We start from the raw sequence: 52,863 nt of genomic DNA, 5'->3' as shown, positions 1-52,863 counted from the left end.
CGCCCCGCCCGGGTCGGCTCCGCCGCCCGGTCAGGAGTACCGGGCCGCCTCCGACCCGGCCCGGGCCTTCGAGTTCGGCCTGGCCCGCATCCTGGACGAACTCGAGGTGCCCTCATCCGGGGGCCGGCCGATCGGCGGCTGACCGCCCGGGTGCCACATCCCGGACCGTAACGGACAGATAGCCTTCCGGACATGACTATGCGCCCGATCCGGATCATCGGCGACCCTGTGCTGCGCACCCCTTGCGAGCCGGTGACCAGCTTCGACGCCGACCTGCGCGCCCTGGTCGACGACCTGATGGACACCCTGCTCGGCGCACCCGGCCGCGCCGGGGTCGCCGCCCCGCAGATCGGCGTGAGTGCCCAGGTGTTCGTCTACGACGCCGACGGACACCGCGGCCACATGATCAACCCGATGCTGGAGCTGTCCGAGGAACTCCAGGACGATGACGAGGGTTGCCTGTCCATTCCCGGGCTGTACTTCCCGACGCCGCGGGCGATGCACGCCACCGCGCACGGGTTCGACCAGCATGGCGAGCCGCTCACCATCGCCGGCAGCGGCTTCCTGGCCCGCGCCCTGCAACACGAGACCGACCACCTCGCCGGCCGCCTCTACGTCGACACCCTGCGCGGCGAGACCCGGCGCCGGGCGTTGCGGGAGATCCGCGCAGGCCGGTTCGACTCACCCAGCCGCCAGCGCTGACCGGCAAGCTTAGAGCGGTCCGGCCACCGCCTGCGCGGTCAGCGCACACTCCGTGTAGTGGGCGACGGGAGTGAAGCCGAGCCGGTCGTACAACCGCAGCGCCGGCACGTTGTCCGCCTTGACGTTCAGCGTCACGTGGTCGACGGTGTCCCGCAGCCGGGTGCACAACGCCGCCACCGCCGCGCCGGCCAGCCCCCGGCCGCGTACCCGGGGGTGGGTGGTCACGTTGCCCAGCGCGGCGACCCGCCAGGCGGGCGACCAGACGTGCACCCCGGCGACGGCAACCAGGTCCCCGGCCTCGCGGATGCCGACGTACTGGCCGGTGTCCAACATCCGCGGGTCGAACCAGTTGCCCGGGTAGGCCGCGGCGTAGAGGGCGTGCAGCTGCGGCAGGTCGGTCCGGCCCAGCGGCTCACCTGCCGGGGTCACCCGCGCCAACCGGGCCGGGTCCGTCAGCGCCATCTTCCGATGCACAGCTGCGGCGTCGACGCGGAACCACGGGGCCAGCGCCGCGTCCAGGCCGGGGGAGAGGTGGGCCCATAGCCGGGCCGGTAGCAGCGGCGCCAGCTCGGTCAGCAGCGCCGCCAGCTGCGCGGTCCGCTCCGGTGGCGCGAACGCCAGCAGCGTCGGCGGGTCGACCCCGTGGTAGAGCAGCGCCACTTGGTCGTCGCGGCGGAACCACGAGGTGTACGGCCAGAAGAAGTCGTCGAGGTCGCCGAGCTGGTAGGCGTGCAGCACCGGGTCGCGGCGCAGCAGCGCGGCCAGGGCGTCCCGGTCGTGTTCGGCGCGGACCGGCATCGGGTCAGCAGCCGCCGGTCGGCTCGGCGGGCAGGTGGTCGTGCGCCCAGCGGGCGAGTGCCTCCAGGGCGGGCACCAGCGCGGCGCCGCGCTCGGTGAGTTGGTAGCTGACCCCCAGCGGCGGGCCCTCCCGGACGGCGCGGCTGACCAGGCCGACCCGGGCCAGTTCGCCGAGCCGGTCGGAGAGCACCGACTCGCTGATGCCGGGCAGGGCGCGGGTCAGCTCGGCGAAGCCGGCCGGCCCGTTGGCCAGGGTGCCCAGCAGGACGCCGTTCCACCGCTTGCCGAGGAACGCGAAGGCCCGGGCGACACCCCCGTCGCACGCGCGGGGGCCGCCGCCGAGCTGGGGATCGACCGTCATACCGCCAAGGATACGACCACCGACAAGTCACTTCTAAAAAACTAGCTGCTACCGTTATCGGAGCACATTCCTGGTACCCGCGACAGAGGAACCCCGATGACTGACGTCCTGCCCGAGCACCTGATCAGCCTGAGCCCCGAGGCCCAGGCGCAGCTGTTCACCGAGGCGCGCACCGCCAACACCTTCACCGACGAGCCGGTCGGCGACGACCAGCTGCGGGCCATCTTCGACCTGGTCAAGTACCCGCCGACGGCGATGAACATCCAGCCGCTGCGGGTGCTGTTCGTCCGCCCCGGCGCCGGCCGCGAGCGGCTGCTCGACCACGTCGCCGAGGGCAACCAGGCCAAGACCGCCACCGCCCCGGTGGTGGCCGTGCTGGCCGCCGACACCGACTTCCACGAGCACATGGACACCGTGTTCCCGATCCGCCCCGGCATGCGCGAGCACCTCGCCGGCGACCCGGCCGGCCGCGAGCACCTGGCCCGGTTCAACGCCACCCTGCAGGTCGGTTACTTCCTGCTCGGCGTGCGCGCCGCCGGCCTCGCCGCCGGGCCGATGGGCGGCTTCGACGCCGCCGGCGTCGACAAGGAGTTCTTCGCCGACACCGGCTGGAAGTCCCTGCTGCTGGTCAACATCGGTCGCCCCGGCCCGGACGCCTGGTTCCCCCGGCTGCCCCGCCTGAACTACCACGACGTGGTCCGGCACGCCTGAGCCGCCCGGCTGGCCGGCGGAGCGCTCCCGCGCTCAGCCGGCCAGCCGACCCGGCCCGCTCAGCCGGCCAGCCACTGGTCGTAGCCCAGCTTCGCGACCAACGCCAGCACCACCACCAGCAGTACGACCCGCACGAACCCGGCGCCACGGCGCAACGCCATCCGCGCCCCCAGCGCCGCCCCCGCCACGTTGCACACCGCCATCGCCGCGCCCAGCAGCCACCACACGTGCCCGGTCGCCGCGAACACCACCAGCGCCCCCAGGTTCGTGCCGGCATTGACCACCTTCGCCATGGCCGACCCGTGCAGGAAGTCCGCGCCCACCAGCGCGGTGAACGCCAGCACCAGGAAGGTGCCCGTACCGGGGCCGATCAACCCGTCGTACAGGGCGATGCCCACCCCGGCCAGCGCCACCGCCGCGACCACCCGCGCCCGGGTACGCCGGTCCGGCTGCGCCACCACCCCCAGCCGCGGCCGGAACACCACGAACAGCGCCACCGACACCAGCACCACCAGCACCACCGGCCGGTACGCCCCCGCCGGCACCGCCCCCGCCAGGGCAGCACCGAGACCGGCGCAGAGCACCGCCAGCCCCGCCGACGGCCCCGCCACCGCCCAGTCGATCTTCGTACGGCGCGCGTACGTCACCGCCGCCGTGGAGGTGCCCGCGATCGCGGCCAGCTTGTTGGTGCCCAACGCCGTCGCCACCGGCACCCCGGGCGCGGCCACCAGCAGCGCCGGCAGCAGCAGCAACCCGCCCCCGCCGACCACCGCGTCGACCCAGCCGGCCATGGCGGCCGCGGTGAGCAGGGTGGTCAGCGACAGGGGATCCACGGTCGGCCATTCTTCCCACCCGTCCCGACCTGCCGCCCCACCGTGTGGCCGACCTCACCGGCCCGTCAGCGGCCCCGGCGGCGGCGCAGCCACAACCCCACCGAGGCGACGGCGACGAACAGCAGCACCGAACAGAGCAATGCCTTGACCATCGGGCAAGGATGGCACGGGGACGTAGGGTGCAGGAGTGCGCCTGGCGACCTTCAACCTGCTGCACGGCCGCTCGCTCCACGACGGCCTGGTCGACCCCGACCGGCTCACCACCGCGGTCCGCGCCCTCGACGCCGACGTCCTGGCCCTGCAGGAGGTCGACCGGGACCAGTCGCGCAGCGGCAACCTCGACCTGACCGCCATCGCCGCCCGCGCCCTGGACGCCCCCGAGCACCGCTTCGCCGCCGCCGTGGTCGGCACCCCCGGTGAACAGTTCCGCCCGCTGCGCCACGACGACGACGGCCACGGCGAACCCTGCTACGGCGTCGGCCTGATCAGCCGGCACCCGGTGCGGTCCTGGCAGGTCACCCGACTGCGCCCCGCCCCGGTCCGGTCCCCGATCTACGTGCCCGGCCCCGGCGGCGGCCTGGTCCTGCTGCGCGACGAACCCCGGGTCGTCCTCGCCGCCGTCCTGGACACCCCGCACGGCCCGCTGACCGTCGCCGCCACCCACCTGTCCTTCGTCCCCGGCTGGAACGCCCACCAGCTGCGCCGCGTCGTGCGGGCGCTGCGCGCCCTGCCCGCCCCGCGCATCCTGCTCGGCGACCTGAACCTGCCCGCCGGCCCGGCCCGGCTGCTGTCCGGATGGCGGCCGCTGGGCCGGCGCCCCACCTACCCGGCCGCCGCGCCCCGGGTGCAACTCGACCACATCCTCGCCGACCGGCACGGGCTGGACCGGCTCCCGCCGGTCACCGCCGTGAACACCCCCTGCTCCACCATCTCCGACCACCGGCCCCTCGTCGTCGACCTCGGCTGACCCCCGAGCAGGGCGACCCGGGCACCGGGCCGCCCCGCCGGTCGCGGCTCAGCCCTGCCCGGCCGCCCGCTGCGCCGCCCGCACCGCATTGCGAAACAGCATCGCCACCGTCGTCGGACCCACCCCACCGACCCGCGGCGTGATCGCCCCCGCCACCTCGGCGCACGACTCGTCCACGTCCGGCAGCAGCCGCCGCCCCTCGTACCGCACCCCACCGCCGACGACCACCGCGCCCGGCCGGACATGCTCCGGCCGCACGATGCCCGGCACCCCCGCCGCCGCCACCAGGATCTCCGCCCGCCGGGTGTACCGCGGCCAGTCCGCCACCCCGGTGTGCACCACCGTCACCGCCGCGTTCGCCGTCGGCCGCTTCTGCGCCAGCAGCATCGCCAGCGGCCGCCCCAACGTGGCACCCCGACCCAGGATCACCACCTCACGCCCGGACACCGGCACCCCGTGGTACGCCAGCAACGCCTCGATTCCCGCCGGCGTGCACGGCAGCGGCCCCGGCAGCCCCAACGCCAGCCGGCCCATGTTGACCGGGTGCATCCCGTCCACGTCCTTGTCCGGGTCGAGGACCTGCAACGCCCGGTCGTAGTCCAGATGCCCGGGAATCGGATGCTGCACCAGCACCCCGTGCACACCGGAGTCGGCGTTGAAATCCTCCAGCACCCGGTGCAGGTCGGCCTGCGTCGCCGACGCCGGCAGATGCACGTGCGGGGACGCGAAGCCCAGCTCCGCCGCCTGCCGCTGCTTGATCCGGATGTACCCGGCGCTCGCGTCGTCGTCACCCACCAGCACCGTCGCCAGCGCCGGCGTCACCCCCGCCGCGCGCAACGCCGACACCCCCTCGGCCACCTCGGCCAGGATCGTCTCCGCCACCGGCTTACCGGGCAGCAGCCGGGCCGTGGTCGTCGTCGGGGAAGTGGAAGCAGACATGGCTCACCTCGTCCGCGGCGGCCCAGGCGGTCGACCCCCGCGACGAGCTCCCCGATGGTTGACCCATCCCCGTGCCGCCAGTCGCGTCCACCCTCAGCGTGCCACATCTCGACGGCGGACCGCATCCGCCACCTCCCGCGCCGTCGACCAACCGCGCGGCAACCACGCCAGCACCGCGTCCGCGCGCCGCCGCCGGTCCGCCGCCGACGACACCCCCAGGTCCGCCAGCGCCGCGAGGAACCACGGCCGCCGCGCCGCCTCCCGCTCCGGGGCGTCCGCGGCCAGGATCGCGTGACACCGCGCGTACGTGGCCACGACCCAGAACATCGCCTCCCGGTGCGCGCCCGCCGCGACCAGCTCCGCGGCCCCGTCGACCACCACCGGTCGCGCCGCCGCCCTGACGTCCGCGCTGAAGAAGAACCGGGTCCGCGCCACCCGCGCCGCCTCGTCGAACGTGACCGCCAACCCGGCCAGGTGCTCCCGCACCCGCTCCGGACCCGTCCCACCGCCGTCGAGCAGGTCCAGCAGCTCCGGGTACCGGCCGGCCAGCCTGTGCTCCGTCAGCACCTGTCCGGCCAGGACGTACCGCCGTCGCACCGTCGGATCCCGCAGCCCGGCCACCACCGGCAGCACCGCCGTCAGCGACGTGGGGAACAACCACGCCGTCACCTGCTCGTGCAGCGGCGCCGCGGCGTCCAGCACCCGCAGCCCGTCCTCGATCCGCCGGCGCACCCCGCCGCAGCGCCGCCGCACCCACTCCGGGTCGGCGAACCCCGCCGACACCCGCTCCCGGATCGCCGCCAGCCGGCCCGTCGGATCCGTGATGAGGGTGTCGGTCCGGAACGACGGCGCGAACACCCACGACCCCAGCACGTCCTCCGGCGAACCCAGGTCGTCCCAGGTCAGCGCGGTGACCTCCAGCAGCACCCCATCGTGGCGGAACTTGCCCAACTTTCCCGGCTCATCGCGCACCAGCAGCACGTCCACGTCCGACGACGCCGGCAGGACCGCGTCGTCGGACAGGGAAACGGTCGAGCCGCTGAAGAACGCGCCCCGCACGCCGGGGTCGCGGCGGGCGTGCTGGCGTACCCAGTCGACCGCCACCGCCCGCGCCGCGTCCACCCGCATCCGGCCGATCCTGCCACCGGGGAACGACCGCTTAGCACCTGCGCGGTGGCGTCGCCGGCGATCCGCCCGGCCAGCGCGAGCACGGCCACCCTTCACCCAGGACGATCCGCCCTGGCGGTAGCCAGCGGCGCCGCGGTTCTTGCCCGGCATCCTGCTTGTGGACGTTCCCGTCGGTCCAATGCTGCAAAACTGACAAAGTGGATACCAGAGACCGATCTCGGCTGATCAGCTGGGGAGCCCCAGGTTCCCGGGTGACCCGGCTGGAACTGTTCTACGACCTGGTGTTCGCATTCGCGTTCCTCAACGTCGGCACACTGACGTCGGAGCATCTGAGCGCGCGCGGGCTGCTGGAGGCCATGCTCGTACTGGCGCTGCTCTGGTGGTGCTGGAGTGGATTCGCCGCGCTGGGCAACATCCTGCGCGCAGACCAGGGCATCATGCCGCTGCTGGGTTTCGCCGTCATGGCTTCGGTCTTCGTGCTCGTCCTGGCCACGGAGACCGCCTTCCAAACTGATGCCGGAGGACTGGACGGCCCGTTCGTCTTCGCCTGCGCGTATCTGGTGACGTGGGCGATCCTCGTCGGCGCCCTGTGGACCACAGTCGGGCCGAGTTGGCCGGCACGACGGCGGTCACTGGCCCTGAACGCGCTCACGGCCGGCGGAACCGCGATCATCATCGTCGGCGCGGTGGTCCCGCCACGCCTGTTCTCCGCCGGTACCGCCCACACCGTGCGGCTGGCCTGCTGGGTCGTGGCGCTACTCCTGCAGTACGCCGCCGGCGCGCTGGTCGGCCGCACCGGCTGGCGGCTGCGGTCCGTCGGGCACTGGGCTGAGCGACACGCCCTGATCGTGCTCGTCGCTCTCGGCGAATCGGTCATCGCTCTGGGCGTGGGGGCGACGAACCGCAGCGGCGGCCCGATAACCGCCTCCCTCATCACCGCCGCGATACTCGGCATCGCCGCCATCGCGGCCCTGTGGTGGCTGTACTTCGACGTGCTCGCGGTCCATGTGGAGCAGGTCCTGCACGGCGTGCGGGGACCCGCCCGCATCCCGCTCGCCCGCGACGTCTACACCTATCTGCATCTACCGCTGGTCGTCGGCATCATCCTGTTCGCCCTCGGCCTGGAGCGCCTGCTGACGGCCGTCATCGCCCGGCCCACCACAGCGACGCAGCTCGCGATCGGTGGCCTGGACCTGTTCATCCTCTACGGCGGGACCATCGTGTACGTACTGACCCTGGTGGCCATCGAGGCGCGCGCCGCGCGCCGGCTCGACCCCGCCCTGATCGCAGCCGCGGGGGTGCTCGCCGTCCTGATTCCCGTGGCAGACCGGGTGCCGGCGCTGACCGCGCTGGCCCTCCTCACGACCGCCGTCCTCACTCTCGTGGGGCTGCAGCTGGTGGTCAAACGCCGTAGCCGGCGTCAGGTCCGCAAGCTGCTCAGCGATGAGCAGGCGGCTCTGGAAACCGCCGTCAGCCAGTGGCGACGCCGCCACCTCTGACAGTGGCCACCCGCCGTCAGCCCGGGGGACCGAACGACAGCGCCGCCCGTACCGCCAGGTCCCGCACCCCGGTGAACCGCCGCACCCGCGACAGCCGGCTCGCCCGCGCCGCCATCGCCGCCATCCGCTGCGTCGGCCGCCGCCGCTCCCGGTCGTAACGCGCCAGTGCGGCACGCACGTCCGGCTCCCCGGCCAGCGCGTCGACCAGCGCCACCGCGTCGACCAGCGCCTGGCACGCCCCCTGGCCCAGGTCCGGCGTCATCGCGTGCGCGGCATCGCCGAGCAGCACGACCCGACCGCCCACGTACGACGGCAACGCGGTCAGGAAGTGCACGTCGTGGTGCAGCACCCCGCCCGGATCGACCCGGTCCAGCACCGCGGGGACCGGATCGTGCCAGTCACCGAACAACCGCCGCAGCACCGCCAGGTCACCCTCCGGCGGCCGGTACCCCTCCGGCGCGGCGAGCGCGGCGTACCAGTTGGTGACGCCCAGGGCCTGCGGGGTCAGGCCGAACTTGCGGCCCCGACCCCAGGTCTCACCGCCCGCCGGCACGTCCAGCGCCACAGTGCCCCGCCACGCCGTCACCCCCGCGTACCGCAGCGGGTACCGGTCGCCGAACATGGCCGTGCGCACCACGCTGCGGATGCCGTCCGCGCCGACCACCACGTCATGGTCGTCGGTCAGGGGGAGGGGATCGGTCACCGGGGAGCCGAAGCGGACCGTGCCCGCCGGCAGCGCCTCGGCGAGCAACCCCAGCAGCGCCGGACGAGACAGCAGGTGCACCCCCTCGCCGTGCCGGCGGCGGATGCGCGCCACGTCGAGCCTGGCGATCAGCGAACCGTCGGGCCGGCGCATCGCCCCGTCGGGTTGGAGGCGGCTCCGCGACCGGGCGGCCGCCCCCAGCCCGAGCCGGTCCAGCGCCCGCATGGCCGACGGCCAGATGCCCAGTCCGGTGCCGACGGCCGGTGGGCCGGCCGCCCCCTCGTACACGGTCACCGTCCATCCGGCGCGGTGCAGCCCGCCCGCCACGGCGAGCCCGCCGACGCCGCCCCCGATGACGGCCGCTGAACCTCTCATGACCCGACCGTACTGCAGACGTAGTTCCAGAAACTACTGCTGTAGTGTCAGATCATGGCCGACCGCCGACAGCAGATCCTCGACGCCGCCATCACCGTCCTCGGCACCCGCGGCACCCGCCACCTCACCCACCGCGCCGTCGACGCCGACGCCGGCCTGCCCGCCGGCTCCACCTCCAACCTCTTCCGCACCCGCGAAGCCCTCCTCGCCGGCGTCCTCACCCGCATCCTCGAACGGGAGACCGCCGGCTGGAACAGGCTCACCCGCAGCCTCGACCGCATCGACCCCGCCACCTTCACCACCGTCGTCGGCGCCCTCGTCCAGGACCTCGCCGACGCCGGCCGCGCCCTCACCCTCGCCCGACTCGCCATCTTCGGCGAAGCCGCCCACCAACCCGCCCTGCAACAACAGATCGCCGCCAGCCAGGAACAGCTCACCGCCTGGGCCGCGCCCCTCATGGCCGCCCTCGGCGCCCGCCACCCCGTCCCCGCCCTGCACCTGCTGCTCGCCCTCATCGACGGCCTGCTCAACAACCAGCTCGCCAACCCCGACCCCGACTTCGACCCGACCACCGCGATCGCCACCGTCCTCCCGGCGATCCTCACCGGTCAGCCCTGAGGATCCGGCACCAACCCGGCCAACGCGCGGTTCGTCCGGTTCGACCGCACCGCCGCCCGCTGCTGACCCGCCGTCACCTCGATGTACGCCTGCGACGACGCCAACGACGCGTGCCCCAGCAGCCGCATGATCTCCGCCGCGCTCGCCCCGTCCTCGGCCAGCCGGGTCGCGAACGTGTGCCGCAGCGCGTGCAGGCGCGCACCCCGCGGCACCCGGTCGACAATGCCGGCCCGCCGGTAACAGGAATCCACCAGATACTGCAGCCCACCCCGACGCAGCGGCTCACCCCGCCGGTCCACCAGCAACGCCGAGTCCGGCCGCACGCTGCGCGACCCGAACCGGCCGGTCCGACTGTCCAGGTAGGCCACCAGCACCCGGTCCAGCTCCGGCTCGATCGGCACCACCCGGGGTCGACCTCCCTTGCCGGCCACGTCCACCCGCCGCTCGCCAGGGCGACCGGTCAGCGACGACACCCGCAACGCCAGCAGCTCCGACAGGCGCAGCCCGGCGCAGAGCGCCAACGCCAGCACCGCCACGTCCCGCTCCGGCCACGGGTCACGCTGCCGCTCGTCCTCCCGCGCCACCGAGGCCAGCAGCTCCTCCGGGGTGTCCTCACCGCGCAGCGGCTTGGGCTGGGGGAGCGGGGCGCGGGGACGGCCCACCGCCGGCATCGGATTGCCCGCCACCACCCCCTCGGCCACCAGAAACGTGAAGAAGCTGTTCCAGCTGGACCAGGCCCGGTGCACCGACGACGCCGCGCGGGGAGCGGCGAACCGGGCGAACGCCGCCCGCATGACCCGGGAGGAGAGGGCGGAGATCATCAGCTCGTCGAGGGGGAGGGGAGGGGTGCCGTGCGCGCCGATCAGGGTGGCGACGGTGCGCAGGTCCCGCCGGTACGCCTCCAGGGTGTGGGGGGAGGGCTTGCGGGTGGCCCGCGCGGTCAGGAACTCCTCGATGAGACGTACAACCGACTCGTCCCGTTTGTCATGCATAAGGGATATTATGCATGATTCTCACGTTCGAGCCAGTGGGAGAGAGGGGAGTGTTCTTCCGTCAACGGCCCTCCCGGCCCGCAGGTGTGAGCCGACCTGCCACGATGGACGGCCGGGGGCACGGACAGGCTGGGCCGGCTCGACGACGAGGGGGAAAGACCCGATGACGGAGCCGGATGGCATTGGTCCGCGAGCCGGCGACAGCGGAACGCCCGCCCCGTGGGTCGCTCCTGACGAGTAGAGGCGACCGGGCCCCTGGACAGTGCCCACACCGCCCGCGGTGGCGGGCGCGGGCTCCGGCCCCAGATCCGGCCCCGACCGGACAACCGCCCCGTCGCGTCGGAGGACCCCGCAGGCGCTGCCTGACCCAGGCAGTGCAGCCGCCGCCGGGGAGGGCCACGCCCGTCTTACTTGACATAATGTACATTATCGAATCAACGTCGCGCGCGGCCGGCGCACCCCGACGCCCGGCCCGTGTCGTTTCTCCTCCTCGAGAAGAGCCGGTCCGGCACTCACCACAGCCGGCCAGGAAAGCGGGTGGTGACCTCCTGGAGGTACCAGCCATTGCCGTCCGGGTCGTTGAACGAGGCGAACGAGAAATAACTCGCTCGGTCCGGAGCCAGCCCAGGGACCCGTCCTTGAGCGTTCGCATGGGGCATTCCACCGTCGGCGTCGTGGAACACCTCGCTCACCTCGACGCCGCGGCCAACCAGCTCGGCCCGGGCCGCCTCGATGTCGTTCACCACCAGGCACAGGCCCTGCAGGGAGCCGGGCGCGGCCGAGGTGAGGCTGCGGCCCAACATGATCGAGCACTCCGACCTGGGCGGTGTCACCTGCGCCACCCGGGCATCCCCCTCGCCGATGTCGATATCCTCCCGCCAACCCAGCGCCTTGTAGAAGTTCTTAGCCCGTTCCACGTCGGTGACCGGCAGCACGATGAACTCGAGCTTCATGTCCACGACTTCGGCTCCTCTCTCTGCGATGGCAGCAACGTGCGAATTCCTTTCGGTTCCTGCGCCCTTGGCTGTCCCCCTGCACTCATCCTCGACCAACCGTCGCCCAAAGAACGCGAAAGACTACAAACCGCGCAAGTCTCTTGAATGGTGACAGCGCCGATGGAGCCTTCGGCTCGGAGAACAACCTGGCCGCGATCAGGGACGCTCTACGGCGGCTGGTGACCCCTCCCCCTCGCACGTGGTGGCGAAGCGAGTCCTCACGTCGGGCGCACACGCCGCCCGACATCGAGTCATCAAGCGCCCTGTCCCTGGTTCTGCATCAAGCCGCCGTCCATGAAATACGTCGAGCCCGTCACGTAGTCGGCGTCGTCGCTGGCCAGGAAGACGGCGAGTTTGGCGATCTCCTCCGGTTCGGCGGCCCGCTTCCAGGGGATGCTCTGCACCTGCTCCTCGAGGTACTTCGGATCGTCGATGGCCCGCTGGTTGAACGGGGTGAGCACCATCCCGGGCCCGATGTTGTTGACGTTCATGCGCATCGGGGCCACCTCCAGGGCGAGGCTCTTGGCGAACTCCAGCATGGCGCCCTTGCTGGTGTCGTAGTCCGCGCCGCCGGCCCGGGCGACCTCCTGGTGGATGGAGGTGATGTTGATGATCTTTCCGCGCCCGCCCTGGTCGCGACGATGCCGCACGAACCGCCGGGAGCAGAAGAACGTGCCGTAGACGTTGATCCGGATGGCCCGGTCCCAGGTCTCGGTGTCCAGGTCGGCGACCGGGATGCCGGAGGCGTCCACCCCGGCGTCGTTCATCAGGATGTCCAGCGTGCCGAACTCGGCCAGCGCCTCGTCGAACATCGCCTCGACCTGGTGTTCGACGCTGATGTCGCCCTGCACCACCACGGCCCGCCCGCCGGCCTCCTGCACCTTGGCCTTCGTGTGGTTCGCGCCGGCGTGGTCGTGCAGGTAATGCACCACCACGTCGGCGCCCTCCCGGCCGAACTCGATCGCGGTGGCCTGCCCGATCCCCGAGTCCGAACCGGTGATCAGGGCGGTCTTCCCCTCGAGGCGTCCAGTCATGAGCGTGCTCCTTCCGTCCGTTCCGTACCGGCCGGCACGGGATGTCGCGGCTGGCCCGCGGCGTCGCGCCGTCGGGCGGCCTCGGTGAGCCTGCCGGCGGCATTGATCAGCCCGATGTGCGAGAAGGCCTGCGGGAAGTTGCCGAGCTGCTCCCCGGTGCGCGGGTCGATCTGCTCGGCGAAGAGCCCCAGGTCGTTGACCCGGGCGGCGAGCCGCCCGAACATGTGGTGGGCCCGGTCCACCTCACCGGCCAGCGCCAGGCAGCTGACCAGCCAGAACGAGCAGATGACGAAGCCGGCCGGGTCGCCGTCCCAGCGGCGCAGCAGCCCTTCGTGGGACAGTTCGCGTTCGATCACGCGCACTGTGGAGCGCATCCGCGGGTCGTCGGCCGGCAGGAAACCGACCAGCGGCATGAGCAGCACCGAGGCGTCCAGGTTGTCGGAACCGAAGGCCCCGGTGTACGCGCCGAGCCGCTCGTGCCAGCCCTGGGTCAGTACGGCCTCGCGGATCTCGTCCCGGGCGGCGGCCCAGCGGGCCACGTCGGTCTGGTCGCCGAGCCGCGGGCCGAAGCGGACGGCCCGGTCCAGCGCCGTCCAGCATTGCACCTTGGACGAGACGTAGTGCCGTTCGGCGTCGCGGGCCTCCCACATGCCGGCGTCCGGTCGCTGCCAGTTGCGCGCCGCCTGGTCGGCGAGGTCCCGCAGCAGTTGGCGCACGTCGGGCATCATCGGGTCGAGGTAGTGGCGCATCAGCCAGGCCGCGTCGAGGATCTCGCCGAGCACGTCGGACTGCCGCTGCCTCCAGGCGTCGTTGCCGACGAAGACCGGCCGGCTGTCGGCGTACCCGGAGAGGTGGTCGAGGGGGTGCTCGGTGAGGTCCCGCTCCCCCTGCACCCCGTACATGATGGGCACCGGTTCGTCACCGATGCGCCCCATCGCCCGGGCCACCCAGGTGAACTGCCGATTGGCCTCGTCCGGGCAGGCCGCCCGCCAGAGGGCCTGGAGGGTGAGGCTGAAGTCGCGCACCCAGACGTAGCGGTAGTCGTAGTTGCGGTCCCCACCCGGTTCCTCGGGCAGCGAGGTGGTGGCCGCCGCGACGATCGCGCTGCTGGGTCGGTAGGTCATTCCCTGCAGGATGAGGGCGCTGTGCCGCACCTCGTCGCGGAACAGGCCGCGGTACTGGTCCGCGTGCAGGTCGGCCCAGGAGCGCCAGCCGGCGACGGCGTCGGCCACCACCCGGTCGGCGTCGGGCAACGCGGGCGGGTCGGCATCGTAGGTCGGCGCGTGGCCGAGGGTGAAGCGGTAGGTTTGGCCGGCCCGGACGGTGAAGGTCGCGGTGGCGTCACCGCGACCGCACTCCAGAGGGACGTCGGCGCGCAGGCTCAGCTGGCAGCCGCCGGCGGTCGCGTGGACCACGCCCTCGTGGCCCGTCAGGTAGGCGGTCACCCGCCCGTACTCGAACCGTGGCCGGTAGTCCAGGCGCACCGGCACTTCGCCGGAGAGCCCCTCGACCACGCGGCCCAGCACCCGCGGTGAGCGCAGGCCGATTTCGTGGCCTCGCGCGCCGGGCTCCAGCGCGAGGGCGTCGGTCACCGCCACGCTGCCCTGGCGGGTGGTGAAGATGGTGCGCAGCACGAGCGTGTCGTCCAGGTAGGACCGTTCGGAGGTGAAGTGGTCCGCCGGCTGGATCGACCAGTGCCCGGCGTCGTCGTCGAGCAACCGCCCGAAGACGGAGGGCCCGTCGAAGCGTAGTGGGCACCACCAGTTCACCGATCCGGCCCGGTCCACCAGGACCGCGGTGCGACCGTCCGCGAGGAAACCGTGGTCACCGATCGGTCCGCTGTCCACGCGGGTGTCTACCCGGCGGGACGGGGTGGCATACCTCAGCCGGCTCCTGGCTCTTGGCCCGCGCCGCCGGTGATGCTGGTCCTGTGGCTGCCTGGCGGTGACCCAGCGTTGTCTGGCTTGCGATGTCTCCTTCGGTGACGGCACCACGCCCCCGGCACGATCAGAAGACAAACAGCGCGATGGCCCACGATAGTGAGAAGCCCCAGGCTTCGGCTCTTCTCGCTCTCGTGGGCCATCTGAGGTCAGACCCGGTCCAGGTGGCCCAGGTTGGATGAGAAGGGACACTCATTCATCCTGAGCCATTCTTGCGGGCAATCCAGGAAGCATCTGCTACTCCGACGCATCTCGGCGAAGCCGATCGGGTCGACGTGCTCGGCATAGAGGCAGCGGAAGCGCTCCTCGGCGCTGGCGTGGTCGCGGCTCATGACTCCTCCATGTCCGGCACCGGTGAGATCGTTGCACCGGCCGACAGCAGTCTCTCCGCCAGCGCGCGACAGCGCCTCCCGAGCTCCGGAGGGTCGAGTACCTCGAAGTCGTGCCCCAGCAGGAGCACGTGCATGAGCACGACGTCGAGGCTGCCGGCGCCACTGAGCACCTCGCAGAGCTCGCTTCCTCGCCGTCGTACGACGGCCGCCGACGCCGGAATCTGCGCGCGCACCGTGTCGGCCGACGCGTGTACGAGAAAGCGCGCCTGGTGCGGGTAGACCCGACTCGCCACACCCTCCTGCACGTACGTCGCCGCGTCGGGCGCCGCGCGCGGGCGGAAGCGCCAGGTCCGTGCAGACACATCGGTCATCCGGTCGACGCGGAAGCTGCGCCAGTCGTCGCGATCGAGGTCGTAGGCGAGGAGGTACCAGCGCCGGTCGGAGGCGACCAGGCGGTAGGGCTCGACCCGCCGCCGTCGCACCGCGCTCCCGGACGGGTAGTCGAAGCCGGCCTCGACCTCGTCGCGGCAGGCTCTGGCCAGCGTCATGAGCACCTCGGGGTCGACCGGCGTGCGGCCTCCGCCGAAGGACTCCACCGAGCCGGAGAGCGCGCGCACCTCGTGCCGCAGCCGGGTGGGCAGCACCCGGTCGAGCTTGGTCAGCGCCCGGAGTGCGGCGTCGCCGGCGCTGGCGACCCCGCCACCCGCGCCGGCGAGCAGCGAGACCGCGGTGGCGATCGCCTCCTCGTCGTCGAGAAGCAGCGGCGGCAGGTCCTGCCCCGGGCCGAGCTGGTAGCCGCCGCCGACACCCTGGCTGGCATGCACCGGATAGCCAAGCGTGCGCAGCCGCTCGACATCACGCCGTACCGTGCGCGGCGTGACCCCGAGCCGGTCGGCGAGTTCGGGGCCGGTCCAGACCTGGCGCTGCTGCAGCAGCCCGAGCAGGGTGAGCACCCGCTCCGTCGTACCCCGCTGGTCACCGCTTGCCACGTTCATGTCGCCCACCCTGTCAGAGATAGCGGACCAGTTCTGTCCGCTAGGGGTGTCAGGGTGGCTCCATGGATGCAGACGAACTCGACTGGAACCGGACGCTGCGCGAGCAGTGTGAGTTCCACTGGAACCATCAGCTCCGAGCCCGGCTCGACGGCCTCACCGACGACGAGTACTTCTGGTCGCCGGTGCCGGACGCCTGGAGCGTGCGGCCGCGCGGCAGCTCGACGGCGCCCGTGCAGGTCGGTGCCGGGGACTTCACGGTGGACTACGCCTTCCCCGAGCCGGTCCCCGCGGCTTTCACCACGATCGCCTGGCGACTCGGTCACGTCATCGTCGGCGTGCTCGCCGCGCGCAACGCGGCGCACTTCGGCGCGCCGGCGGCGTCGTACGAGACCTGGGAGTATGCCGGCAGCGCGGCCACCGCGCTCGACCAGCTCGAGGCCCAGCTCGACGTCTGGCTGGCCGGGGTGCGCGGCCTCGGCGAGGCCGGGCTCCGGGTCCCGGTCGGCGCGGAGGAGCCCTTCCCCGAGGCGCCCATGGCCGATCTGGTGCTGCACATCCACCGCGAGCTGATCCACCACCTGTCCGAGGTCTGCCTGCTGCGCGACCTCTACCTGCACATGAAACCCGCTACGAGCGGAGCAACCCGATGAGCCGCCACATCCAGGTCACCTTCGACGCCCACGACCCGCGGGCGCTGTCGTCCTTCTGGCGTGACGTACTGGGCTACGTCCACCCCGGCCCGCCCGGAGTCGACCTGCCCGAGGACGCCGACCCGCTGGCCGCGTGGGACGACTTCCTCGCGCGGGTCGGCGTACCGGAGGAGCAGCGCAACACGAGATCGGCCATCGAGGACCCGGACGGGCACGGCCCACGGCTGTTCTTCCAGCAGGTGCCGGAGGACAAGGTCGCCAAGAACCGCGTCCACCTCGACGTCCGTGCGGCTCCCGGACTGCAGGGAGAGGAGCGGATGGCGGCGCTGGAGGTCGAGTGCGACTGGCTCGTCGCGCTGGGAGCGACGCGGGTGCGTCGCTACGAGCCCGCTCCCCCGATGAGCGCCGGCTTTATCGTGATGACCGACCCCGAGGGCAACGAGTTCTGCCTGGACTGACAGCTCAGCAGGATCTCGCCTATTTGCGGACTAGGGCAAGGTCCTCGACCGCCACCACTCTTTCATCTGCCTGACGGGAGTGACGCACAGTAACCGCCCCGGGCGCGCCCCCATTGGCGAAAGAAGGCAGCGTCTCAAAGGTCGCATGGCAAGAACCTGGACCTGGCTCAAGATAGTGAGAACAGCTGGGGCTGGGTCTCACTATCTTGAGCCATCGCAGGTCAGGGGTGGTTTCAGGTGGCGATGTCCGCGAGAGCCTCGGTCAGGTGCCGACGTAGGCCGCGAGGTGCTCGCCGGTGAGGGTGGAGCGGGCGGCGACGAGGTCGGCGGGTGTGCCCTCGAAGACGATCCGGCCGCCGTCGTGGCCGGCGCCGGGGCCGAGGTCGATGATCCAGTCGGCGTGCGCCATGACCGCCTGGTGGTGCTCGATGACGATGACCGACTTGCCGGAGTCGACGAGCCGGTCCAGCAGCCCCAGCAGCTGCTCGACGTCGGCGAGGTGCAGGCCGGTGGTCGGCTCGTCGAGGACGTAGACGTCGCCCTTCTCGGCCATCTGGGTGGCCAGCTTGAGCCGCTGTCGCTCGCCGCCGGACAGCGTGGTGAGCGGCTGGCCGAGGGTGAGGTAGCCGAGCCCGACGTCGGCGAGCCGGTCGAGGATCTTGTGGGCGGCCGGCGTGCGTGCCTCGCCGTCCTCGAAGAACTCCTCGGCCTCGGTCACCGGCATCGCGAGGACCTCGGCGATGTTCCGGCCGCCCAGCGTGTACTCCAGCACCGACGCCTGGAACCGCTTCCCCTCGCACTCCTCGCAGGTGGACTCGACGGTGGCCATGACGCCCAGGTCGGTGTAGATGACGCCGGCGCCGTTGCAGGCGGGGCACGCGCCCTCGGAGTTGGAGCTGAAGAGCGCCGGCTTCACGCCGTTGGCCTTCGCGAACGCCTTGCGGATCGGTTCGAGCAGGCCGGTGTACGTCGCCGGGTTGCTCCGTCGCGAGCCGCGGATCGCGCCCTGGTCGATCACGACCACGCCGTCACGGCCGGCGACCGAGCCGTGGATCAGCGAGCTCTTGCCGGAGCCGGCGACGCCGGTCAGCACGCAGAGCACCCCGAGCGGGAGGTCGACGTGCACGTCCTGGAGGTTGTGCGTCGACGCGCCGCGGATCTCCAGGGTGCCGGAGGACGAGCGCACCGACTCCTTGAGGGTCGCCCGGTCGTCGAGATGGCGGCCGGTGGTGGTGTCGCTCCCCCGCAGCCCTTCAACGGTGCCCTCGAAGCAGACGGTGCCGCCCGCCGTGCCGGCGCCGGGGCCGAGGTCGACGACGTGGTCGGCGATCGCGATCGTCTCGGGCTTGTGCTCCACGACGAGCACGGTGTTGCCCTTGTCCCGCAGCTGCAGCAGCAGGTCGTTCATCCGCTCGATGTCATGGGGGTGCAGCCCGATCGTGGGCTCGTCGAAGACGTAGGTGACGTCGGTGAGCGACGAGCCGAGGTGGCGGATCATCTTGGTGCGCTGCGCCTCTCCCCCGGACAGGGTCCCGGACGGCCGGTCGAGCGAGAGGTAGCCCAACCCGATCTCCGCGAACGAGTCGAGGAGGTGTTGCAGCCCGGTCAGCAGCGGTGCCACCGACGGCTCGTCGAGGCCCCGGACCCAGTCCGCCAGGTCGCTGATCTGCATCGAGCAGACGTCGGCGATGTTCTTCCCCTCGATCTTCGACGACCGGGCCCCCTTGCTGAGCCGCGTGCCGTCGCACTCGGGACAGGTCGTGAAGGTCACCGCCCGCTGCACGAAGGCGCGGATGTGGGGCTGCATCGCCTCGACGTCCTTGGAGAGCATCGACTTCTGGATCTTGGTGATCACGCCCTCGTAGGTGAGGTTGATGCCCTCGACCTTGATCTTGGTCGGCTCCCGGTAGAGCAGGTCGTGGAGCTCCTTCTTGGTGAACTTCTTGATCGGCTTGTCCATGTCGAAGTAGCCGGAGCCACTGAAGATGCGGCCGTACCAGCCGTCCATGCTGTAGCCGGGGATCGTCAGCGCACCCTCGCTGAGCGACAAGCTGTCGTCGTACAGCGCGGACAGGTCGAAGTCGGTGACCGAGCCCATGCCATCGCAGCGCGGACACATGCCGCCGAGCCGGTTGAAGGTGGCCTTCTCGGTCTTGGTCTTGCCTTCGCCGCGCTCGATGGTGATCGCACCGCTGGCCTTCACCGAGGGGACGTTGAAGGAGTACGCGTTGGGCGAGCCGATGTGCGGCTGCCCGAGCCGGCTGAAGAGGATGCGCAGCATCGCGTTGGCGTCGGTGGCGGTGCCGACGGTGGAGCGGGGGTTGGCGCCCATCCGCTCCTGGTCGACGATGATCGCGGTCGTCAGCCCTTCGAGCACGTCGACCTCCGGCCGCGACAGCGTCGGCATGAAGCCCTGCACGAAGGCGCTGTAGGTCTCGTTGATCATCCGCTGCGACTCCGCGGCGATCGTGCCGAACACCAGCGAGCTCTTCCCCGAGCCCGAGACGCCGGTGAAGACCGTCAACCGGCGCTTCGGCAGCTCGATGCTGACGTCCTTGAGGTTGTTCTCGCGGGCGCCCTGCACGCGGATCAGATCGTGGCTGTCGGCAGCGTGCTGCTCGGGCGCCGGTGCGGCCGCCTTCTTGGTCATGCTTTCGTGTCTCCCTCTCTCGGGCCGCCGTCGCGGCAGCGGCCCTTGTCTACCCGATCGCGCCCTCAGGCGGACGCGCTCTCCCAGATGAACCCGTCGGGATCGGTGAAGTTTTCGGCATCGGTGCCGATGACGATCCGGTGCGATCCGGTGCCGTCCGGGGAGACGCCCGCGTCCTTGGCGAGGGCACGCCGTCCGTAGAGCGCCAGCTTGACCGGCGACGACGGGGTGTCGAACTCCACGTACTTGCCGCCGAAGCTCTTCCCCACCGCGAGGCCGCGGTCGACGTAGAACCGCTTGGTCTCCTTGACGTCCTCGACTCCGAGCAGCAGCACGACGTCGTCGATCTCCCGGGTGGCCGGGCCGGTGTCCTTCTTCGACGACGTCGCGACCTTCCAGATCGCCCCGTCCGGGGTCTGCACGACGCCGCCGTAGCCCCAGAAGCTCTTCTTGGCCGGCTTCAGCACCGTGGCGCCAGCATCCAGAGCGCTGCCGATGAGGCTGTCGACGGTGCTCGGCTGGGACACGACGACCGACAGGGTGAACGCGCGGAAGCCGGTCGTCGGCTCCCCCGAAGCGCGTACGCCGACGTGAGCGCCGACGCCGAACGCGGCGTAGAACTCCTCGGCGGCTGCCGGGTCGGGCACTTCGAGGATGACGGACTTGAGGGCGGCCATCTCAGCGCACCTCGTTGATGCGGAGGAGGTTGCCGGCAGGGTCGCGGACGGCGCAGTCGCGGATGCCGTACGGCTGCTCGATCGGCTCCTGGACGATCTCGGCGCCGCTGGACTCCAGCTTCGCGAAGGTCTCGTCGAGGTCCGGGGTGGCCAGGGTGAGGATGGCGTAGGTCCCCTTGGCCATCATCTCGGCGATGACGCGGCGCTCGTCATCGGTGATGCCGGGGTCGGCGGCCGGTGGATGCAGGACAAGGGACGTGCCGGGCTGGTCCGGGTGGCCGACCGTGAGCCAGCGCATCCCGTTGTAGCCGACGTCGTTGCGGAGTTCGAACCCGAGGGTGTCGCGGTAGAAGACCAGGGCCGCGTCCGCGTCGGTGTGCGGCAGGAAGGCCGAGTAGATGGTGATGTCCATGGCGCTCAGGCTAGTTGCGGCGCCGACACCCGTGCTTCTCGATTCCTGATCGGTCTGGTCACCTGTCTCGACACGCACGACGGCATCTCGCCTGCCGCGCTCGCAGCCTGGTCCCGGTAGGTGCTGGGTGGCACACCGACCAGCTCGGCGAACCGGGTGCTGAAGGTGCCCAGCGACGAGCAGCCGACCGCGAAACAGACTTCGGTGACGCTGAGGTCGCCACGACGCAGCAGCGCCATGGCGCGCTCGATGCGCCGCGTCATCAGATAGGCGTACGGCGACTCGCCGTACGCGAGCTTGAACTGACGGCTGAGATGACCGGCCGACATGTTCACCCCGCGGGCGAGCGCCTCGACGTCCAGCGGCTGCGCGTACTCCCGGTCCATCCGGTCGCGGACGCGGCGCAGCAGCGCGAGGTCGCGCAGGTGCTGCGCCGCGGCGGGACTGCTGGTCACCTACGAGATCGTGCCATATCGTGCCGAAATTGCCTAGCGCCGCTGGCGTCCCACCCGACTCCGTGCCCGCTCTGCCCCGGTCTGCTCCGCTTACGTCCTCGACCTGCTCGGGCCCTGAGGTATCCGCCACCCGTCCCACGTCTCGTCAGCAGTCCGCGGAGGCTCATGCCGCCACCACGACGAAGGATCTGCGTTCGGCTGTCAGCGGATTCTGCCGACAGCGACCTTCGTTGATCTCGCTGCTGCCGGTCGTGTCGAGTGATCCGATGAGACCCGAGACGGTGCCGCCCCGCTTCCCGCGTTCCTCGCCGTACTGGGCGGTGCTGAGCCACCCGATGTTGCGCCGGATCCTGCCCGGTCTGGCGGTGTCCGCCCTGGGTGATGGCATGGCGGTCGTCGCGGTGAGCTGGTTGGCGTGGCAACTGGCGCCGCCGGAGCGGAGCGGCACCTGGGTGGCCATCGCGGTCGCGGCGTACACCCTGCCCAGCGTGGTGGGCACCCTGGTCTTCGGCCGGCGGCTGGCGAGGTTCAGCGGTGCCCGTCTGGCCGGCTGGGACGCGACGCTGCGGGCGGCCGCCCTGGCCGCGATCCCGCTGGCCCACGCGTTCGGGATGTTGACTCTCTGGCTGTACGTCGTGCTGCTGGCCTGCTCGTCGCTGTTGCACTCCTGGGGTTCGGCGGGGCGCTACACGCTGATCGCCGAGGCGCTGCCGCAACGCCACCACCTCGCCGGCAACGCCGTTCTCAGCACTGTCGCCGAGGTGGCCGCCATCGGCGGACCTCCACTGGCCGGATTGCTGATCAGCTGGGGTGGCGCCGTGTGGGTGATCGCCATCGACGCGGGCACCTTCGCCGTCCTCGCTCTCACCTACCACCGGGCCGTACCCTCGGTCGACCGGCCGGTCCCGGCGCCGGTCGGCGTCTCACGAACCGCCGGCTTCGGTGTCATCCGCCGCCAGCCGAATCTGCTCGGCCTGCTCACCCTGAGTTTCGGGTTCTTCTTCCTCTTCGGCCCCGTCTACGTCGCACTCCCCCTCTACATCGCCCACGACCTGAATGCCTCGGCGGCCCTGCTCGGCACGTACTACCTGGCGTTCGGGGCGGGTGCCCTCGTCGGTGCCATGGCCACCGGCTACGTGCGCCGATGGTCGCTGTGGACCGTCACCATCGGGATCGTCGTGGGCTTCGGCCTCACCATGCTGCCCCTGGGCCTGGGCGCGCCCCCCGGCCTGTCACTGCTGTCGTTCGCGGTGGGCGGCGCGATCTGGGCCCCGTACGTACCCACAGCGATGGCGCTGTTCCAACGCAGCACCACGGCCGCGAACCGCACACAGGTCCTCGCCGCCAACGGTGCCGTCACCGTGGTGGCCGTGCCCGCGGGCACCATGCTCGGCGGCCCTCTCGTCAGCGCACTCGGCGCCCGGAAGGCTCTGCTGTTCTGCGCCATCGCCATCATCACCTTCGGCGTGCTCGCCACCGGCTACACCGTTTCCCGCCGCCGCACGCCAGCCGTTGACGACTCCATGCTCACCGGAAGGGGTGGCGTCATTTCTCGATGATCAGGTAACGACCGGTCAGCCGGCGGTGAGTCGTACGTCGCGGGTGCTGGTCGTGCGTCCGGCCTCCGGCGTGAACACCGTCGCCTTGGCCTGGGTATGCGCGTTGTAGATCCACTGCTCGCCGTACGGGTCGCCGCCGCCCCACAGCTGGATGGTGGTCGGCCTGGCGGGCAGGGCGGACACCCGCCACCGGCCGTCGCTGTCGGAGCACTCCTGCTGCTGGTTGTCGACGGGATCGCCGTCTCGACCGGCGTGCGCGAGTGGACAGATCCCGGCCACCGGGTGCCGGGTCCGCGAGTCGACGACACGGCCGGTGAGGGTCGCGCCGGCCGTCATGCGGCCGTCGACTCCGGTGACCCGGCCACCGCGTGCGACGGTGATGACCGTCGCCGACGCCAGGTTGTCGCCTCCGTAGTAGGTCGCCGCGTATCGGCCCTGGGGGTCGTAGAAGATGACCTTGTACTGGCCCGGCGTCACGTAGTCGGCCAGGTAGGCGCCGGAGGCGTCGGTGCATCCGGGGACGTATCCGCCGCCCGCGGGGTCGACGCTGCGCAGTTCGATACAGGCGCCCTCGATCGGCTGCCCGGTGACGGCGTCGTTCAGCTGGCCGCTGATGGTCGCCGGCAGGTAGAAGGTGTCGTCCACCCGTACCGTCTGGCCGGCGGGAAGGTCGATGATGTCGGCGCTGGACCAGTCGGTCTTTCCGTAGGCCCAGGCCGGCCAGCAGCATTCGAAGGAGACCTTGTAGGGCGTCGGGTACAGCTGGCCGATCGTCCAGCTTCCGTCGGCCGCGGTGGTGGCCGTACGCCCGAACGCCTCCTCGCGGTCGGACAGCCAGACCACCACGGGCAGGTCGGCGGCCGGAGCGCCGTCGGATCGGGTGAGCGTGCCGGTGAGCGTGCCAGCGCGCGGTAGTGGGATGTCCAGGACGGCCGGTGCGACCACCGGTACGGCGTGGTTGATCGTCGGACCGCCCGGCAGCCACGTCTCCAGCGGATACGCGTCGCCGCCCGAACCGACTTCGATCCGGTAGCCCACGCCGGACTCCAGCCCGTCGACGGCGAACGCACCGCTCTGCAGGTCGATGCACGCGGTGGCGACGATGTGTCCGTCGTTGTCGTCATGGGCGGTCACGCAGGCCCCGAAGGCGGGGGGCAGACCGCTCTGCGCATCGAGGACGCGGCCGCTGATGGTTGCCGTCTCCGCGGCTGCGGGACCCGCCTGGAGCGTGGTCAGCGCGGTGAGCAGACCTGCCAACGTGACGGCGCAGAGCCGCCGGACGATTGGGCGCATGACTCTTCCCTCCCGCGGCGCGGTGACGGCTGGTCGCATCGAGAGGCTAGGACGGTGTCGCCCTCAGGATCGGGAAGCGGGAAGGAATTGTTGCCTTCCGGCAATTGTGGGATCTGCGATGTGACGTTCTCCGTGGTCCGGACGCTCCCCCGCCATGATCCACGGCTCGGTGCCGTCCGGTCGTCGTTGCGTCGGTCGATGGCGGTGGGCATCATCGATCTCACCTGCGCCAGTGGGGAGGACGCGTGGGCACACGGATAGCGGGGGTGCTCCGTCGGAGCCTGCGGTGGCGTGGCCGTCGCGCGGCCGGTTTCCTGGGCCTGTTGGCGGTGTCGGCGGGGCTGCTGACCTGGGGTCGGGTGGTCACCGGCTACAACCAGGAGCTGCTGCTCAACATCGGCGCCAGCATCGTCATCGTGGCGTTCTCGTACGCGATCGTCGACCCGTTGTTCGAGGAGGTGCGCCGGTCCCGGGTGGAGGAGCATCCGAGTTTCGACGATGCGGAGTTCAGTGCGCACGTGGCGGCGGCCGGATCGACGGTCTCCATCATGGACATCGGTTCCCACCTGTTGGAGGGGGCGGGGCGGGACCGGTTCCTACGGGCGCTGCGGACGGCGTTGGGCAACGGGGTGCTGGTCCGGGTGTTGCTGCTGGATCCGGATTCGGCGGCGGCGTCGCAGCGGGCGGAGGAGATTCGGCCGGTGAACGTCCGCGAGGTGATCGCGGACAACCTGCGCCGGCTGAACGAGTTCGCCGAGTCGTTGGACGCGGAGGCGCGGGCCCGGTTGCAGGTGCGGATCTACGACGCCTCGCCGACGGTGCACATGTTCCAGTGGGACGACAAGGCGTTGATCTCGTTCTTCCCGGTCGGGGTGCGGGCGTCCGCGGCTCCGCACCTGGAGGTGTTCATGGCCAGTCCGCTGGGTGAGTTCGTGGAGAGCCGCTTCGACGAGTTGTGGCGGCATCCGAGCACCCGGCGGTTGGACGAGTACGTCTGCCTGCCGGTGTCGCTGCGGCACGACGGTGTGGTGCTGCGGTCCTGCGCGGTGCACTTCGTGGCGGTGGCGGACGGGTGGTGCATCGACGGTTCGCCGATGGTGGACCAGCTCACCGACCACGGCGCCGGGGCGCTGGAGGTGGAGGTGGCCCGGGCGTTGGCGATGGACGGCTGGACGGGGACGCGGTTCCGGCTGGCCCGGGTGGACGGGGACGCGCAGCGGGCGCGGGTGTTCGCGTTGTTCGACGCGAAGTATGGGCCGCGCCGGATGCCGGGTCCGGGTCGGGCCCGCCTGGCGTTGCAATTGATTCCCCGGCTGGAGATGGTGGCCGGGGACGGGGTGGCCGGGGTCGGGCCGGATGTTTCCGTGGCGTGATGTCGGGGTGAGCGCTCGGCGTCGGCTACTTCCTGATCATGATGTTCGGGTGTTCAACGTGCGGGTGCCGGCGAAGGACTGGCGTCCGGCGGGGTTCGATCCGGCGCGGGTGGCGGAGAAGCCGCCCGTGGCGCGGATGAGGGTACGGCGACGGTGGCGGCGGAGAGGAGCGGCACGCGATGTACGAGGGCAACCGACACGGGCAGACGGCCCGGTTGTGGATCTCCTGGTTGGTGGTGTCGGCGCTGCTGGGGTACGGCGTGGTGCAGACGCTGATCACGGCGGCGAAGCTGTTCATCAACTGACGGGCGTGGTCGTGGGGGCGCGGGCGGTGGCCTGCGCCCCCACGTCGTGTTCAGAGTCCGCCGGAGACGCGCAGCACGGCGCCGGTGGTGTACGTGGCGTCGGGGCCGAGCAGCCAGGCGATGGCGCCGGCGACCTCGTCGGGTTCGCCGGCGCGGCCGAGCGGGATGCGGCCGACGGCGGTGTCGGCGCGGTCGGGTACGCCGGAGTCGGCGTGGATGTCGGTGCGGATGATGCCGGGGGCGACGGCGTTGACCCGGATGCCCCGGGGGGCGAGTTCTTTCGCCAGGCCGATGGTGAGGGTGTCGGTGGCTGCCTTGACGGCGGCGTAGTGGATGTACTCCCCCGGGCTGCCGAGGGTGGCGGCGGCGGAGGAGATGTTGACGATGGCGCCGCCGGTGGTGAGTCGGCGGGCGGCCTGTTGGGCGCAGAGGACGTAGCCGATCAGGTTGACGTCGACGACGCGGCGCAGGTGGTCGGCGCGCAGGTCGGTGAAGGGTCCGACGGGGCTGGTGACGCCGGCGTTGTTGACCAGCCCGGTGAGTGGGCCGAGGTCGGCGGCGGCGTCGAAGAGCGACTGGACCTGGTCGGGGTCGCAGGTGTCGGCGGGTACGGCGACAGCGTGGCGGCCGTGGGCGCGGATGTCGGCGACGACCTGGGCGGCGGCGTCGTGGTCGCGGCGGTAGCCGATGGCGACGTGGTGGCCCTCGGCGGCGAGCCGCCGGGCGGTGGCGGCGCCGATGCCGCGGCTGCCGCCGGTGATGACTGTGACCGGATTCAATGCAGTGCTCCCCCTGTGCGTGGGGCGACGTTACCGTTTCCGGCACGGGCCGGTGCGGGAGGGGGTGGTGGCGATGTCGCGGGCGTTGGTGCTGGGTGGTGGCGGGGTGACCGGGGTGGCCTGGGAGTGGGGGCTGCTGGCGGGGTTGGCCGAGCGGGGGGTGGCGCTGGCGGACGCGGATCTGGTGGTGGGCACGTCGGCGGGTTCGGTGGTGGGCGCGCAGTTGTGTTCCGGGCGGTCGGTGGTCGAGTCGTACCAGGCGCAGTTGGCGCCGGCGCGGGGTGAGGTGGTGACGCGGTTCGGGTTGGCGGCGGCGGCGCGGCTGGTGTGGGCGGGTGGCCGTACCCGGGACGCGGTGCGGGCGCGGGCGCGGGTGGGTGCGATGGCGGTGGCGGCGCGTACCCCGTCTGAGGAGTCGCGGCGGGCGGTGATCGAGGCGCGGTTGCCGGCTCGGGAGTGGCCGGCGCGGCGGTTGCTGGTGACGGCGGTGGACGCGGCCTCGGGTGAGTTCGTGGTGTTCGACGCCGGCAGTGGGGTGTCGCTGGTGGACGCGGTGGGGGCGAGTTGCGCGGTGCCGGGGGTGTGGCCGCCGGTGACGATCGGTGCGGGCCGGTACGTCGACGGTGGGGTGCGATCGGCGGTGAACGCGGACCTGGCGGAGGGTGCGCGGGCGGTGGTGGTGTTGGCGCCGATGACGTCGGCGTTCGGGCCGATGCCGCGGTTGTCGGCGCAGGTGGCGGCGTTGCGCGAGTCGGCGCGGGTGGTGGTGGTGTCGCCGGACCGGGCGGCGCGGGCGGCGATCGGCCGCAACGTGCTGGATCCGGCGCGGCGGGCGGGCGCGGCGCGGGCGGGGTGGGCGCAGGCGGCGTCGGTGGTGGACGAGGTGGCCGCGGTGTGGGGGTGATCGCCTAGGCTCCGCCCGTCGGGTTCGGTCGGCGGTGGAGGTGCGCGGTGGGTGTGGGCGTCGGTGACGTGGTCGAGGATTTCGAGCTGCCGGACGAGACGGGTACGCCCCGGCGGCTGTCGGAGCTGCTGGCGGCCGGTCCGGTGGTGTTGTTCTTCTACCCGGCGGCGATGACCCGCGGGTGCACCGCGGAGAGCTGCCATTTCCGGGATCTGGCGGCGGAGTTCGCGGCGGTGGGGGCGTCCCGGGTGGGGATCAGCCGGGATCCGGTGGAGAAGCAGGCGGAGTTCTCCCGGCGGCACGGGTTCGACTATCCGCTGTTGTCGGACGTCGACGGGACGGTGGCGGAGGCGTTCGGGGTGCGCCGGCGGTTGCCGTTGGGGCCGTTGAGCATGCGGCGGATGACGTTCGTGATCGGTCCGGACCGGCGGGTGCTCGCGGTGATCCACAGCGAGCTGGACATGAACGGTCACGCCGATCAGGCGTTGCGGGCCCTCGGGGGTTGATCTTCCGTCTGTCGCAGCCGGCTGGTATCAAGGCAGGAATCAAACACGTGTACGGAAGAGGGCTGTGATGGCGGGCCAGGGTTTGTCCACTGACGAGGTGCGGAGCATCCGGGAGGCGTTGGCGGCGGGTCGCAAGCCCAGGGTGGTGTTCACCGCCTCGGCCGGTCAGATCGCCGGTCAGGTGGGTCAGGTGGTGGAGTTGACCGACCCCGAGGTGTCCGACGAGTTCGTGGTGGTCCGGTTCGGCCGGGACGAGCTGCCCTTCTCCCCCGCCGACGTGGCGGTGGCGCCGCGCGGCGCGGGCCGCAAGGCGGCGGAGCCCAAGCCGGAGCCGGAGGTCGAGCAGCCGGCCGGGCCGGCGGAGCCGGAGTTCGTGCTGGACACCCCGCGGGTGCCGGCGCCGCGTCGGGAGGAGCCGAAGGTGGAGCAGGTGGAGGCGAAGCCGGCGCCGCGGCGGGCGGTGAAGGCTGTCAAGGCGAAGGGCCCGGCGGGTCTGACGGTGACCCTGGCGTACGCCGACGGCGAGTGGACGGTGGCGGCGCAGCAGGGCAGCAAGGCCCTGGCGAAGCCGTACGTGGTGAAGCCGGCGGAGGCGTTGAGGATGGTGGCGCTGGTGGACGTGCCGGGCGTGCAGGAGGCGGTGGAGCAGATCCTGGGCGCGGAGCGGGCGGAGGCGGAGCAGCAGGCCGACAGGCTGCGCGCCGAGCTGGCGGAGATCGAGGCGCGGTTGGCGGAGCTGCGCGAGGCCCGTTGAGCGGTGCCGCTCCGGTCGGCGGCGGCGCTCGGGCGCTCAGCGGCCGTGCCGCCCGAGCCGGGTCAGCAGTTCCCGGGCGGCGCGGCCGCGGTAGTTCTGGAGCAGGTCGGCGAGGGTGTCGCGGACCTCGGGGTCGGGATGGTCGACCAGGTGTTCCAGCTCTTCCGCGCCGCCGCGCCGCCGTCCGCCGAGGGCCCACAGCGCCTCGGTGATCTGGTCGGAGGTCTCCGCCGCGCGGAGGGCGGCCATCAGTTGGGGCTTGGTCGGGCCGGGCGGGTCGGGGTCGTAGCGGGCGCGGATCCGGGCCGCGCCGTAGTCGCCGCGGCCCAGGCAGCGGGGGCAGGCGCAGGGCCGTTGCCCGTGCGCGTCGGGCAGGTACCGCCAGCCGATCCCCTGGCGGACGGCGCGTACCCGCCGGACCTCCTTCGCGGTGATGGCGCGGGGCACGAAGACCTCGTGGCCGCGGGGGTCGTCGAGCTGCCGGATCTCCGCGGCGGCCTGCGCGGCGGTGAGTCGTCGCGGGGTGCCGGCGTAGTGGCCCACAGTCACCGGTTCGTCGTCGTCGAGGCGCAGGTCGACGGCCATCAGCGGTCCGGCCTGCCGGCGTCGCAGTTCCCGCGTCCACTGGTGGGTCAGGGTGTGCGACGCCAGGACGGGCATGCAGTACACGCCGCGTTCGCCGGTGCGTCCGTGAGCGCGGGCGGGGATCCCGGTGCGGGCCGCGCGCAGGGCGAGGCGCTGCGGGGTCAGGTGTATTAAGTGGGCCATCGGGACGGGTGCGGCTCAGAAGTAGTCGAGCAGGTGTGCCGGTCCGCCGGCGCCGAGCAGGTCCAGGGCGGCCGGGTCCGTTCCGGTGGCGCAGTGCAGCAGACCCGCGTGGGCGACCGACCGGGCGGTGGCGCCGCTGTACAGCAGGGCGAAGCCGCGGACGGTCAGCCGCAGGTCCGCCTCGGCGGCGACCCGGGTGAGCTGGGCGTCCCCGTCGGCCACCTCCAGGCGCCAGGTGCCGGTGTTCCAGTCGGCCAGGTCGTCGTCGAGGGCGAAGTCGACGCTGCCCCGGACGTGGGTGGGCCAGCCGCGGCCCGTCACCGCGCGGACGACGTCGACGGGCCGGTGCATCCAGAGTTCGCGTTCGTGGTCGCGGGCGGCTTCCAGGGGCAGCTGGACGGTGACCGCGTCGCCGTCGAGCAGCCGCAGCCGCAGGGTCGGGGTGACGCTGGCCCAGCTGCCGAGGACGCCGACGAGTTCCCGGGCGGCGTCGGGGGTGGCGGCGAGCACGTCCTCGACGGTGAGGACGGCGTCGGCGCCGTAGCCGCGGCCACGGTTCCAGCTGGCGTAGCCGACGAGCCGCCCGTCGTCCTCGACGAGGGTGAGGCCGTCGAAGGGCAGGGCGCCGTCGGCGGCGAGGCGGTCGAGGAAGTGGTCGAACAGTTCGCCCTGGCGGGTGAGCGGGCCGTTGCGGTCCCGCACGACGTGCGCGTAGAGCGCGGTGACGGCGGGCATGTCGGCCGGTGTGCCGGCGCGGACGGTGAGGTGCGGGGCGGGCCGGTGCCGGGGCAGCGCGGCGGTGGGCAGGTCCACGGTGCGCATGACGCCGGTGATCTCCCAGCCGCAGGCGCGGTAGGGGGCGCTGATCGTAGGGAACAGGGCGCTGACCGCCGCACCGCGGTCGTGGGCGCCGCGGAGCAGGGCGGTGAGCAGGGCGCGGGCGACACCCCGGCCGCGGGCCTCGGCGGCGACGGCGACGCCGCCGACGTCGGCGGCGGGCAGCCGTCGCCCGGACCACCACTGGTCGTGGTGCAGGTCGACGGCCTTGCCGACGAGCCGGCCGGTGTCGTCGACGGCGCCCCAGCGGGTCATGCCGGGGATCGGCGCGGTGACGTGCGGTGGCGGTTGCGGGTCGGAGCCGAAGGCGAACCGGCCCAGCTTCCAGGCGTCGGCCAGTTCCTCGGGGTCGAGTTCGCGCACGGTGATGGCCATCCGCCCACGATAGCCGTCGTGGATCTTGTCGGGCGTCCCCTCAACGGCCGGCGTGGTGGTCCAGCAGGCGGGTCAGCAGGCGGGTCAGCTCGTCGCGTTCCGGGGCGGACAGCGGGGCCAGCAGGGTGTCCTGGACCCGGTCGAGGGCCTCCCCCATCCGGTGCAGCTGCCGCCGGCCGGCGGGGGTTAGGGTGACCACGTTGCGGCGCCGGTCGGCCGGGTCCGGTGAGCGGCGGACCAGGTCCCTGGCGGTCAGCTCGTTGACGACGGCCACCACGTCGCTGCGGTCGATTCCGCACCGGCGGCCGAGTTCGGCCTGACTGGCCGGACCGACCTCGTCCAGCGCGGCGAGCAGCCGGTAGTGGTAGCCGCGCGCGTCGACGGCGCCCAGTCCCTCGCCGACCAGGCGGCCGGCGTGCACGGCGGTCTGGGTGAGCAGCCAGCTCGGCGTGGCACGCAGTCGGGCGGGTGCCTGCGGACCGGTGGTGGGCTCCATGGGTCGCACCGTACCAGGAATCGTTGGCCGCCCCCACGATCTCTGTTACGTTGGCAGGACCAACGTTGGTTCAACCAATCTTTCCGCGAACGAAGGAGCGACCATGTCCACCGCGACCCTCAACGGCCGGGTCATCGGCCTGGCCCACCACGCCACCCGGGCAGTCCTCGAACGCGAGCTGGCCCGCCACGGGGTCTCCTTCCCCCAGTCGGTCGCGCTCACCGCCGTCGCCGACGCCGGTGGCGTCATGAGCCGCTCCGGGCTGGTGGGCCGGATCACCGGCGGCCTGAAGATCGACGAATGGGCGGCGGCGACCACGCTCACCGAGCTGACCGACGCCGCCCTCGTGGAGGCACTCCCCGGCCACCAGGTGGGGCTCACCGAGGCCGGTCGGGCGCTGCGGGGCCGGATCGCCGACGCGGTCGCCGGCATCACCGCGCGGCTCTACGCCGACATCCCGGCCGACGACCTGGCCGTCGCCGCTCGGGTGCTCACCCGGGTGACCGAGCGGGCCGACGCCGCCCTGGCGGCCGCCACCGACCAGGGCGCCGGTTCGTAGCCGGGCGGCGGACGCACCGCGGGGCCGGTGCGACCCCCTCGCACCGGCCCCGCGACCCTCGCGCCCCACCTGCGCGCTATCAGTGTTGCGGGATGTTCACTACCCCGATCCGCTTGCGGAACACCCAGTAGGTCCAACCTTGATACGCCAGCACGATCGGGGTGAAGACCACCGCCACCCACGTCATGATCTTCAGTGTGTACGGGGTGGAGGCGGCGTTGGTCGCCGTCAGCGTGCCGGCCGCGTCCAGGGTCGACGGCATCACGTTCGGGAACAGCGCCGCGAACAGGGTCGCCACCGCCAGGGCGATCGCCACGGCGGTGCCGGTGAACGCCCAGCCCTCCCGGCGTACCCCGGCGGCGGCCAGACCGGCGACGAGGGCGAGGGCCGCGCCGACGGCGAACACGACGGCGGCCGCGCTGGAGCGGATGCTCAGCGTCCAGGCCAGGAACGCCACCGCGACCACCGCGGTGCCGACGCCGAGCTTGACGGCGAGGGCGCCGGCCCGCTCGCGGATGTCTCCGGTGGTCTTCAGGGCGATGAACACCGCGCCGTGGGTGAGGAACAGCGCCGCGGTGGTCACCCCGCCGAGCAGGGCGTACGGGTTGAGCAGGTCGAGCAGGCCGCCGACGTACTCGTGGTCGGCGTCCAGCGGCACGCCGCGCAGGATGTTGGCGAACGCGACGCCCCACAGGATCGCCGGCACCACCGAGCCGAAGAAGATCGCCGCGTCCCAGCGGCGCTTCCAGGACGCCTCGGGGCGCTTGTGCCGGTATTCGAAGGCCACGCCGCGGGCGATCAGCGCGAGCAGGATCAGCAGCAGCGGCAGGTAGAAGCCGGAGAACAGGGTGGCGTACCACTCGGGGAAGGCGGCGAACATCGCGCCGCCGGCGGTGATCAGCCAGACCTCGTTGCCGTCCCAGACCGGGCCGATGGTGTTGATCAGGACGCGGCGTTCCCGGTCGTCGTGGCCGAGCACGGGCAGCAGCATGCCGACGCCGAAGTCGAAGCCTTCGAGGATGAAGTAGCCGGTGAAGAGCACGGCCACGAGGAGAAACCAGATGGTGGTCAGTTCCACGATGGGCTCCGGGATCAGTAGGCGAAGGCGAGCGGGCGCTCGGCGTCGTCGGTGTCGTCGGGAACGGGGGCCGGCGTGACGTCGGGTACGCCGGCGCGGGCGTAGCGGACCAGCAACGTGAACTCGATGACGGCGAGGGTGGCGTAGATCAGCGTGAAGGCGGTGAACGAGGTGAGCACCTCGGTCAGCGACACGCTGCGGGACACGCCGTCGCGGGTGAGCATCTCGCCGAAGACGATCCACGGTTGGCGGCCCATCTCGGTGAAGATCCAGCCGAAGGAGTTGGCCAGCAGCGGCAGCACGGGCATGACCAGGCCGGCGCGCAGCAGCCACCGGCTGGTCGGGGTGCGGCCCTTGCGCTGAGCCCAGAGCACCAGCAGGGCGATCGCGGCGGCGGCCATCCCGAAGCCGATCATGAAGCGGAAGCTCCAGTAGGTGACCGGGATGATCGGGGTGTAGCTGCCGGCGCCGTACTGGCTGGCGTACTGGGCCTGCAGGTCGTTGATGCCGTGCACGGTGCCGTTGGGGTCGCCGGTGCCCAGGTACGACAGCAGGTGCGGGATCTTGAGCGCGAAGACCTCGCGGCTGCCGTCGAGGCTGCCGACGGTGAGCACGGAGAACGAGGCGGGGCTCTCGGTGGTGTAGAGGCCCTCGGCGGCGGCCATCTTCATCGGCTGCACCTGCGTCATGATCTTGCCCTGGATGTCGCCGGTGAACAGCACCAGCGCCGAGGAGACCAGGACCACCCAGGAGCCGAACTTCGTGGCGAACCGGTAGGCGCCGGTGTCGGCGCTGTCGCGGTTGCGGATCACGTGCCACAGGCCGACGGAGACGATCAGCGAGCCGGCGACCAGGAACGCGCCGGCCAGGGTGTGCGGGAAGGTGACCAGCGCGACCTTGTTGGTCAGCACGGCGATGAAGTCGGTCAGCTCGGCCCGGCCGGTGTCCGGGTTGATCCGGTAGCCCACCGGGTTCTGCATGAACGAGTTCGCGGCGAGGATGAAGTACGCGCTGAGGTTGGTGCCGATCGCGGCGACCCAGATGCTGGCCAGGTGCAGCCGCTTGGGCAGCCGGTCCCAGCCGAAGATCCACAGGCCGATGAAGGTCGACTCCAGGAAGAACGCGACCAGGGCCTCGATGGCGAGGGGGGCGCCGAAGATGTCGCCGACAAAGCGGGAGTAGTCGCTCCAGTTCATGCCGAACTGGAACTCCTGCACGATGCCGGTGACCACGCCCATCGCGAAGTTGATCAGGAACAGCTTGCCGTAGAACTTGGTCAGCTTCAGGTACCGCTCGTTTCCGGTGCGGTGCCACATGGTCTGCAGGATGGCGACCAGGACGGACAGGCCGATGGTCAACGGCACGAAAAGGAAGTGGTAGACGGTGGTGACACCGAACTGCCAGCGGGCGACGTCCAACGCGTCCACCTGAAACCCCCAGCTGCTCTTACTACGAGACGTAGTAAATACTACAGCTCGTCGTAGCAAAGTCGGCAGGGCCGGGGGTCCCGATCCGGCCCGGGACCAATGACCCTGATCACCTCTGCCGCAGGGCCCGGGATCGGGTCCCACGCCCACCCTGGCGCATGACACCATCCACCCCTGATGAACACCACCCCCTGGCAGCCGCCGCTGCTCTGGCGTGCCGCCCAACTGGTCGCCCGGCTGATCGTCGGCGCGCTCGCCCGTTTGGAGATCACCGGCGACGTGCCGGCGCACCTGCGCCGCGGACCGCTGATCGTGGCCGCCAACCACATCAGCCCGTTCGACCCGGTGGTGCTCGCCGCCGCCTGCCGGGCCCGGGGCGTCGCGCCCCGGTTCATGGCCACCGGCGGCCTGTTCCGCGCCCCCGTCCTCGGCACCCTCATGCGCCGGGCCGGGCACCTGCGCGTCGACCGGGGCACCGCCGCCGTGCACCGGGCCCTCGACGACGCCGCCGCCGCGGTCGCCGCCGGCTCGGTGGTGCTGGTCTACCCCGAGGGGCGCATCGGCCTGGACCCCGGCATGTGGCCCGAACGCGGCAAGACCGGCGCGGCCCGCCTCGCCCTCGCCTGCGGTGCCCCGATCATCCCGGTCGCCCAGTGGGGCTCGCACGAGGTGCTCCCCTACCGGGCGCCCCAGGGCATCTTGCGCGGCATCGCCCGGTCGCTGCTGCGCCGCCCGGTCATCCGGGTCCGCTTCGGCGACCCGCTCGACCTGCGCGACCTGACCCACGGCACATCCGGCGCCGCGCTGCAGGGCACCGACCGGATCACCGACGCGATCACCGACGCCCTGGTGCCGCTACGCCCCGACGAGCCCGACCGGCCCCGCCACGTCGACCCGGGCCGCCCGGTCGACACCAGCCGTCAGCACCGCCGCCGCCCGCCGGGCTGACCCGGCGGACGGCGGGACCCCCCGACGTCAGGCCGACGCGTCCAGCACCGGCAACAACTGCTCCTCCTCGTACGTCAGGTGCGCCTCCACCGCGCCGGTCAGCCGGGCCACCTCGGCGCGCAGCACCGCCGGATCGGTGTCGGCGGCGGCGAGGATCTTTCCCAACTCGTCCAGCAGCGCCGCCATCGTCCGGTGTTCGGCGGCGAGCCGGTCCAGCGCCGGGGCCAGGTCGGGCCGCGCCCCGGCCAGCCAGGGGAACACCCGCTCGTCCTCGCCCCGGTGGTGGTGGCGCAGGCCCTGGCACAGGGTCAGGCAGTTCACCCGCAACTGGGCGCCGACCGTCGACCCGGCGGCGTCGACCTCCCGGCGGATCGACGCGAGCTCCCGCCGGAACGCGTCGTGCACGCTCTTCAGCGCGGCCCCCGGGGAGGCCGCGGCCGGCGTCGGCGGGCCGGGAAGCGGCACCAGCGCCACCACCGGCAGGACCCGGCCCGACCGGTCCTGGTAGTCCGCCCACCCCGGGTCGGCCTCGGCCGCGCGGGCGAAGGCCCGGTCCCGCTCGACCCCGGCGAGCACCTCCGCCCGCGCCCGGTAGGTGAAGACACCGTCCTCCACGGTGACCAGCGGGTCGGCGAGCACGTTGCGGAACCACTGCGGGTCCCTCGGCGCGCCCCCGGCGGAGGCGATGACCAGGACCCGCTCGCCGCCGTCGGGCAGGTATCCCAGTGGGGTGGTGTGCGGGGCGCCGGAGCGCGCCCCCGTGGTGGTCAGCAGGAGCAGCCGGGCTTCCTCGAACCACCCGCCGACGCGTCCGCCGTTGGCGCGGAACTCCTCGATGATCTGCTTATTCATGGCATTGGGCATGCGTGTCAGTGCTCCAGGCAGTGGGGTCCGCCGCGCGTGGACACGGCGGAACGAAAGATGGGGACACGGGCCGTCGACCGACGGCCTCGGGGAAGCGGTGCGCGGTGGCCTCGGGGAAGCGGTGCGCGGTGGCGGGGGCACGTCACCCGCCCGGCGGAGGGCCGATGGTGTGGTGCGGAGCAGGCGGCGGACCTCGGGCCCGCCCGCGGCTCACGCGCTCGCCGGGTGCCCTGTCCGCTCGTGGCCCATGGCCGACCCGGCAGTCACGACGTTGAACCTACTGTCCGCGGCGCCGTGCCGGCAACACCCGGCGCACCACGCCAACCGGTCACCGCCGACCGGCATACTGCGCGGCGTGCTGACCCGATACGGCTACCTCGAAGGCCCCGCGCCGCTGGCCTTCGCCCACCGCGGCGGCGCCGCCGACGGCGACGAGAACACCGCCGAGGCGTTCGCCCGGGCGGTCGGCCTCGGCTACCGGTACGTGGAGACCGACGTGCACGGCACCGCCGACGGGGTGGCCGTGGTCTTCCACGACACCACCCTGCGGCGGGTCACCGGCGAGTCGGGGCGCATCGCCGACCTGCGCTGGGCCGACCTCGCCTCGGTACGCGTCGGCGGCGCCGCCGTCGTACCCCGGCTCGACGAGGTCCTGGACGCCTGGCCGCAGGTCCGGTTCAACATCGACGTCAAGGCCGACCGCGGCGTCGAGCCGACGGTGGCCACCGTGACCCGGGCCGACGCCGGCGACCGGGTGCTGCTGGCGTCGTTCAGCGACGCCCGGCTGACCCGGCTGCGGGCGCTGACCCAGGGGCGGGTCGCCACCAGCCTGGGCATGCGCGGGGTGGCCCGGCTGCGGCTGGCCTCGCTGCACGGCCGGCCGCAGCGGCTGCCCCCGTCGGTGGTCGCCGCCCAGGTCCCGCCCCACTACGGCCGGGTGCCCGTGGTGGACCGCCGGTTCCTCGCCTACTGCCACCGTCTCGGACTGCAGGTGCACGTCTGGACGATCGACGAACCCGCCCAGATGCACGACTTACTTGATCTTGGAGTGGATGGCATCATGACCGATCACGTCGGCGTGCTGCGCGACGTTTACCGCAGCCGCGGCCACTGGGCCGCCTGAACCCCTGGCGGAGGAACCCGATGGCCGAGACCGTCACCCCTGCGGTGGGCGATCCACCGCCGGCCAGCACCCGCCGCGAACGCAGGGGCTGGTACCTCTACGACTGGGCCAACTCGGCCTTCCAGACCACCGTCATCACCGTCTTCCTCGGCCCGTTCCTCACCACCGTCACCGAGCTGGCCGCCGGCTGCGAGCTCGGCGCGGACAGCTGCGACGGGTACGTGCACCCGCTGGGCATCCGGGTCGCCGCCGGCTCCTACTACCCGTACCTGATCTCGCTGTCGGTGTTCCTCACCGTCTTCGTGCTGCCGGTGATCGGCGCGGTCGCCGACCGGTCGACGCACAAGAAGCGGCTGCTGGCCGCGGCCGCATTCACCGGCGCCGGCGCCACCATCGCGATGGCCCTGGTCACCGGCGAGCGTTACCTGCTCGGCGGGGCGCTGTTCCTGATCGCCAACATCAGCTTCGGTGCCGCCGTGGTCGTCTACAACTCGTTCCTGCCGCAGCTCGGCGGCCCGGACGAACGCGACGCCATCTCCAGCCGCGGCTGGGCCATCGGCTACCTCGGCGGCGGCGTGCTGCTCGCGCTGAACCTGGTCGCGGTGACCATGCTCAGCGAGGAGGGCAACCCGCAGCGGACCCTCGACCTGGCCCGCTGGTCGATCGTGTCGGCCGGCGTCTGGTGGGCGGCGTTCACCCTGGTACCGCTGCGCTGGCTACGCGAACATCCGGCCGCCGCCGTCGCCGTCGCCGCGGCCGCGGCCCGGGCCGGCGGCGGCAACGTGCTCACCGACGGGTTCCGGCAGCTCGGCCACACCCTGCGAAATATCAAGGCGTACCCGCTGACGCTGTTCTTCCTGCTCGCCTTCCTGATCTACAACGACGGCATCCAGACCGTCATCACCCTGGCCAGCCAGTACGGCACCAAGGAACTGCGGCTGGAGCAGAGCACCCTGATCGTGACGATCCTGCTGGTGCAGTTCCTCGCCTTCGGCGGGGCCCTCGCCCTCGGCGCGCTCGCCGGGCGCATCGGCGCGTGGAAGACCGTGCTGCTGTCCCTGGTGCTCTGGACCGGTGTGATCATCGCCGCGTTCCGGCTGCCCGCCGAGGCACCGCTGCAGTTCATGCTGCTCGGCGGGGCGATCGGGCTGGTGCTCGGGGGCAGCCAGGCGCTGAGCCGGTCGCTGTTCAGCCAGCTCATCCCGGCCGGCAAGGAGGGCGAGTACTACGGCTTCTACGAGATCAGCGACAAGGGCACCAGCTGGCTCGGGCCGCTCGCCTTCGGCCTGGTGTTCCAGCTCACCGCCTCCTACCGGGTGGGCCTGGTCTCACTGCTGATCTTCTTCGTGGTCGGCTTCGCGCTGCTGGCCGCCGTGCCGATCCGGCGCGCCATCGTCGCCGCCGGCAACACCCCACCCCGGGTGCTCTGACCCGCCGCGGTCATCGGCCCGATCGGACCGGGTCGATGGACTAGGCTGCCCCGACGTGACCGACGACGCCGCCGCCCCGACCTGCCTGGCCCGCCCCCTCCCGGGCCCGGACGACAGCCGGGTCGGCTGCGCCGCCGCGCGCGGGGTCGACGGACGCCCGCTGCACGCCGCCGCGCTGAAGTTCTTCTGGGGGCCGATGGACTGCGGCAAGTCCACCATGGCCCTGCAGATGAACTACAACCACGCCCGACAGGGCCGCCGCGGCCTGGTCACCACCCGCATCGACCGATCGCTGGGCCCGCAGGTCACCAGCCGGATCGGCCTGGCCCACAAGGCCGTCGAGGTCACCGACAACCTCGACCTGCGCGCGCTGGTCCGCGACACCTGGGCCGAGGGGGTACGCGTCGACTACCTGATCTGCGACGAGGCGTCCTTCTACAACGTCGCGCACGTCGAGCAGATGGCCGAGCTGGTCGACGGCTACGACGTCGACGTGTACGCGTTCGGCCTGGCCACCGACTTCCGCTCCTGCCTGTTCCCGGCCGCGCAGCGACTGTTCGAACTGGCCGACGAGGTGGCCCGGATCCAGATCGAGGTGCTCTGCTGGTGCGGCCGGGAGGGGCTGCTCAACGCCCGCGTGGTCGACGGCCGGGTGGTGCGCGAGGGCGCGCAGGTCGTCATCGGCGACACCATGGACACCGCCGAGGTGCGCTACCAGGTGCTCTGCCGGCGGCACTACCGCAGCGGCGACCTCGGCCCCCGCACCTGAGGGTCAGAACGGGTCACCGCAGACCCGCCACTCGCCCTTCTCCCTGACCACCGGCAGCGTCCGCTCCTCGCTGGCGCCGCCGTCCCGGGTGACCCGTACGACCACCTCTCCGGTGGGCCGGCCGGCCTTGGTGCGTACCGACACGTCGACGATCTCGTAGCCGCTGACCACCGGCGGGGTCTTCACCCAGCCGGCGAAACCGACCTCGCTCCACCGGCTGCGGGCCTGCGCGCAGAGCCGCTCGTAGGCGCGGTCCACCTCGCCGGCGGACACCTCATGGAAGAAGCCGTCGGCGGTCTCCCGGACCGGGCCGCTGGCCTGGGTGATCACCTGCACGTTCCAGACGCCGAGTCCGGCCACCCCCACCAGGCACAGGATCATGGCGAAACCGCCCAGCACCAGACCGGTGCGCACCGGCCGGCGGGGCCGGGCCGGTCGGGTCCACGCCTGCTCACCGCCCATCACCTGCGACCGTATGCGCCCGGTACGCCCACGCGCAGGAACATCGCCCCGGTCGCGCCCGGCCCGGCATCGTCCACCGTCGGCGCGCACCCGGAAAAAGAGTGACGGATGAGCCGCTACGTGCAGCTCGTACCGACCCTCACGATCCGGCCGCTCGCCCCGGCCCTCGCGGACACCCTCGCCGCGATCACCGGCGAGCTGCACGACACCCTGGAGCACCTCGATCTGCTCGGCTGAGCCGGCCCGACAGTCGTACACCGCGAATCAGACATACGTTTACATCAGGGACGCCCAGGTCCCACACGCTCCGGGCCCATTCCCGAGTGGCCGCTGGGTTCGGCTAGCCTGGGGCCGGTCGTCAGTTCCAACCTCGGAAAGTGGTGTCGTGAAATACCAGGCGTGGATCGCCAACCTCGTCCGGTGTCGCACGGCGGCGAGCCGTCTCGCCGCGCCCGCGACGCACCCGGCACCCAGAAGGGGGCGGCGTGGCCCCTCGGCTTAGCATCGTCGTCCCGTTCTACAACGTCGGTGACTACATCCGCGACTGCCTCGAGTCGCTGGCCCGGCAGACGTACCAGGACTACGAGGTCGTCATGGTCGACGACGGCTCCCAGGACCACAGCGGCGACATCGCCCGCGCGTACGCCGAGCGCGACCCCCGCTTCCGGGTGGTGACGCAGGAGAACCAGGGCCTCGGGCCGGCGCGCAACACCGGCACCCGGCACAGCGAGGGCGAGTTCATCACCTTCGTCGACAGCGATGACCTGGTCCCGCCGTACGCCTACGAGTCGATGGTGCGCTCCCTGGACCGCAGCGGCTCCTCGTTCGTGGGGGGCAACGCGCGCCGGTTCAACAACACCTCCGGCGTGCGGCCGTCCTACCTGCAGAGCATCGTCTTCACCGCCGACCGGGAGGCCACCCACATCCTGGAGTACCCGGCGCTGGCGCTGGACCGGATGGTCTGGAACAAGCTCTACCGGCGCTCCTTCTGGGACGAGTTCAAGCTGGAGTTCCCGCCGATCCGCTACGAGGACTACCCGGTCACCCTCAAGGCGCACCTGGACGCGGTGACCGTCGACTGTCTCGCCGCCCCGGTCTACTTCTGGCGCGAGCGCGAGTCCGGCGAGTCGATCACCCAGCAGAAGTTCAGGTACGACAACCTCGCCGACCGGATCCTCTCGGCCGAGATGGTGCTGGACCTGCTCGACCAGCGCGCCCCCGAGCTGCGCGACCGGGTGCACCGGCACTTCGCCCAGATCGACCTCGCCACCGTGGTGCAGGCCTTCGCCACCGCGGAGGTGCACGAGGAGCAGCCGCTGGTCACGCTGGGCCAGCGGCTGACCCACCGGCTCGACCCGGGGATCCTCCAGCGCGCCTCGACCTACGACCGGTTGCAGTACAGCGCCCTGGAGGCCGGCGACACCGACCTGCTGCGCCGGCTCGCCGAGTTCCGCGTCGAGGGCGGGCTCACCGGCGGGGCCCGGGCCCGCAGGCACGCCGTGCTGCCCTGGCGGTTCCAGAACCGCTACCCCACCGCCACCGGCACCTCGACGGTGCCGCGCCAGCTCTACCGGCTGCGCCGGCGGGAACTCAGCCTGTACACCACGGTCACCCAGATGACCTGGGACGACACCGCGCTGGTGATCCGGGGCACCGCCGAGATCCGGCACCTGCCGGTCGGCGGCAACTCCGCGCTGCGGCTGACCCTGGTCGCCGGCGGGCTGCGGATGGACCTGCCGGTCGAGCGGTTCAACACCCGGGACTCGCACCGCGAGGAGACCCTGGTCGGCTTCGAGACGCGGGTGCCGCGGGCGGTGCTGGCCAAGCTGCCGGCCGACGTGTCGGGTGCGCGCATCAAGGTGAACCTGCGCGCCGGCGGGCTGCACCGGCGGGGCATGCTGCGCAACGCGCAGCCCGGCAACCCGCAGAACGCCATCGGCTCCTGGGTCACCGACGACACCTGGATCCAGCCGGGCGCGACAAACGCCGGCGAGATCATGCTGCGCCGGATGATCCGGCCGCTCGAGCTGACCGGGGCCACCGTCGGCGACGAGGAGATCGTCCTCACCGGCCGGATGCCCACGGCGCTGGACGGGGCGCGCCTGCAACTGGCCCGCTCGTCTGGGACGGTGCAGGTCGACCTGCAGACCCGGCCGGAGGGCGAGCGGCTGCGGTTCACCGCCCGGCTCCCGCTCACCAGCCTGATCGACAGCGCCAGCCCGGACGACCCGTTCACCCTGCGCACCACCCGGGTGCCGAGCATCGACGACGGCGGGGAGCGGCGCCTGCTGCTCGCCACCGGCCTGGACGGCCCGGTCTCCGCCGTGCACAAGGACCGGGTGATCACCATCACCCGCTCCTCCGGCCAGTACGTCAACGTCTTCGAGGGGCCGCTGCGGCTGCGCGCCGACGAGGTCGAGGCGGTGCCCACGGGCGCTGGCCACCGCCTCGTCGTCCGAGGTCAGCTCTGGGACGACGGCGATCCCGGCGCCGTCGTCTGGCGGCGTTTCGTCGACGCGGCCGACCACCACGTGGACGTGCCCTGCCGGGTCACCCGGGAGGAGGGCGTCTGGTCCGCCGAGGTCGACCTGGCGGAGCTGCTGGCCCCGGAGTCGACGGCGCAGCCGGGCAGCGACCTGCTGGCGGACTGGACGCTGTGGGTGCTGCCCCCGGCGGATGAGTCGCCGTACGCCCTTCAGGCCGACGTGTTCCTGGTCGCCCAGCTGCCGCTGTCCGTCGACGTCGACGGACGCTCCACCGGCCTGCATCCCCGCTCCGGCCGCCTGCATCTCGAGGTTCGGTGACATGCACCATCACAACCACTACTACGGCCAGACCCACATCCTTGCCCGGCACTGCGGCCTGGACGACGAGTTCCCGCCCCGGATCCGGGGCTACCTGCAGCACGGCTGGAACGTCGGCTGCGGCTGGAACCCGGTGCACGAGTTCTTCGACGGCGCCTGGCGGTACGTGTGGAGCGACGCGCCCCGGCGGCGCGGTCACTCCCTCGGCCGCCGCAACTACCACGTCATCGGCGCCCCCTGGCTCTACCTGATGGACCTCGAACCCGAGCTGGGCGTGGTGCCCGAGGAGGAGCGGGAGGGCACCTTGTGGTTCCTCTTCCACGGCTGGGAGGGCGGCAAGATCCAGGGTGATCACGCCCGCCTGATCGACGAGATCCGGGAGACCGAGCCCGGCCCGGTGACGTTCAGCCTCTACTACACCGAGTACGACCGCCCCGAGGTGCGCCGCTTCTACGACAAGGCCGGCTTCGACGTGGTGAGCTTCGGCCGGCGCGGCTGGAACTACGAGGGCACCGACCGGCGCTTCCTCTACAAGCAGCTGGCGGCGTTCCGCCGGCACAAGCGGGTGGCCGCCAACCGGCTGTCCACCGCGGTGTTCTACGGCGTCGCCGCCGGCTGCCAGCCCGCCGTGTACGGCGACCCGATGGCGATGGAGGGCGAGAACCCGGTGTTCGGCGGCACCGCCCGCGTCGCCCGGCTCTGGCCGGAGATGCACGGCAAGGACATCGATGTCGCGGTGGCCCGGGACATCACCGACGAGGAACTGGGCCGGGCGTGGATGATGTCGCCGGCCGAGATGCGCATGCTCTTCGATTGGAACGAACGTGACTGACAACGGCTCGATCAACGTCGAGGTCGTCCGGGGCGAGATGCAGCCGTGGACCGACTACTCGGGCGGCCGCGCACCGGCCGGTGGACCGGTGCTCGCCGCCCTGCTCGGTGACCTGCTGCCGCAGTCATCGCGCGCGCTGGTGGTCGGCCCGCACGGCAGCGACGTCATCGACGTGGTCGCCGCGCGTAGCGCCCGTACCACGGTGCTGGTCCGCTCGGTCAGCGACGCGGAGGCGCTGCGCGCCGCGACGCCGAACCCGGACGTCACGGTCGTGGCCGGCTCGCTCGACGGGCTGGTCGACAGCCTCGCCGAGGGTGAGGCCTTCGACCTGGTGCTCGCCGCGGACGGTGTGGACCGGGTGATGGGTCACGACTCGCCGCAGCAGGACTGGCAGACGCGGGCCACCGCGCTGGCCCGTACCGCCGCCGCCGGCGCGCTGGTGCTGGTCGCGGTGCAGAACGACTTCGGGCTGACCGAGCTGTTCGACCGGCGCCCGGCCCACGAGCGGCACGGCGACGACGAGTGGTGGCCGCTGCACGACGACCCGAGCCGGCCCACCTCCCCGATGCAGGTCCGGGAGGCCCTCGCCGGGCTGGGCCTGGAGTTGTCCACGCTCTGGTCGACGATCGACGTGGCGGGCGAGGCGCACACCCTGATCGAGGCCGACACGGCGGCGGCCACCCGGCCGGGCCGCCCGGCGGCCCGGATCGCGGTGCGCGCTCTGGACGCCGCGGCGACCGCCGCGCCGCTGCTGGCGCCTCTCGCCGAGAGCGTCGACGCCGCGGCCCGCGCCGGTCAGCTCGCCGCCGTCACGCCGGGCTGGCTCGCGGTGTGCGGGCCCCGGCCGGCCACCGCCCGCACCGTCTACACCCGGGGCGGCACGGCCTCCTCGGTGCTGGCCGCCGACCTCGCCGACGGCCGTTGGCAGCTCACCGCCGTGACTGGCGCCGGCGACCAGCCGACCGGCCTGTCCGCCGTCGACGGGGCCGCCGAGCTGCCGGACACCGAGTCGGTGGAGCGCCTGCTGTTCCGCGTCGCCGCCGCCGAGGACGTGCCGGAGTTCCGCCGGATCGCCGGCCGGCTGGGCGACTGGGCGCGCAAGCGCGCCGCCGACGCCGGCCCGGGCACCGTCATCTGCCTGGACGACACCGGCGTCGACGGCGACACCTTCGCCCGGGGCGTGCTGGCCTGGCGGACCACCGGGGACGCCAGCACCGCCGAGCTGCTCTCCGCCGCGTGGCACCGGTTCCAGGACCGGCTGATCGGCGGCCACCACCGGCACCCGTGGCCGCCGTGGATGACCGGGCCGGACCTGGTACGGACCTGGCTGGGGATGAGCGGCGAGGAGCCGACGGACGAGGTCCTCGAGCGGGGCCGGCGGATCGCCGACGACGTGGCCGCCGCCGCGGACGCCCGGCGCGCCGACGAGGCCGGCCAGGACCTGCGCACCTTGCTGGCCGACGCCGAGGCGGCCAGGACCCGGGCGGTGGAGCTGGCCGGGCACGTCTTCGGCCTGGAGCGCACCCTGAAGCTGCGCGACCAGCAGTTGAAGGTGCGGGAGACCCGGCTCCGGTCGTTGCGCTCGGAGATGAGCAAGTTCAAGGGTTCCAAGGCCGCCCAGATGGCCGAGGTGATCCGCAAGGTGGGGGTCATCCGCGACCCGAAGCGGTTCGCCCGGGCGGTCAGGCGCCGCATCCCGGGTCACTGACGCCGGTCGCCGGCCCGTCGCACGCCACGTGCGGCGGGCCGGCTTCGCGTACCTGTCAGGAGATGTCAGGTTCATCGGCGAGAGTGCGGGCATGACAGTTCACGCCGACCTCGCCATGGTCAACCTCGACAGCTCCGACCCGGCCGCGCACGCCGCCTTCTACCACCGCGTGCTGGGCTGGGAGATCGCCTACAGCCAACCCGAGTACGCGATGATCAGCAGCGGCGACGGCGTCTCGATCGGGTTCGGCCTGGTGGCCGGCTACCGGCCGCCGGCCTGGCCCGATGAGGCCGGTGGCAAGCGCTACCACCTGGACCTGTACGTCGACGACCTCGACACCGCGGCGAAGGAGTTCGAGGCGGCCGGCGCCACCCGGCCCGACTTCCAGCCCGGCGAGGGTCGCTGGGTGGTGCTGCTCGACCCGCTCGGCCAGCCGTTCTGCATCTGCCCCCGCCGTCAGGGCTGATCCCGACCCCGAGCGGGATCGGCGCCGGCATCCGTCAGCGCAGCGGGCCGCGGGCGACCGCGGCCCGCATCGCCGCCGGGTCACCGGCCCGGATGAAGGTCGTGCACCTCGGCCGGGGTGAGGTCGGCCCAGTCGTCGGTGTCGGTGAGCTTGTACGGCACGATCCCGTCCGCCCGGGCGGCCCGGCGCAGCACCGCCCCGGCCTGGGTGCTGCCGCCCACCCACACCGGCACCCGGGGCGACTGCACCGGTGCGGGTCGCAACGCCACCCCGTCGGCGCGGTAGTGGGCGCCGGCGTGGTCGACCCGCTCGCCGAGCTCGACCAGCAGGGACGCGGTCATCCTCGGGCCGCCGCAGGAGATCTCCAGTCCGTGTCGCATTCCCGGACCGTACGAGCGGGGCCCGACAGGAACCGCCCGAGCGGTCGGTCAGCCGCGGCGGCGGGCCCGCGCCGCCCAGATCACGTACGCCGGGTCGCGGTCGAGGTTGTGCCGGTCCCGGTCGTACCGGCGGGTGGTGCGCGGGTCGGCGTGGCCCATCGCGTCCTGCACGTCCTCCAGCGGCACCCCCTCGGCGCGGGCGGTGGTGGCGAAGGCGTGCCGCAGCGAGTGCGGGGACAGCTTCGCCGCCGCGGGAATGCCGGCGGCCTGGGCCAGCCGGCGGACCAGCCGGAACACCGAGTGCCGGTCAAGGCGGCCACCGGTGGCGGTGACCAGCAGCGGCCCGGTCAGCTGGTCCACGGTGACCCCTCGGGCTTCGGCCCGGGCGGCCAGGTAGGCGTCCACGGCGTACGTGGTGCCCGGGGTCAGCGCCCGGCGGCGCGGCCGGCCGCCCTTGCCGATGAACCGCACGCTGCGGTGGCCCCGCTCGGCGCCCAGGTCGTCGAGGTCGAGCGAGACCAGTTCGCCGACCCGCAGGCCGAGGTCGGCCAGCAGGGCGATCGCCGCCCGGTTGCGGGCGGCGGTCGGGCCGATGTCCGCCTCGGCGGCGGCCAGCAGGGCGTCCACCTCCTCCGGGGTCAGCCCCACCGTCGCCGAGTGGTCCCGGTCGATCCGGGGACGGTCCGCGCCGGAGACCGGGTTGGCGTCGACCACCCGCAGCTTGACCAGGAACTCGTACCAGCTGGACAGGGCGGAGAGCTTGCGGGCCACGGTGGCCGGGGTGAGCGGTCGGCCGCTGCGGGCGCCCAGGGTGGACTCCAGCTGGCGGGCGTAGGCGTTGACGTCCAGGAAGTTGGCCGCCAGCGGATCCAGCTCGCGGGCCGCGCACCAGGCCAGCCAGCCGGCGATGTCCCGGCGGTACGCGTCGCGGGTGTGCTCCGACAGCCGCCGGTTGCGCAGCCACGCCTCGGTGAAGTCGACCGGGCCGGTCGGCAGGGCGGGCCGGCCCGCGGTGCGGGGCAGGACCGGGACGTCGGGACGCGGCATGTGAAAGAGGTTCTCAGCCGTGGCCGGAATTGACCATGAGGCGCGCCCGACGGGATTCCGACACGCCGCCGGCGAAGGGCTACCGTCGTCGGATGCGCGCCAGCCGGCTGGTCTCCCTGCTGCTGCTCCTGCAGAGCCGGGGGCGGATGACCGCGCACGAGCTCGCCGACGCCCTGGAGGTCTCGGTGCGGACGGTCTACCGCGACGTCGAGTCGCTCGGCGCCGCCGGGGTGCCGGTGTACGCCGACCGCGGCCCGGCGGGCGGGTACCGGCTGCTCGACGGCTACCGCACCCGGCTGACCGGGCTGACCGCCGACGAGGCGGCCGCGCTGTCCCTGGCCGGCATGCCCGGGCCGGCCGCCGAGCTGGGCCTCGGCGCGGTCCTCACGGCGGCCGAGCTGAAGCTGCGCGCCGCCCTGCCGCCCGGGCTGGCCGAGCAGGGCGAGCGGATCCGGCAGCGGTTCCACCTGGACGCGCCCGGCTGGTTCCGCGACCCGGAACCCACCCCGTACCTCACCGCGCTGGCCGACGCGATCTGGCAGGACCGGCTGGTCGAGCTGCGCTACCAACGGTGGAAGCGACCGCGCGAGGTGACCCGGGTGCTGGCCCCGCTGGGCGTGGTGCTCAAGGCCGGCCGGTGGTACCTGGCGGCCCGCGCCGGCGACGACGTCCGCACCTACCGGGTCGGCGCGATCCTGGAGCTGACCGTGCGGGACGACCACTTCGACCGGCCCGCCGACTTCGACCTGGCCGCGTTCTGGCGGGAGTGGACCGACCGGTACGAGCGCGGCGTCTACCGCGACGAGGCCCGGGTCCGGGTCACGGTGGCGGCGTTGGAGTTCATGACGTACGTGTTCCCGTCGGCGATGAGTCGGGCGGCCCGCGCAGCCGCGGGCGAACCGGACGCGACCGGCTGGCTGCACACGACGGTGCCGATCGAGTCGGTGAGGCACGGGCACACCGAGCTGTTGAAGCTGGGCGCGCAGGTCGAGGTGCTCGCCCCCGCGGAGCTGCGGGACCTGGTCGCGGCGAGCGCGCACGCCATGGCCGCGTTGTACCCGGCCCCGCCGCCGGGGTGAGGGCGGGGGCCGACGCCCCCGCCCTCGGTGCAGCCGTCAGGCGGTGAGCCGCCGGCGGTGATGGTGACCTTGCGCGGCCCCGGTGCCCGGGTACGACGTACACCCGGGTGAGTTCGGCCCAGTCGGGGCGCAGTCGCAGCCCGGCACAGCCGGCCGGCCCGCCCCGGTGGTAGGCCACCAGCAGGCATCCGGTCGGCTCGACCAGGTCGTCGCTCGGCGACTCCGCCATCGCCGCCTCGACCTCGCCGGGGCGCACGGGCCGGCCGTGGTAGCGGCGGACCATCTCCGCGAAGTACCCGCGCAGCAGCGCGGTCGTGTCCGGCTCGTCGGGGTGGGCGGGCCGGACCACCCAGGCCGGCGCCGTCGTCACGGCTGCCTCCCGGCGGGCTCCGGTCGCCAGTAGACGCCGTGGTCGCGGACAAGCAGGAGGTGGTCGATCAGTAGCGGCGCAGCGTGACGTGGTCGGCCTCCCCGCCGTCGCACCAGGAGCGCAGGACGTCGTCGACCTCGCGTTCGGGGCGCCGCTCGCCGGGGGCGAAGGAGGTCTGCGCGATGTGCTCCAGCACGATCCGGCACCGGCTGCGCTGGGCCGGCAGGCGCAGCAGCGTCCGGTCCCGGACGAAGGTACGCAGGACGGCGGCGCGTGGGTCCGGCGCCGGTCCCGCCGGTCCGGCGACCCGCACCCGGGCGAACTCGCGCAGTCGTTCGGCGTCGATCCGCAGGCCGTCCCCGCCGTCGGTCACCACCTGGCCCTCGGCCAGTTTGCGGACCGCGGTGGCGGCTTCCCGGGTGGACAGTCCGGTGCGGGCCACCACGGCGGCGAGGTCGGTGTCGCCGAGGGCGATCGCGGCGAAGACTCGTCGTCGCCGGTCGTCGGCGAGCGCCGCGGCCAATGCGTGCGCTGTCATGCCCGGCAGCCTGTCAGCCGCCCGCCGCGCGGGCGAGGCATTTTTCCCGTGGCGCCGGCTCGTTCGCCGGCGCCACGACAACGGGTGTCAGCGCGTGCGGGAGGGCAGCAGGGCGACCAGGGCCACCGCGACCGCGAGGTGCATCGCGCCCAGCGTGACCTTGGTGCCGCCGGTGGCCTCGGAGGTGAACAGCGGAACGAACGAGAGCAGGGTCACCACCACGGCGAGCGCGGTCCAGATGAGGCCCGCCCGGGGGGTGAACCGCTCCAGCACCACCAGGGTCAGCCAGCCCAGCAGGGACGCCCCGAGGGAGAAGACCACGACCGGGCCGAGGCCGACGGTCGCGGTGGGCCGACCGGGGCTGGTGACGGTGAAGTCGACTCCGGCGGCCTTGCCGACGACCCAGATCAGGACGCAGGCCAGGACGGCGACGCCCACGCCGAGGGCGCGGCGGCGCGGGAATCTGGTGGTGGCGGGGTGCGTGGTCGCGCTCATGTGCTCCTCCTCGGGGGCGGAAACGAACACCTGCGACCGTACCAGATCGTCTTGGTCTGAACTATCTCGGTTTTAACTATGGACGGGGTGAACTTCCCGGCCCGCACGGACCGCACGGCCCGGACCGCGCCAACCGGCCGCCGACCAGGCTCTCCAGGCAGCGCAGGAACGTCTCGCGGTCGGGCGGCGCCAGGGTGGCCAGCACGTCCCCCTGGATCCGGGCGGCGATCTGCTGCGCCCGCGCCAGGACCTTCTCGCCCTCCGGGGTGACCTCCACCAGCCGGGCCCGGCGGTCGGTCGGCGACGGTCGGCGGCGCACCAGGCCGGCGCCCTCGAGCTGGTCCAGGGTGACCACCATGGTGGTCTTGTCGATCCCGCACAGGTCGCCGATCTGGCGCTGGGTGAGGCCGCCGGGTCGGGCCTTGCACAGCACGCAGTGCGCCCGCGGCGAGATGCCCAGCTCGGCCAGCCCCGCGGCGTGCTCACCCGTCAGCGCCTGACTGGCCGAGGAGAGCAGGAACATCAGGTCGGGGGCGTCGGGCGAGGGTGCGGTCATGCACCGAGGCTAACAAGATGGTCCGCGACGGGATCGTTTCGCCGCCGGACGATCGGCGGCGTGAGCGTTCAGCCCGACGAGCGTTCGGCGTGCAGGGAGACCTTCCGGAGCAGGTCGGCCAGCAATCGCCGCTCCTGCGGGGTGAGTACGCCCAGCAGGCGGTGCTCCTCATGCCCGATCACTTCCATCGCCGCCCGCCACGCCGCCCGACCGGCGTCGGTCAGCTCGACGTCGACCCGGCGCCGGTCGACGGTGGACGGGATCCGGTGCACGTAACCGCGCCGGACCAGGGTGTCGACCCGGGCGGTGACGGAGGCCGGGGCCATCCGCAGGTCGTCGGCGAGTTCCGAGGGGGCGGCCCGACCGCGCCGGCCCGCCAGGGCGTGCAGGGTGTCGAACTCGTGCGCCGGCAGGTCGAGGTCGAGCAGGGACCGCTCCTTGACCGCCCGCAGGTGCCGGGTGAACCCGGACATCCGGGTGACCGCCCCCTCGACGTCCGGGTCGAGGTCGGGCAGGACCGGCAGCCAGCGTTCGACGTGCCGGTCGGTGCGGTCGCGCTCGGTCATGATGACACTGTACGTCGACATCGAATTATTCGTTGACGAAAGGTTCGATGTCGAAGTACTTTTCGGAAGTGACGCACCCCCTCCGGCTCCCCGCCTTCCGCCTGCTCTTCTGCGCCCGCACCAGCTCCGCCCTCGGCGACGCCGTCGTCCCGGCCGCCCTGGCCCTGGCCGTGCTCCGCGCGACCGGTTCCACCGGCGCGCTGGCCCTGGTGCTGGCCTGCGCGATGGTCCCCCGGCTGCTCCTGCTGCCCCTCGGCGGCGTGGTGGCCGACCGGTTCGACGCCCGCCGGGTCGCCGTGGTCACCGACCTCGTACGCTGCGCCGCCCAACTGGTCGTCGGCGTCGAACTGCTGGGCGCGGGCCCGTCCCTGGCCCACGTCGCGGTGGCCTCCGCGATCGGTGGCGCCGCCTCGGCCTTCGCCATACCCACCGCCTCGCCGCTGGTCGCCGGCACCGTGGACGCCGACGGACGGCAACGCGCCAACGCCCTGATGAGCACCACCTCCAACGCCAGCCGGCTCGCCGGCCCGGCCCTGGCCGGCCTGCTGATCTGGGCCGCCGGCCCCGGCTGGGCGTTCGTCCTCGACGCGCTCTCCTTCGCCGTCAGCGCCCTGCTGCTGTCGGTCATCCGGGTCCGGCACGTGCCGGTGCCGAAGCGGTCGATCCTCGCCGACCTGACCTACGGCTGGCGGGAGGTGCGCGCCCGCGACTGGTACTGGACCAGCCTCGTCGGACACGGCGTCTGGAACGGCGCCGCCGCCGTGCTGATGACCCTCGGCCCCGCGGTCGCGGTCGACCGGCTCGGCGGCGAGGCGGTGTGGGTGCTGACGCTGCAGGGCGGCGCCATCGGCCTGCTGGCCGGCTCGCTGCTGGCCGCCCGGGTCCGGCCCCGCCGGCCGGTGCTGGTGGCCAACCTCGGCCTGGCCATGTACGCGGCGCCGCTGCTCCTGCTCGCCGTCGCCGCGCCGGCGCCGGCCGTCATCGGCGCGTACTGCCTCGCGCTGACCGCGTTGGGGTTCCTCAACCCGGTGTGGGAGACCGTGGTGCAGGGGCAGTTCCCGCCGCAGGTCCTCGCCCGGGTCAGCTCGTACGACTGGCTCCTGTCGCTGGGCGCCATGCCGGTCGGCTACGCCGTCGCCCCGGTGGCCGCGCAGGCCTGGGGCGCCGCCGCGCCGCTGACCGGCGCCGCGGTGCTCGTCGCGCTCGCCTGCGCCGGCACCGCCGCCGTGCCCGGGGTACGCCGGCTCACCTGGCCGGCCACCCCGGCGCCGCAGCCGGCCACCCCGGTGACGGCGGCCGGCTGACCGGTCAGAGCGGGTGGCCGGTGGTGGCGTCCACGTGGTCGGGGACCGCGTCGTGCCGGTCCCCGACGGTCACCGTGCCCGACGGTTCGAACATCAGGATCGACGCGCCCTCCACGGAGGACGGACGGTGCTCGACCCCGCGCGGCACCACGTACACCGCCCCGCGGGGCAGCACCACCGTCCGCTCACCGTCGCCGTCGCGCAGCGCGATCCGCAGTTCCCCGTCGAGCACCAGGAAGAACTCGTCGGTGTGGTCATGGGCGTGCCAGACGTGCTCGCCGGCCACCTTCGCGATGCGTACGTCGTAGTCGTTGACCCGGGTGACGATCCGCGGGCTCCACAGCTGGTCGAAGGCGGCCAGCGCGGTCGCCAGGTCGATCGGCTCGTCGCTCATCAGAGTCGCGGCGTGGATACCCCCGCCTTTCGGTGGGGGAGGAAACGCCGCTCCCTCCCTTCGGTGATCGTCTTATATGGACGGTTGGTAGCATGTGAGACGTGGGTGAGCTGGTGAAGCGGGCGTACAAGTACCGCTGCTATCCGTCGCCCGAGCAGGCTGATCAGTTGAACCGCACGTTCGGGGCCGGCCACGCCGCGACGCCCCGCGGTTCAGCAGTGAATAAGGCGGGAACCCCGGCTGTTTACGGCCGGAGGAACGCCGTCGCGGACCTGGACGCTTCTGGTTCTCGATGTACTCCTTGACCACGCCCAGTGGGGCACCGCCGCACGAGCCGGCGGAGTACGACGGGGACCACAGGTGATCGTCCCACAGATACCGACTGAGGTGGGACGAGAACTCCTGCCGCAGATACCGGGCCGAGACACCCTTGAGCGAGTTGACCAACTTCGACAGAGCCACGGCTGGCGGGTAGTGCACGAGCAGGTGGA

58 protein-coding genes, 2 pseudogenes and 1 riboswitch are annotated in these 52,863 nt (G+C 72.6%); of the genes and pseudogenes, 26 read left to right on the top strand and 34 right to left on the bottom strand.

Annotated elements, in window-relative coordinates:
- The first annotated feature begins 192 nt into the window (after positions 1 to 192).
- Positions 193 to 702, top strand: a complete 510-nt coding sequence (gene def, locus ACLQ2U_RS27940) for a peptide deformylase (RefSeq protein ID WP_425753890.1) — start codon at positions 193 to 195, stop codon at positions 700 to 702.
- A gap of 9 nt (positions 703 to 711) precedes the next feature.
- On the opposite strand, the gene ACLQ2U_RS27935 is transcribed toward def, so the two are convergent.
- Both ACLQ2U_RS27935 and ACLQ2U_RS27930 read right to left on the bottom strand, forming a co-directional pair.
- Positions 712 to 1,500, bottom strand: coding sequence for a GNAT family N-acetyltransferase (locus ACLQ2U_RS27935; protein ID WP_425753889.1), 789 nt, complete (start codon positions 1,498 to 1,500; stop codon positions 712 to 714).
- A gap of 4 nt (positions 1,501 to 1,504) precedes the next feature.
- Positions 1,505 to 1,861 (bottom strand): winged helix-turn-helix transcriptional regulator, encoded by a 357-nt coding sequence (locus ACLQ2U_RS27930; RefSeq protein WP_425753888.1) that lies wholly within the window; start codon positions 1,859 to 1,861, stop codon positions 1,505 to 1,507.
- A 96-nt stretch (positions 1,862 to 1,957) separates the two neighbouring features.
- Between ACLQ2U_RS27930 and ACLQ2U_RS27925 the strand changes: the two genes are divergently transcribed.
- Entirely contained in the window at positions 1,958 to 2,572 is a 615-nt protein-coding gene (locus tag ACLQ2U_RS27925; RefSeq protein ID WP_425753887.1) for a malonic semialdehyde reductase, read from the top strand.
- Between the two features lie 59 nt (positions 2,573 to 2,631).
- On the opposite strand, the gene ACLQ2U_RS27920 is transcribed toward ACLQ2U_RS27925, so the two are convergent.
- Positions 2,632 to 3,405, bottom strand: a complete 774-nt coding sequence (locus tag ACLQ2U_RS27920) for a sulfite exporter TauE/SafE family protein (RefSeq protein WP_425753886.1) — start codon at positions 3,403 to 3,405, stop codon at positions 2,632 to 2,634.
- Positions 3,406 to 3,592: 187 nt separating this feature from the next.
- On the opposite strand from ACLQ2U_RS27920, the gene ACLQ2U_RS27915 reads away from it, so the two are divergent.
- Positions 3,593 to 4,372: an endonuclease/exonuclease/phosphatase family protein gene (locus tag ACLQ2U_RS27915; protein WP_425753885.1), complete on the top strand. Its 780-nt coding sequence runs from the start codon at positions 3,593 to 3,595 to the stop codon at positions 4,370 to 4,372.
- Between the two features lie 48 nt (positions 4,373 to 4,420).
- Here the strand turns inward: ACLQ2U_RS27915 and ACLQ2U_RS27910 are convergent, their stop codons facing one another.
- The gene (locus ACLQ2U_RS27910) at positions 4,421 to 5,311 is read right to left on the bottom strand and encodes a bifunctional 5,10-methylenetetrahydrofolate dehydrogenase/5,10-methenyltetrahydrofolate cyclohydrolase (protein WP_425753884.1); all 891 of its coding nucleotides are present in this window, start codon (positions 5,309 to 5,311) and stop codon (positions 4,421 to 4,423) included.
- Positions 5,312 to 5,324: 13 nt separating this feature from the next.
- A riboswitch (ZMP/ZTP riboswitch) is annotated at positions 5,325 to 5,401 on the bottom strand.
- Between the two features lie 3 nt (positions 5,402 to 5,404).
- A complete protein-coding gene (locus ACLQ2U_RS27905; protein ID WP_425753883.1) occupies positions 5,405 to 6,439 on the bottom strand; it encodes a hypothetical protein in 1,035 nt (344 codons plus the stop codon).
- Between the two features lie 251 nt (positions 6,440 to 6,690).
- Here ACLQ2U_RS27905 and ACLQ2U_RS27900 point away from each other — a divergent pair, with 251 nt between their 5' ends.
- Positions 6,691 to 7,938: a low temperature requirement protein A gene (locus ACLQ2U_RS27900; RefSeq protein ID WP_425753882.1), complete on the top strand. Its 1,248-nt coding sequence runs from the start codon at positions 6,691 to 6,693 to the stop codon at positions 7,936 to 7,938.
- Positions 7,939 to 7,954: 16 nt separating this feature from the next.
- Here ACLQ2U_RS27900 and ACLQ2U_RS27895 read toward each other — a convergent pair whose 3' ends face one another.
- Positions 7,955 to 9,016 carry an FAD-dependent monooxygenase gene (locus ACLQ2U_RS27895; RefSeq protein WP_425753881.1) on the bottom strand — a complete coding sequence of 354 codons (1,062 nt, stop codon included), beginning with the start codon at positions 9,014 to 9,016 and terminating at the stop codon, positions 7,955 to 7,957.
- 54 nt (positions 9,017 to 9,070) lie between these two features.
- Between ACLQ2U_RS27895 and ACLQ2U_RS27890 the strand changes: the two genes are divergently transcribed.
- Positions 9,071 to 9,634, top strand: coding sequence for a TetR/AcrR family transcriptional regulator (locus ACLQ2U_RS27890; protein ID WP_425753880.1), 564 nt, complete (start codon positions 9,071 to 9,073; stop codon positions 9,632 to 9,634).
- Here the strand turns inward: ACLQ2U_RS27890 and ACLQ2U_RS27885 are convergent.
- The 6 genes from ACLQ2U_RS27885 to ACLQ2U_RS27860 all read right to left on the bottom strand — a co-directional run bounded on the left by ACLQ2U_RS27885 (position 9,625) and on the right by ACLQ2U_RS27860 (position 15,922).
- Positions 9,625 to 10,626, bottom strand: a complete 1,002-nt coding sequence (locus ACLQ2U_RS27885; RefSeq protein WP_425753879.1) for a tyrosine-type recombinase/integrase — start codon at positions 10,624 to 10,626, stop codon at positions 9,625 to 9,627. The two genes, ACLQ2U_RS27890 and ACLQ2U_RS27885, sit on opposite strands and share 10 nt — an antisense overlap.
- A 512-nt stretch (positions 10,627 to 11,138) precedes the next feature.
- Positions 11,139 to 11,579 (bottom strand): VOC family protein, encoded by a 441-nt coding sequence (locus ACLQ2U_RS27880; protein ID WP_425753916.1) that lies wholly within the window; start codon positions 11,577 to 11,579, stop codon positions 11,139 to 11,141.
- Positions 11,580 to 11,875: 296 nt separating this feature from the next.
- Positions 11,876 to 12,655 carry a glucose 1-dehydrogenase gene (locus ACLQ2U_RS27875; protein ID WP_425753878.1) on the bottom strand — a complete coding sequence of 260 codons (780 nt, stop codon included), beginning with the start codon at positions 12,653 to 12,655 and terminating at the stop codon, positions 11,876 to 11,878.
- A complete protein-coding gene (locus tag ACLQ2U_RS27870) occupies positions 12,652 to 14,502 on the bottom strand; it encodes a glycoside hydrolase family 15 protein (protein ID WP_425753877.1) in 1,851 nt (616 codons plus the stop codon). Before ACLQ2U_RS27870 ends, ACLQ2U_RS27875 begins: the two co-directional genes overlap by 4 nt.
- A 242-nt stretch (positions 14,503 to 14,744) precedes the next feature.
- Complete coding sequence (locus ACLQ2U_RS27865) at positions 14,745 to 14,927, bottom strand: hypothetical protein (RefSeq protein WP_425753876.1); 183 nt, start codon at positions 14,925 to 14,927, stop codon at positions 14,745 to 14,747.
- Complete coding sequence (locus ACLQ2U_RS27860) at positions 14,924 to 15,922, bottom strand: helix-turn-helix transcriptional regulator (protein ID WP_425753875.1); 999 nt, start codon at positions 15,920 to 15,922, stop codon at positions 14,924 to 14,926. Before ACLQ2U_RS27860 ends, ACLQ2U_RS27865 begins: the two co-directional genes overlap by 4 nt.
- Positions 15,923 to 15,984: 62 nt before the next feature.
- On the opposite strand from ACLQ2U_RS27860, the gene ACLQ2U_RS27855 reads away from it, so the two are divergent.
- Together ACLQ2U_RS27855 and ACLQ2U_RS27850 are read left to right on the top strand one after the other, a co-directional pair.
- The gene (locus ACLQ2U_RS27855; protein ID WP_425753874.1) at positions 15,985 to 16,572 is read left to right on the top strand and encodes a DinB family protein; all 588 of its coding nucleotides are present in this window, start codon (positions 15,985 to 15,987) and stop codon (positions 16,570 to 16,572) included.
- The gene (locus ACLQ2U_RS27850; RefSeq protein ID WP_425753873.1) at positions 16,569 to 17,030 is read left to right on the top strand and encodes a VOC family protein; all 462 of its coding nucleotides are present in this window, start codon (positions 16,569 to 16,571) and stop codon (positions 17,028 to 17,030) included. The genes ACLQ2U_RS27855 and ACLQ2U_RS27850 overlap by 4 nt, the downstream gene beginning before the upstream one ends.
- A 262-nt stretch (positions 17,031 to 17,292) precedes the next feature.
- On the opposite strand, the gene ACLQ2U_RS27845 is transcribed toward ACLQ2U_RS27850, so the two are convergent.
- The 4 genes from ACLQ2U_RS27845 to ACLQ2U_RS27830 form a co-directional block, all read right to left on the bottom strand.
- Complete coding sequence (locus ACLQ2U_RS27845) at positions 17,293 to 19,680, bottom strand: ATP-binding cassette domain-containing protein (protein ID WP_425753872.1); 2,388 nt, start codon at positions 19,678 to 19,680, stop codon at positions 17,293 to 17,295.
- 65 nt (positions 19,681 to 19,745) lie between these two features.
- On the bottom strand, positions 19,746 to 20,357 hold the full coding sequence (locus ACLQ2U_RS27840) for a glyoxalase (protein ID WP_425753871.1): 612 nt from the start codon (positions 20,355 to 20,357) through the stop codon (positions 19,746 to 19,748).
- Between the two features lies 1 nt (position 20,358).
- Positions 20,359 to 20,769 carry a VOC family protein gene (locus ACLQ2U_RS27835; RefSeq protein ID WP_425753870.1) on the bottom strand — a complete coding sequence of 137 codons (411 nt, stop codon included), beginning with the start codon at positions 20,767 to 20,769 and terminating at the stop codon, positions 20,359 to 20,361.
- A gap of 5 nt (positions 20,770 to 20,774) precedes the next feature.
- Entirely contained in the window at positions 20,775 to 21,155 is a 381-nt protein-coding gene (locus ACLQ2U_RS27830) for a helix-turn-helix transcriptional regulator (protein WP_425753915.1), read from the bottom strand.
- Positions 21,156 to 21,454: 299 nt separating this feature from the next.
- Between ACLQ2U_RS27830 and ACLQ2U_RS27825 the strand changes: the two genes are divergently transcribed.
- The gene (locus ACLQ2U_RS27825; RefSeq protein ID WP_425753869.1) at positions 21,455 to 22,783 is read left to right on the top strand and encodes an MFS transporter; all 1,329 of its coding nucleotides are present in this window, start codon (positions 21,455 to 21,457) and stop codon (positions 22,781 to 22,783) included.
- A gap of 15 nt (positions 22,784 to 22,798) precedes the next feature.
- Here the strand turns inward: ACLQ2U_RS27825 and ACLQ2U_RS27820 are convergent, their stop codons facing one another.
- Positions 22,799 to 24,076 carry an MSCRAMM family protein gene (locus ACLQ2U_RS27820; RefSeq protein WP_425753868.1) on the bottom strand — a complete coding sequence of 426 codons (1,278 nt, stop codon included), beginning with the start codon at positions 24,074 to 24,076 and terminating at the stop codon, positions 22,799 to 22,801.
- Positions 24,077 to 24,321: 245 nt separating this feature from the next.
- Here ACLQ2U_RS27820 and ACLQ2U_RS27815 point away from each other — a divergent pair, with 245 nt between their 5' ends.
- Together ACLQ2U_RS27815 and ACLQ2U_RS27810 are read left to right on the top strand one after the other, a co-directional pair.
- Positions 24,322 to 25,449 (top strand): hypothetical protein, encoded by a 1,128-nt coding sequence (locus tag ACLQ2U_RS27815; RefSeq protein ID WP_425753867.1) that lies wholly within the window; start codon positions 24,322 to 24,324, stop codon positions 25,447 to 25,449.
- A gap of 179 nt (positions 25,450 to 25,628) precedes the next feature.
- A complete protein-coding gene (locus ACLQ2U_RS27810) occupies positions 25,629 to 25,754 on the top strand; it encodes an MFS transporter small subunit (RefSeq protein ID WP_425753866.1) in 126 nt (41 codons plus the stop codon).
- A gap of 50 nt (positions 25,755 to 25,804) precedes the next feature.
- On the opposite strand, the gene ACLQ2U_RS27805 is transcribed toward ACLQ2U_RS27810, so the two are convergent.
- Complete coding sequence (locus ACLQ2U_RS27805; RefSeq protein WP_425753865.1) at positions 25,805 to 26,533, bottom strand: SDR family oxidoreductase; 729 nt, start codon at positions 26,531 to 26,533, stop codon at positions 25,805 to 25,807.
- A gap of 73 nt (positions 26,534 to 26,606) precedes the next feature.
- On the opposite strand from ACLQ2U_RS27805, the gene ACLQ2U_RS27800 reads away from it, so the two are divergent.
- The 3 genes from ACLQ2U_RS27800 to ACLQ2U_RS27790 all read left to right on the top strand — a co-directional run bounded on the left by ACLQ2U_RS27800 (position 26,607) and on the right by ACLQ2U_RS27790 (position 28,697).
- Positions 26,607 to 27,437, top strand: coding sequence for a patatin-like phospholipase family protein (locus tag ACLQ2U_RS27800; protein WP_425753864.1), 831 nt, complete (start codon positions 26,607 to 26,609; stop codon positions 27,435 to 27,437).
- A 47-nt stretch (positions 27,438 to 27,484) separates the two neighbouring features.
- Positions 27,485 to 27,943, top strand: a complete 459-nt coding sequence (locus ACLQ2U_RS27795) for a peroxiredoxin (RefSeq protein ID WP_425753863.1) — start codon at positions 27,485 to 27,487, stop codon at positions 27,941 to 27,943.
- A 67-nt stretch (positions 27,944 to 28,010) separates the two neighbouring features.
- Complete coding sequence (locus ACLQ2U_RS27790; protein ID WP_425753862.1) at positions 28,011 to 28,697, top strand: hypothetical protein; 687 nt, start codon at positions 28,011 to 28,013, stop codon at positions 28,695 to 28,697.
- 36 nt (positions 28,698 to 28,733) lie between these two features.
- Here the strand turns inward: ACLQ2U_RS27790 and ACLQ2U_RS27785 are convergent, their stop codons facing one another.
- The 3 genes from ACLQ2U_RS27785 to ACLQ2U_RS27775 form a co-directional block, all read right to left on the bottom strand.
- Complete coding sequence (locus tag ACLQ2U_RS27785) at positions 28,734 to 29,357, bottom strand: HEAT repeat domain-containing protein (RefSeq protein WP_425753861.1); 624 nt, start codon at positions 29,355 to 29,357, stop codon at positions 28,734 to 28,736.
- A 123-nt stretch (positions 29,358 to 29,480) separates the two neighbouring features.
- Entirely contained in the window at positions 29,481 to 30,671 is a 1,191-nt protein-coding gene (locus ACLQ2U_RS27780) for a GNAT family N-acetyltransferase (protein WP_425753914.1), read from the bottom strand.
- Between the two features lie 46 nt (positions 30,672 to 30,717).
- Positions 30,718 to 31,173: a MarR family winged helix-turn-helix transcriptional regulator gene (locus ACLQ2U_RS27775; RefSeq protein ID WP_425753860.1), complete on the bottom strand. Its 456-nt coding sequence runs from the start codon at positions 31,171 to 31,173 to the stop codon at positions 30,718 to 30,720.
- 103 nt (positions 31,174 to 31,276) lie between these two features.
- On the opposite strand from ACLQ2U_RS27775, the gene ACLQ2U_RS27770 reads away from it, so the two are divergent.
- Positions 31,277 to 31,732: a MarR family winged helix-turn-helix transcriptional regulator gene (locus ACLQ2U_RS27770; protein WP_425753859.1), complete on the top strand. Its 456-nt coding sequence runs from the start codon at positions 31,277 to 31,279 to the stop codon at positions 31,730 to 31,732.
- 79 nt (positions 31,733 to 31,811) lie between these two features.
- Here the strand turns inward: ACLQ2U_RS27770 and cydB are convergent, their stop codons facing one another.
- Positions 31,812 to 32,810 carry a cytochrome d ubiquinol oxidase subunit II gene (gene cydB / locus ACLQ2U_RS27765; protein WP_425753858.1) on the bottom strand — a complete coding sequence of 333 codons (999 nt, stop codon included), beginning with the start codon at positions 32,808 to 32,810 and terminating at the stop codon, positions 31,812 to 31,814.
- Positions 32,811 to 32,824: 14 nt separating this feature from the next.
- Positions 32,825 to 34,237, bottom strand: coding sequence for a cytochrome ubiquinol oxidase subunit I (locus ACLQ2U_RS27760; RefSeq protein ID WP_425753857.1), 1,413 nt, complete (start codon positions 34,235 to 34,237; stop codon positions 32,825 to 32,827).
- 177 nt (positions 34,238 to 34,414) lie between these two features.
- On the opposite strand from ACLQ2U_RS27760, the gene ACLQ2U_RS27755 reads away from it, so the two are divergent.
- On the top strand, positions 34,415 to 35,185 hold the full coding sequence (locus ACLQ2U_RS27755) for a lysophospholipid acyltransferase family protein (protein ID WP_425753856.1): 771 nt from the start codon (positions 34,415 to 34,417) through the stop codon (positions 35,183 to 35,185).
- A gap of 27 nt (positions 35,186 to 35,212) precedes the next feature.
- Here the strand turns inward: ACLQ2U_RS27755 and ACLQ2U_RS27750 are convergent, their stop codons facing one another.
- Positions 35,213 to 36,037 carry a nitroreductase/quinone reductase family protein gene (locus ACLQ2U_RS27750; protein WP_425753855.1) on the bottom strand — a complete coding sequence of 275 codons (825 nt, stop codon included), beginning with the start codon at positions 36,035 to 36,037 and terminating at the stop codon, positions 35,213 to 35,215.
- Positions 36,038 to 36,404: 367 nt separating this feature from the next.
- On the opposite strand from ACLQ2U_RS27750, the gene ACLQ2U_RS27745 reads away from it, so the two are divergent.
- The 3 genes from ACLQ2U_RS27745 to ACLQ2U_RS27735 are packed head-to-tail and all read left to right on the top strand — an operon-like array spanning position 36,405 to position 39,371.
- Complete coding sequence (locus ACLQ2U_RS27745) at positions 36,405 to 37,172, top strand: glycerophosphodiester phosphodiesterase (protein ID WP_425753854.1); 768 nt, start codon at positions 36,405 to 36,407, stop codon at positions 37,170 to 37,172.
- A gap of 20 nt (positions 37,173 to 37,192) precedes the next feature.
- Entirely contained in the window at positions 37,193 to 38,602 is a 1,410-nt protein-coding gene (locus ACLQ2U_RS27740; protein WP_425753853.1) for an MFS transporter, read from the top strand.
- Between the two features lie 55 nt (positions 38,603 to 38,657).
- Positions 38,658 to 39,371, top strand: a complete 714-nt coding sequence (locus ACLQ2U_RS27735; protein ID WP_425753852.1) for a thymidine kinase — start codon at positions 38,658 to 38,660, stop codon at positions 39,369 to 39,371.
- Between the two features lie 3 nt (positions 39,372 to 39,374).
- Here ACLQ2U_RS27735 and ACLQ2U_RS27730 read toward each other — a convergent pair whose 3' ends face one another.
- Entirely contained in the window at positions 39,375 to 39,833 is a 459-nt protein-coding gene (locus tag ACLQ2U_RS27730; RefSeq protein ID WP_425753851.1) for a hypothetical protein, read from the bottom strand.
- A 108-nt stretch (positions 39,834 to 39,941) separates the two neighbouring features.
- On the opposite strand from ACLQ2U_RS27730, the gene ACLQ2U_RS27725 reads away from it, so the two are divergent.
- The 5 genes from ACLQ2U_RS27725 (at position 39,942) to ACLQ2U_RS27705 (ending at position 45,643) form a co-directional block, all read left to right on the top strand.
- A complete protein-coding gene (locus ACLQ2U_RS27725) occupies positions 39,942 to 40,070 on the top strand; it encodes a hypothetical protein (RefSeq protein ID WP_425753850.1) in 129 nt (42 codons plus the stop codon).
- A 248-nt stretch (positions 40,071 to 40,318) separates the two neighbouring features.
- A complete protein-coding gene (locus ACLQ2U_RS27720) occupies positions 40,319 to 42,637 on the top strand; it encodes a glycosyltransferase (protein WP_425753849.1) in 2,319 nt (772 codons plus the stop codon).
- A gap of 1 nt (position 42,638) precedes the next feature.
- The gene (locus ACLQ2U_RS27715) at positions 42,639 to 43,469 is read left to right on the top strand and encodes a hypothetical protein (RefSeq protein ID WP_425753848.1); all 831 of its coding nucleotides are present in this window, start codon (positions 42,639 to 42,641) and stop codon (positions 43,467 to 43,469) included.
- Positions 43,462 to 45,177, top strand: coding sequence for a hypothetical protein (locus tag ACLQ2U_RS27710; RefSeq protein WP_425753847.1), 1,716 nt, complete (start codon positions 43,462 to 43,464; stop codon positions 45,175 to 45,177). The genes ACLQ2U_RS27715 and ACLQ2U_RS27710 overlap by 8 nt, the downstream gene beginning before the upstream one ends.
- A gap of 91 nt (positions 45,178 to 45,268) precedes the next feature.
- The gene (locus tag ACLQ2U_RS27705) at positions 45,269 to 45,643 is read left to right on the top strand and encodes a VOC family protein (RefSeq protein WP_425753846.1); all 375 of its coding nucleotides are present in this window, start codon (positions 45,269 to 45,271) and stop codon (positions 45,641 to 45,643) included.
- A gap of 80 nt (positions 45,644 to 45,723) precedes the next feature.
- Here ACLQ2U_RS27705 and ACLQ2U_RS27700 read toward each other — a convergent pair whose 3' ends face one another.
- Positions 45,724 to 46,023 carry an LLM class flavin-dependent oxidoreductase gene (locus ACLQ2U_RS27700; RefSeq protein ID WP_425753845.1) on the bottom strand — a complete coding sequence of 100 codons (300 nt, stop codon included), beginning with the start codon at positions 46,021 to 46,023 and terminating at the stop codon, positions 45,724 to 45,726.
- A gap of 48 nt (positions 46,024 to 46,071) precedes the next feature.
- Positions 46,072 to 47,070: a tyrosine-type recombinase/integrase gene (locus ACLQ2U_RS27695; RefSeq protein WP_425753844.1), complete on the bottom strand. Its 999-nt coding sequence runs from the start codon at positions 47,068 to 47,070 to the stop codon at positions 46,072 to 46,074.
- A gap of 92 nt (positions 47,071 to 47,162) precedes the next feature.
- Here ACLQ2U_RS27695 and ACLQ2U_RS27690 point away from each other — a divergent pair, with 92 nt between their 5' ends.
- Complete coding sequence (locus ACLQ2U_RS27690; RefSeq protein WP_425753843.1) at positions 47,163 to 48,149, top strand: helix-turn-helix transcriptional regulator; 987 nt, start codon at positions 47,163 to 47,165, stop codon at positions 48,147 to 48,149.
- Between the two features lie 85 nt (positions 48,150 to 48,234).
- Here ACLQ2U_RS27690 and ACLQ2U_RS27685 read toward each other — a convergent pair.
- The 5 genes and pseudogenes from ACLQ2U_RS27685 to ACLQ2U_RS27665 form a co-directional block, all read right to left on the bottom strand.
- Positions 48,235 to 48,378 (bottom strand): annotated as a pseudogene (locus ACLQ2U_RS27685) (GNAT family N-acetyltransferase); the annotation flags it as partial.
- 208 nt (positions 48,379 to 48,586) lie between these two features.
- Positions 48,587 to 49,057: a DUF2087 domain-containing protein gene (locus ACLQ2U_RS27680; RefSeq protein ID WP_425753842.1), complete on the bottom strand. Its 471-nt coding sequence runs from the start codon at positions 49,055 to 49,057 to the stop codon at positions 48,587 to 48,589.
- An 87-nt stretch (positions 49,058 to 49,144) separates the two neighbouring features.
- Positions 49,145 to 49,552: a DUF6069 family protein gene (locus ACLQ2U_RS27675; protein ID WP_425753841.1), complete on the bottom strand. Its 408-nt coding sequence runs from the start codon at positions 49,550 to 49,552 to the stop codon at positions 49,145 to 49,147.
- A 76-nt stretch (positions 49,553 to 49,628) separates the two neighbouring features.
- Entirely contained in the window at positions 49,629 to 50,108 is a 480-nt protein-coding gene (locus ACLQ2U_RS27670) for a MarR family winged helix-turn-helix transcriptional regulator (protein WP_425753840.1), read from the bottom strand.
- Positions 50,109 to 50,176: 68 nt separating this feature from the next.
- Positions 50,177 to 50,674, bottom strand: coding sequence for a MarR family winged helix-turn-helix transcriptional regulator (locus ACLQ2U_RS27665; protein WP_425753839.1), 498 nt, complete (start codon positions 50,672 to 50,674; stop codon positions 50,177 to 50,179).
- Positions 50,675 to 50,742: 68 nt separating this feature from the next.
- On the opposite strand from ACLQ2U_RS27665, the gene ACLQ2U_RS27660 reads away from it, so the two are divergent.
- Entirely contained in the window at positions 50,743 to 51,978 is a 1,236-nt protein-coding gene (locus ACLQ2U_RS27660; RefSeq protein ID WP_425753838.1) for an MFS transporter, read from the top strand.
- A gap of 4 nt (positions 51,979 to 51,982) precedes the next feature.
- Here the strand turns inward: ACLQ2U_RS27660 and ACLQ2U_RS27655 are convergent, their stop codons facing one another.
- Positions 51,983 to 52,372, bottom strand: coding sequence for a cupin domain-containing protein (locus ACLQ2U_RS27655; protein WP_425753837.1), 390 nt, complete (start codon positions 52,370 to 52,372; stop codon positions 51,983 to 51,985).
- A 101-nt stretch (positions 52,373 to 52,473) separates the two neighbouring features.
- Between ACLQ2U_RS27655 and ACLQ2U_RS27650 the strand changes: the two genes are divergently transcribed.
- Entirely contained in the window at positions 52,474 to 52,677 is a 204-nt protein-coding gene (locus ACLQ2U_RS27650) for a helix-turn-helix domain-containing protein (protein WP_425753836.1), read from the top strand.
- Here ACLQ2U_RS27650 and tnpA read toward each other — a convergent pair.
- Positions 52,646 to 52,863 (bottom strand): annotated as a pseudogene (gene tnpA / locus ACLQ2U_RS27645) (IS200/IS605 family transposase); the annotation flags it as partial. The gene ACLQ2U_RS27650 and the pseudogene tnpA sit on opposite strands and share 32 nt — an antisense overlap.

Origin of the sequence: Micromonospora sp. DT47 (genome assembly GCF_049844475.1) — a bacterium.
GTDB lineage: Bacteria > Actinomycetota > Actinomycetes > Mycobacteriales > Micromonosporaceae > Micromonospora.
This window is presented reverse-complemented; position numbering and strand designations above follow the sequence as displayed.

Bases quoted from the DNA above. Each gene is read 5' to 3' on its own strand.
- def (WP_425753890.1), top strand. From the start codon at position 193: ATGACTATGCGCCCGATCCGGATCATCGGCGACCCTGTGCTGCGCACC.
- ACLQ2U_RS27935 (WP_425753889.1), bottom strand. From the start codon at position 1,500: ATGCCGGTCCGCGCCGAACACGACCGGGACGCCCTGGCCGCGCTGCTG.
- ACLQ2U_RS27930 (WP_425753888.1), bottom strand. From the start codon at position 1,861: ATGACGGTCGATCCCCAGCTCGGCGGCGGCCCCCGCGCGTGCGACGGG.
- ACLQ2U_RS27925 (WP_425753887.1), top strand. From the start codon at position 1,958: ATGACTGACGTCCTGCCCGAGCACCTGATCAGCCTGAGCCCCGAGGCC.
- ACLQ2U_RS27910 (WP_425753884.1), bottom strand. From the start codon at position 5,311: ATGTCTGCTTCCACTTCCCCGACGACGACCACGGCCCGGCTGCTGCCC.
- ACLQ2U_RS27905 (WP_425753883.1), bottom strand. From the start codon at position 6,439: ATGCGGGTGGACGCGGCGCGGGCGGTGGCGGTCGACTGGGTACGCCAG.
- ACLQ2U_RS27895 (WP_425753881.1), bottom strand. From the start codon at position 9,016: ATGAGAGGTTCAGCGGCCGTCATCGGGGGCGGCGTCGGCGGGCTCGCC.
- ACLQ2U_RS27890 (WP_425753880.1), top strand. From the start codon at position 9,071: ATGGCCGACCGCCGACAGCAGATCCTCGACGCCGCCATCACCGTCCTC.
- ACLQ2U_RS27885 (WP_425753879.1), bottom strand. From the start codon at position 10,626: ATGCATGACAAACGGGACGAGTCGGTTGTACGTCTCATCGAGGAGTTC.
- ACLQ2U_RS27880 (WP_425753916.1), bottom strand. From the start codon at position 11,579: ATGAAGCTCGAGTTCATCGTGCTGCCGGTCACCGACGTGGAACGGGCT.
- ACLQ2U_RS27875 (WP_425753878.1), bottom strand. From the start codon at position 12,655: ATGACTGGACGCCTCGAGGGGAAGACCGCCCTGATCACCGGTTCGGAC.
- ACLQ2U_RS27865 (WP_425753876.1), bottom strand. From the start codon at position 14,927: ATGAGCCGCGACCACGCCAGCGCCGAGGAGCGCTTCCGCTGCCTCTAT.
- ACLQ2U_RS27860 (WP_425753875.1), bottom strand. From the start codon at position 15,922: ATGAACGTGGCAAGCGGTGACCAGCGGGGTACGACGGAGCGGGTGCTC.
- ACLQ2U_RS27855 (WP_425753874.1), top strand. From the start codon at position 15,985: ATGGATGCAGACGAACTCGACTGGAACCGGACGCTGCGCGAGCAGTGT.
- ACLQ2U_RS27850 (WP_425753873.1), top strand. From the start codon at position 16,569: ATGAGCCGCCACATCCAGGTCACCTTCGACGCCCACGACCCGCGGGCG.
- ACLQ2U_RS27845 (WP_425753872.1), bottom strand. From the start codon at position 19,680: ATGACCAAGAAGGCGGCCGCACCGGCGCCCGAGCAGCACGCTGCCGAC.
- ACLQ2U_RS27840 (WP_425753871.1), bottom strand. From the start codon at position 20,357: ATGGCCGCCCTCAAGTCCGTCATCCTCGAAGTGCCCGACCCGGCAGCC.
- ACLQ2U_RS27835 (WP_425753870.1), bottom strand. From the start codon at position 20,769: ATGGACATCACCATCTACTCGGCCTTCCTGCCGCACACCGACGCGGAC.
- ACLQ2U_RS27830 (WP_425753915.1), bottom strand. From the start codon at position 21,155: ATGGACCGGGAGTACGCGCAGCCGCTGGACGTCGAGGCGCTCGCCCGC.
- ACLQ2U_RS27820 (WP_425753868.1), bottom strand. From the start codon at position 24,076: ATGCGCCCAATCGTCCGGCGGCTCTGCGCCGTCACGTTGGCAGGTCTG.
- ACLQ2U_RS27810 (WP_425753866.1), top strand. From the start codon at position 25,629: ATGTACGAGGGCAACCGACACGGGCAGACGGCCCGGTTGTGGATCTCC.
- ACLQ2U_RS27800 (WP_425753864.1), top strand. From the start codon at position 26,607: ATGTCGCGGGCGTTGGTGCTGGGTGGTGGCGGGGTGACCGGGGTGGCC.
- ACLQ2U_RS27790 (WP_425753862.1), top strand. From the start codon at position 28,011: ATGGCGGGCCAGGGTTTGTCCACTGACGAGGTGCGGAGCATCCGGGAG.
- ACLQ2U_RS27785 (WP_425753861.1), bottom strand. From the start codon at position 29,357: ATGCCCGTCCTGGCGTCGCACACCCTGACCCACCAGTGGACGCGGGAA.
- ACLQ2U_RS27775 (WP_425753860.1), bottom strand. From the start codon at position 31,173: ATGGAGCCCACCACCGGTCCGCAGGCACCCGCCCGACTGCGTGCCACG.
- ACLQ2U_RS27770 (WP_425753859.1), top strand. From the start codon at position 31,277: ATGTCCACCGCGACCCTCAACGGCCGGGTCATCGGCCTGGCCCACCAC.
- ACLQ2U_RS27755 (WP_425753856.1), top strand. From the start codon at position 34,415: ATGAACACCACCCCCTGGCAGCCGCCGCTGCTCTGGCGTGCCGCCCAA.
- ACLQ2U_RS27750 (WP_425753855.1), bottom strand. From the start codon at position 36,037: ATGAATAAGCAGATCATCGAGGAGTTCCGCGCCAACGGCGGACGCGTC.
- ACLQ2U_RS27740 (WP_425753853.1), top strand. From the start codon at position 37,193: ATGGCCGAGACCGTCACCCCTGCGGTGGGCGATCCACCGCCGGCCAGC.
- ACLQ2U_RS27730 (WP_425753851.1), bottom strand. From the start codon at position 39,833: ATGGGCGGTGAGCAGGCGTGGACCCGACCGGCCCGGCCCCGCCGGCCG.
- ACLQ2U_RS27725 (WP_425753850.1), top strand. From the start codon at position 39,942: ATGAGCCGCTACGTGCAGCTCGTACCGACCCTCACGATCCGGCCGCTC.
- ACLQ2U_RS27715 (WP_425753848.1), top strand. From the start codon at position 42,639: ATGCACCATCACAACCACTACTACGGCCAGACCCACATCCTTGCCCGG.
- ACLQ2U_RS27705 (WP_425753846.1), top strand. From the start codon at position 45,269: ATGACAGTTCACGCCGACCTCGCCATGGTCAACCTCGACAGCTCCGAC.
- ACLQ2U_RS27700 (WP_425753845.1), bottom strand. From the start codon at position 46,023: ATGCGACACGGACTGGAGATCTCCTGCGGCGGCCCGAGGATGACCGCG.
- ACLQ2U_RS27695 (WP_425753844.1), bottom strand. From the start codon at position 47,070: ATGCCGCGTCCCGACGTCCCGGTCCTGCCCCGCACCGCGGGCCGGCCC.
- ACLQ2U_RS27690 (WP_425753843.1), top strand. From the start codon at position 47,163: ATGCGCGCCAGCCGGCTGGTCTCCCTGCTGCTGCTCCTGCAGAGCCGG.
- ACLQ2U_RS27680 (WP_425753842.1), bottom strand. From the start codon at position 49,057: ATGACAGCGCACGCATTGGCCGCGGCGCTCGCCGACGACCGGCGACGA.
- ACLQ2U_RS27675 (WP_425753841.1), bottom strand. From the start codon at position 49,552: ATGAGCGCGACCACGCACCCCGCCACCACCAGATTCCCGCGCCGCCGC.
- ACLQ2U_RS27670 (WP_425753840.1), bottom strand. From the start codon at position 50,108: ATGACCGCACCCTCGCCCGACGCCCCCGACCTGATGTTCCTGCTCTCC.
- ACLQ2U_RS27665 (WP_425753839.1), bottom strand. From the start codon at position 50,674: ATGACCGAGCGCGACCGCACCGACCGGCACGTCGAACGCTGGCTGCCG.
- ACLQ2U_RS27655 (WP_425753837.1), bottom strand. From the start codon at position 52,372: ATGAGCGACGAGCCGATCGACCTGGCGACCGCGCTGGCCGCCTTCGAC.